The sequence below is a fragment of the Mucilaginibacter sp. UR6-11 genome (assembly GCF_020880695.1).
Classification (GTDB): domain Bacteria; phylum Bacteroidota; class Bacteroidia; order Sphingobacteriales; family Sphingobacteriaceae; genus Mucilaginibacter.
In genome coordinates, this window is sequence record NZ_JAJIWO010000007.1 from 57672 (window position 1) to 115342 (window position 57671).

Annotated in this window: 43 protein-coding genes and 1 tRNA gene (2 of these 44 cut by a window edge); 23 read left to right on the top strand and 21 right to left on the bottom strand. The window is 45.4% G+C overall.

Going from position 1 to position 57671, the window contains the following annotated elements; translation table 11 throughout:
- From LJ658_RS15835 to LJ658_RS15860, 6 genes are all read left to right on the top strand, one after another.
- Positions 1-2142: the 3' end of a carboxypeptidase-like regulatory domain-containing protein gene (locus LJ658_RS15835; RefSeq protein ID WP_230547509.1), read on the top strand. It extends 3399 nt beyond the left edge of the window; 2142 of the gene's 5541 nt are visible here — the last part of the coding sequence; its start codon lies off the left edge, out of view; it ends in the stop codon at positions 2140-2142.
- Positions 2129-4888: a TonB-dependent receptor gene (locus tag LJ658_RS15840; protein WP_230547510.1), complete on the top strand. Its 2760-nt coding sequence runs from the start codon at positions 2129-2131 to the stop codon at positions 4886-4888. Before LJ658_RS15835 ends, LJ658_RS15840 begins: the two co-directional genes overlap by 14 nt.
- 464 nt (positions 4889-5352) lie before the next feature.
- A complete protein-coding gene (locus LJ658_RS15845) occupies positions 5353-5862 on the top strand; it encodes an AraC family transcriptional regulator (protein WP_230547511.1) in 510 nt (169 codons plus the stop codon).
- A gap of 130 nt (positions 5863-5992) precedes the next feature.
- On the top strand, positions 5993-8077 hold the full coding sequence (locus tag LJ658_RS15850; protein WP_230547512.1) for an ice-binding family protein: 2085 nt from the start codon (positions 5993-5995) through the stop codon (positions 8075-8077).
- 91 nt (positions 8078-8168) lie between these two features.
- Entirely contained in the window at positions 8169-10115 is a 1947-nt protein-coding gene (locus LJ658_RS15855) for an outer membrane beta-barrel protein (protein WP_230547513.1), read from the top strand.
- Positions 10116-10251: 136 nt separating this feature from the next.
- Positions 10252-11013 carry a DUF4382 domain-containing protein gene (locus LJ658_RS15860; protein ID WP_230547514.1) on the top strand — a complete coding sequence of 254 codons (762 nt, stop codon included), beginning with the start codon at positions 10252-10254 and terminating at the stop codon, positions 11011-11013.
- Positions 11014-11091: 78 nt separating this feature from the next.
- On the opposite strand, the gene mgrA is transcribed toward LJ658_RS15860, so the two are convergent.
- The 5 genes from mgrA to LJ658_RS15885 form a co-directional block, all read right to left on the bottom strand.
- Entirely contained in the window at positions 11092-12081 is a 990-nt protein-coding gene (gene mgrA, locus LJ658_RS15865) for an L-glyceraldehyde 3-phosphate reductase (protein WP_230547515.1), read from the bottom strand.
- Between the two features lie 225 nt (positions 12082-12306).
- On the bottom strand, positions 12307-13140 hold the full coding sequence (locus tag LJ658_RS15870; RefSeq protein WP_230547516.1) for an alpha/beta hydrolase family protein: 834 nt from the start codon (positions 13138-13140) through the stop codon (positions 12307-12309).
- Positions 13141-13149: 9 nt separating this feature from the next.
- The gene (locus LJ658_RS15875; RefSeq protein WP_230547517.1) at positions 13150-14934 is read right to left on the bottom strand and encodes an alpha-L-fucosidase; all 1785 of its coding nucleotides are present in this window, start codon (positions 14932-14934) and stop codon (positions 13150-13152) included.
- A gap of 48 nt (positions 14935-14982) precedes the next feature.
- Positions 14983-16338: a Gfo/Idh/MocA family protein gene (locus tag LJ658_RS15880; RefSeq protein ID WP_230547518.1), complete on the bottom strand. Its 1356-nt coding sequence runs from the start codon at positions 16336-16338 to the stop codon at positions 14983-14985.
- 408 nt (positions 16339-16746) lie between these two features.
- On the bottom strand, positions 16747-17451 hold the full coding sequence (locus LJ658_RS15885; RefSeq protein WP_230547519.1) for a DUF6624 domain-containing protein: 705 nt from the start codon (positions 17449-17451) through the stop codon (positions 16747-16749).
- Between the two features lie 256 nt (positions 17452-17707).
- Between LJ658_RS15885 and LJ658_RS15890 the strand changes: the two genes are divergently transcribed.
- Entirely contained in the window at positions 17708-20098 is a 2391-nt protein-coding gene (locus LJ658_RS15890; RefSeq protein ID WP_230547520.1) for an ABC transporter permease, read from the top strand.
- A gap of 8 nt (positions 20099-20106) precedes the next feature.
- Here the strand turns inward: LJ658_RS15890 and LJ658_RS15895 are convergent, their stop codons facing one another.
- The gene (locus LJ658_RS15895; protein WP_230547521.1) at positions 20107-21234 is read right to left on the bottom strand and encodes an AI-2E family transporter; all 1128 of its coding nucleotides are present in this window, start codon (positions 21232-21234) and stop codon (positions 20107-20109) included.
- 285 nt (positions 21235-21519) lie between these two features.
- Between LJ658_RS15895 and LJ658_RS15900 the strand changes: the two genes are divergently transcribed.
- Positions 21520-22746, top strand: coding sequence for a pepsin/retropepsin-like aspartic protease family protein (locus LJ658_RS15900; protein ID WP_230547522.1), 1227 nt, complete (start codon positions 21520-21522; stop codon positions 22744-22746).
- 136 nt (positions 22747-22882) lie between these two features.
- On the opposite strand, the gene LJ658_RS15905 is transcribed toward LJ658_RS15900, so the two are convergent.
- The 3 genes from LJ658_RS15905 to LJ658_RS15915 all read right to left on the bottom strand — a co-directional run bounded on the left by LJ658_RS15905 (position 22883) and on the right by LJ658_RS15915 (position 26514).
- On the bottom strand, positions 22883-23905 hold the full coding sequence (locus LJ658_RS15905) for an LLM class flavin-dependent oxidoreductase (RefSeq protein ID WP_230547523.1): 1023 nt from the start codon (positions 23903-23905) through the stop codon (positions 22883-22885).
- Between the two features lie 120 nt (positions 23906-24025).
- The gene (locus LJ658_RS15910) at positions 24026-25129 is read right to left on the bottom strand and encodes a hypothetical protein (protein WP_230547524.1); all 1104 of its coding nucleotides are present in this window, start codon (positions 25127-25129) and stop codon (positions 24026-24028) included.
- A gap of 314 nt (positions 25130-25443) precedes the next feature.
- Positions 25444-26514, bottom strand: coding sequence for a hypothetical protein (locus LJ658_RS15915; RefSeq protein WP_230547525.1), 1071 nt, complete (start codon positions 26512-26514; stop codon positions 25444-25446).
- 333 nt (positions 26515-26847) lie between these two features.
- Here LJ658_RS15915 and LJ658_RS15920 point away from each other — a divergent pair, with 333 nt between their 5' ends.
- Positions 26848-27678, top strand: a complete 831-nt coding sequence (locus tag LJ658_RS15920) for a glycoside hydrolase family 25 protein (RefSeq protein WP_230547526.1) — start codon at positions 26848-26850, stop codon at positions 27676-27678.
- A gap of 147 nt (positions 27679-27825) precedes the next feature.
- On the opposite strand, the gene LJ658_RS15925 is transcribed toward LJ658_RS15920, so the two are convergent.
- The 4 genes from LJ658_RS15925 to LJ658_RS15940 form a co-directional block, all read right to left on the bottom strand.
- The gene (locus LJ658_RS15925) at positions 27826-28113 is read right to left on the bottom strand and encodes a hypothetical protein (protein WP_230547527.1); all 288 of its coding nucleotides are present in this window, start codon (positions 28111-28113) and stop codon (positions 27826-27828) included.
- Positions 28114-28289: 176 nt separating this feature from the next.
- The gene (locus LJ658_RS15930; protein WP_230547528.1) at positions 28290-29951 is read right to left on the bottom strand and encodes a UxaA family hydrolase; all 1662 of its coding nucleotides are present in this window, start codon (positions 29949-29951) and stop codon (positions 28290-28292) included.
- A gap of 163 nt (positions 29952-30114) precedes the next feature.
- On the bottom strand, positions 30115-30507 hold the full coding sequence (locus LJ658_RS15935) for a hypothetical protein (RefSeq protein ID WP_230547529.1): 393 nt from the start codon (positions 30505-30507) through the stop codon (positions 30115-30117).
- A 157-nt stretch (positions 30508-30664) separates the two neighbouring features.
- Positions 30665-32017: an alpha-L-fucosidase gene (locus LJ658_RS15940; RefSeq protein ID WP_230547530.1), complete on the bottom strand. Its 1353-nt coding sequence runs from the start codon at positions 32015-32017 to the stop codon at positions 30665-30667.
- 234 nt (positions 32018-32251) lie between these two features.
- Between LJ658_RS15940 and LJ658_RS15945 the strand changes: the two genes are divergently transcribed.
- Entirely contained in the window at positions 32252-33127 is an 876-nt protein-coding gene (locus LJ658_RS15945) for an AraC family transcriptional regulator (RefSeq protein WP_230547531.1), read from the top strand.
- Between the two features lie 7 nt (positions 33128-33134).
- On the opposite strand, the gene LJ658_RS15950 is transcribed toward LJ658_RS15945, so the two are convergent.
- The 3 genes from LJ658_RS15950 to LJ658_RS15960 all read right to left on the bottom strand — a co-directional run bounded on the left by LJ658_RS15950 (position 33135) and on the right by LJ658_RS15960 (position 37395).
- Positions 33135-33890: a LytTR family DNA-binding domain-containing protein gene (locus LJ658_RS15950; RefSeq protein ID WP_230547532.1), complete on the bottom strand. Its 756-nt coding sequence runs from the start codon at positions 33888-33890 to the stop codon at positions 33135-33137.
- Positions 33891-35597, bottom strand: coding sequence for a sensor histidine kinase (locus LJ658_RS15955; RefSeq protein WP_230547533.1), 1707 nt, complete (start codon positions 35595-35597; stop codon positions 33891-33893).
- Positions 35598-35907: 310 nt separating this feature from the next.
- Positions 35908-37395 (bottom strand): NAD(P)/FAD-dependent oxidoreductase, encoded by a 1488-nt coding sequence (locus tag LJ658_RS15960; RefSeq protein WP_230547534.1) that lies wholly within the window; start codon positions 37393-37395, stop codon positions 35908-35910.
- 60 nt (positions 37396-37455) lie between these two features.
- On the opposite strand from LJ658_RS15960, the gene LJ658_RS15965 reads away from it, so the two are divergent.
- From LJ658_RS15965 to LJ658_RS15985, 5 genes are all read left to right on the top strand, one after another.
- Entirely contained in the window at positions 37456-38301 is an 846-nt protein-coding gene (locus tag LJ658_RS15965) for a phytoene/squalene synthase family protein (RefSeq protein WP_230547535.1), read from the top strand.
- A 176-nt stretch (positions 38302-38477) separates the two neighbouring features.
- The gene (locus LJ658_RS15970) at positions 38478-38714 is read left to right on the top strand and encodes a cytochrome b5 domain-containing protein (protein ID WP_230547536.1); all 237 of its coding nucleotides are present in this window, start codon (positions 38478-38480) and stop codon (positions 38712-38714) included.
- 134 nt (positions 38715-38848) lie between these two features.
- Positions 38849-39637, top strand: coding sequence for a hypothetical protein (locus tag LJ658_RS15975; RefSeq protein ID WP_230547537.1), 789 nt, complete (start codon positions 38849-38851; stop codon positions 39635-39637).
- Positions 39638-39773: 136 nt separating this feature from the next.
- Complete coding sequence (locus LJ658_RS15980; RefSeq protein WP_230547538.1) at positions 39774-40358, top strand: RNA polymerase sigma factor; 585 nt, start codon at positions 39774-39776, stop codon at positions 40356-40358.
- Positions 40355-41956 carry a porin family protein gene (locus LJ658_RS15985; protein ID WP_230547539.1) on the top strand — a complete coding sequence of 534 codons (1602 nt, stop codon included), beginning with the start codon at positions 40355-40357 and terminating at the stop codon, positions 41954-41956. Before LJ658_RS15980 ends, LJ658_RS15985 begins: the two co-directional genes overlap by 4 nt.
- 63 nt (positions 41957-42019) lie before the next feature.
- Here LJ658_RS15985 and LJ658_RS15990 read toward each other — a convergent pair whose 3' ends face one another.
- Positions 42020-42937 (bottom strand): PfkB family carbohydrate kinase, encoded by a 918-nt coding sequence (locus LJ658_RS15990; protein ID WP_230547540.1) that lies wholly within the window; start codon positions 42935-42937, stop codon positions 42020-42022.
- A gap of 208 nt (positions 42938-43145) precedes the next feature.
- On the opposite strand from LJ658_RS15990, the gene LJ658_RS15995 reads away from it, so the two are divergent.
- A tRNA-Asn gene (locus LJ658_RS15995) sits at positions 43146-43222 on the top strand.
- On the opposite strand, the gene LJ658_RS16000 is transcribed toward LJ658_RS15995, so the two are convergent.
- Positions 43185-43922: a zinc ribbon domain-containing protein gene (locus LJ658_RS16000; protein ID WP_230547541.1), complete on the bottom strand. Its 738-nt coding sequence runs from the start codon at positions 43920-43922 to the stop codon at positions 43185-43187. The two genes, LJ658_RS15995 and LJ658_RS16000, sit on opposite strands and share 38 nt — an antisense overlap.
- Before the next feature lie 301 nt (positions 43923-44223).
- Between LJ658_RS16000 and LJ658_RS16005 the strand changes: the two genes are divergently transcribed.
- Positions 44224-44721: a J domain-containing protein gene (locus LJ658_RS16005; protein ID WP_230547542.1), complete on the top strand. Its 498-nt coding sequence runs from the start codon at positions 44224-44226 to the stop codon at positions 44719-44721.
- A 123-nt stretch (positions 44722-44844) separates the two neighbouring features.
- On the opposite strand, the gene LJ658_RS16010 is transcribed toward LJ658_RS16005, so the two are convergent.
- From LJ658_RS16010 to LJ658_RS16020, 3 genes are read right to left on the bottom strand one after another with little or no spacing between them, the layout of a single operon-like run.
- Positions 44845-45864 (bottom strand): site-specific integrase, encoded by a 1020-nt coding sequence (locus LJ658_RS16010; RefSeq protein WP_230547543.1) that lies wholly within the window; start codon positions 45862-45864, stop codon positions 44845-44847.
- Positions 45851-46840: a tyrosine-type recombinase/integrase gene (locus tag LJ658_RS16015; protein ID WP_230547544.1), complete on the bottom strand. Its 990-nt coding sequence runs from the start codon at positions 46838-46840 to the stop codon at positions 45851-45853. Before LJ658_RS16015 ends, LJ658_RS16010 begins: the two co-directional genes overlap by 14 nt.
- Positions 46833-48092 (bottom strand): site-specific integrase, encoded by a 1260-nt coding sequence (locus tag LJ658_RS16020; RefSeq protein WP_230547545.1) that lies wholly within the window; start codon positions 48090-48092, stop codon positions 46833-46835. Before LJ658_RS16020 ends, LJ658_RS16015 begins: the two co-directional genes overlap by 8 nt.
- A gap of 832 nt (positions 48093-48924) precedes the next feature.
- Here LJ658_RS16020 and LJ658_RS16025 point away from each other — a divergent pair.
- The 6 genes from LJ658_RS16025 to LJ658_RS16050 all read left to right on the top strand — a co-directional run.
- Positions 48925-49521, top strand: a complete 597-nt coding sequence (locus LJ658_RS16025; protein ID WP_230547546.1) for an RNA polymerase sigma factor — start codon at positions 48925-48927, stop codon at positions 49519-49521.
- Positions 49522-49588: 67 nt separating this feature from the next.
- A complete protein-coding gene (locus tag LJ658_RS16030) occupies positions 49589-50716 on the top strand; it encodes a FecR family protein (RefSeq protein ID WP_230547547.1) in 1128 nt (375 codons plus the stop codon).
- Between the two features lie 200 nt (positions 50717-50916).
- Positions 50917-54384, top strand: a complete 3468-nt coding sequence (locus tag LJ658_RS16035; RefSeq protein WP_230547548.1) for a SusC/RagA family TonB-linked outer membrane protein — start codon at positions 50917-50919, stop codon at positions 54382-54384.
- Between the two features lie 10 nt (positions 54385-54394).
- Positions 54395-55759: a RagB/SusD family nutrient uptake outer membrane protein gene (locus tag LJ658_RS16040; RefSeq protein WP_230547549.1), complete on the top strand. Its 1365-nt coding sequence runs from the start codon at positions 54395-54397 to the stop codon at positions 55757-55759.
- A 147-nt stretch (positions 55760-55906) separates the two neighbouring features.
- A complete protein-coding gene (locus LJ658_RS16045) occupies positions 55907-57232 on the top strand; it encodes a TlpA disulfide reductase family protein (protein WP_230547550.1) in 1326 nt (441 codons plus the stop codon).
- Positions 57229-57671, top strand: the beginning of a protein-coding gene (locus LJ658_RS16050) for a zinc-dependent metalloprotease (protein WP_230547551.1). 1759 nt of this gene lie beyond the right edge of the window; only the first 443 of its 2202 coding nucleotides appear in the window; its start codon is at positions 57229-57231; its stop codon lies off the right edge, out of view. Before LJ658_RS16045 ends, LJ658_RS16050 begins: the two co-directional genes overlap by 4 nt.

A 57671-nucleotide genomic window follows, 5' to 3' on the forward strand; every position in this document is an offset into this window, starting at 1 on the left:
ATCAGCCTTGAAAAGGGAGATAACCATAAAATGCTGCAGATCCCGCTAAAAATTAACCGCGGGCAAAATATCGACCTGCAATTTTTACCCGAAGGTGGTAAATTAGTCGCCGGCTTAAAATCGGTAATCGGTTTTAAGGCTATCGCCGAAAACGGAAGCAGCACTGCCGTTACGGGTGCGGTATATGATAGTAAGGGCAATGAGGTGGTATCCTTTGCCACCATGCACAACGGCATGGGGTCATTTGAGTTTACCCCAGGGGCGGGCGAAGTTTACACTGCGCGTACAAGCCAGCCCGCCGTTAAAAATTTTGAATTTCCTAAAATAAGCCCGTCAGGTACGGTAATCCACATCAATAATTCAGAGCAGGGTGATGATTTAAAGATCACACTGGCCGGCATCAGTTCATTGGGGACGGACAGCGCCTGCTACCTGGTAGGTACAGCAAGAGGCATTGCTTACTATTCAGAAAAAATAACAGACCAAACCAGTCTGACGATTTCTAAAAACCTTTTTCCGTCGGGCATAGCCAGGTTTACCTTATTTAAAGGCCTGCGGCCGCTTAATGAGCGGGCCGTATTTATTGACCACCGAGACGGCCTTAACATTAAAGTAACGCCAAATAAAATGGTATATGTTAGCCGTGACAGCGTTGGTTTAGAAATTGAAGTAAAAGACAAAAGCGGCATCCCGGTACAGGGCAATTTCTCATTGGCTGTTACAGACGACTCACAGGTTAAGCCGGACAGCGCAGACAATAACGGCATAACCGCAAGCCTGCTTATTAATTCTGAATTAACCGGCCATATCGAGTCGCCGGGGTACTATATTAACCGGAAAGATAAACAAGCCTGGCAGGCGCTGGATAACCTGATGCTTACCCAGGGCTGGACCGGCTATGACTGGGGGGATATATTTATCAACCAGAAAGAGGTTAAGTTTAAGCCGGAAAAAGAACTGGTGATTACCGGCAAGGTAACCAATGCGCTTAACAAGCCGGTTACTGATGCAAGGGTATTGATATCGTCGCAAAAGCCGGCGTTTTTTGCAATGGCCAGCGTAGACGACAAAGGCTCCTATGTATTTAAAAACCTGCCGCAAACAGACTCAGGATCTTTCTTTTTACAGGCTAATAATGCCAGGGGAAAGAAAATAACATTTGGCACTATTACCGTCGACCGTTTTTCGGCGTTGCCCATCCCCTCAAATTATAAAGACCCTATACTGCCGTGGTATGTAAATACAGACAGTGCACAGATCAATTATATGAAACGGGCTATAGAAAAAACCAATGATGCAAACCTAAAACTAAGCGGCAGGGTTTTAAAAGAAGTAAAGATCAACGGCAAAAAAATTATCAGGGGCACCATGAACCCGTTTGGACCGGGGCAGGCCGATGAGATTTACGATGAGCAGGATATCAAAGAATCGGCAACAACCAACTTGTACGAACTGCTGCAGCAAAAGCTGCCCGGTTTTAAGGTACTTGGCGCCAGGCTCACAACTTTTCGGGGGATGGACCTTACAGTGCCTATAGTGGCATTTAACGGTAAAAACATCCGGTTGAACATAGATGGCGGACCGGTAAATGTTGATGTTGACGTACCAACAAGTGGCAGGGATGTGACTTCTGAGAAGGTTATGGTACTCTCCACCCTCCCGGGCAGGAAACGTGACGAACCCTCGCCTTATAACGACGCCGTCATAGCTGAGTTGAGAAACATTAAGCTACAGGGCTTAATTGGGCTTGAAATTAGCTATAGCCGTAAATACATTGACCGTATATGCCACTCTTGCGACGACTTGGCTATCGTACAAATAACTACCGGCCAGGGTATGGGCTGGTACCGCAGGAAACCGGTGGGAGTTGTCAGCTACCGGCCCTTACCTGTGCTATATCCGCAGCAATTTTACAGCCCTAAATATAATGTTGCTCCATCATCGGTAATTGAACCTGATTACCGGTCTACACTTTATTGGGAGCCTAACATTAATACCGATCAAAATGGCAAAGCGAAAGTGTATTTTTACACTTCAGACATCAAAAGTAAATATACCATTAAGATAGCCGGCATTGATGCAAATGGCGGCATTGGCGACGGAAGCTTAAAAATTAACCAGCCGGGTAATGAAATTAAATAATAAATGGGCCATAGGGCCCGCTCTATTTTGTTTGTTTTTGATCCTTTTGGCTTTTGTGCCAAAAACAGATGACCCTTTGGATAAACTAGTTGCATCGCTGCAGCGGTGGTCCGACACCAATCCACAGGAAAAAATATACCTGCATACCGATAAGCCCTATTATTTAGTGGGTGATACAATATGGTTCAAAGCTTATATTACAACCGGCAGCAAGCACCAGCTATCGGCCATAAGCGGGGCAGTATATGTAGAGTTACTGAATGAAGGCGACTCGGTTACTAAAGTGCTGAAACTGCCGGTAACAACCGGCATGGCTGTAGGTGATTTTGTTTTGGATGATGATGTTATACATGAAGGCAACTACCGCATACGGGCCTATACTCAATGGATGCGCAATGCCGGCCCCGATTATTTTTACGACCGTACCTTTACCATTGGCAACTCCATCGCCAACACTGTATTTGCCAAAATAGATTATGTATATACCCAACAAGGCGATAAAACAAAGGTTAAGGCCATATTAAAATATACCGACACCAAGGGCCAGCCCTACGCTGCCAGGCAGGTGAGCTATCTTTTTAAGAAAGGCTACGAGGTTATTACATCAGGCGGGGGCAAAACAAATGAACTTGGCGAACTAAGTATTAACCTGCCCAACACCAAACCCGGCCAGCTAAGCAGCAATTCTTACCTGGCCACAAAAATAAACTTAACCGGCGACGAAACTGTTGCTAAAAACTTCCCGGTTAAAATAGCATCATTACAAACCGATTTCCAGTTTTTTCCCGAAAGCGGTAACCTGGTTAACGGGGTAAAAAGCAAGGTGGCCTTTAAAGCAACCGCCACCAACGGCCTGGGGGCCGCTATAAACGGTGTGGTAACAGATAATAACAACAACGAAGTTGCCCGGCTGGAGCTGAAACATTTGGGGATGGGCTATTTTTACCTGCTCCCTGAGGCCGGTAAAACTTACCGCGCAAAGATCAATTACCCCGACGGTTCGGTAAATACCGTGAACCTGCCTGCCGCCTCTGACGACGGTTATGTAATGTCCGTCTTTCATTCGGCCAATAACGATTCTGTTTTAGTGAAGATTGATGCCGGCGCGGGGGCATTAAAATCAGGTCAAAACATAAGCCTGATAGGCCAATCAAACGGCAAGGTTTATTTTGCCGCTAATGTGCCGGTGGGCAAATCATCAACCCTGCTTTATTTCCCGGTACATGAAGTCCCTTCGGGCATATTGCAGTTTACCCTGTTCTCCGCCGCAGGCGATCCTTTAAATGAAAGAATAACATTTATTCAGAATAATGATAACATTGACCTTAGAATAACCAGCCTTAAACCAACCTATGGCCGCAGGGAAAAGGTAGAACTGAATATTAATGCTATCGCCGGGAATAAACCAGTTGGCGGCAACTTCTCTATATCGGTAATCAGCGAAACAGCGGTACCATCTGACGAAGCGAACGAAAATACCATTTTTTCACAGCTGCTGTTAAGCTCGGACATCAAAGGTTATATAGAAAAACCGAACTACTATTTCTATAATCCTGATAATGAAACGCGTGCAAACCTTGACGTGCTGATGCTTACTCAGGGCTATAGAAGATTTGCGTGGAAAAACATTTTAACAGGCGTTACAGCCGTAGCAACGTATAAGGCCGAAAAACTTGTGAACAGTATATCAGGCAGGTTAACCGGCTATAACCATAAACCCGTAGCCGGCGGCAAAGTAATATTGATTAATAACAAGTTGAATTTTGTGCGCGACACCGTTACTGACAGCGAAGGCAGATTTAAGTTTAGCAACCTGCTGATAACTGACGGAATTGACTTTACCATACAGGGGACCACCAGCAAAAACGGCAAAAAGGTAAACACAGAAATTGACGAGGTTAAACCGGCCGCCATTACCGCCAATAACAACATAGGTGATATCAATGCCGACATCCCCCAACTGGTTAAAGCATCTGTAGACAATGAAATTAAACAGGACCAGGAACTTACCAGGCAGGGATTGCAAAGCCGTGTACAACAACTAAAAGAGGTACGGATAAGGGCAGCAAAAGCCCGGTATGGCTCGGGCAATATCAGCGAGAGCCAAGCTGACGAGGTTTACCGGCCGGATAGCCGCGAGCCCTGCGCCACTTTAAAAGAATGTATTGAAGAAATGTATCACAGCCGGGTTAGGTTTATCCAGGTAATGGATAAATATGAAGGCATGGCATGGGTGCCAACTTATTATCCACATGGCACCTACGCCGTATTAATTGACAGTATGCTTGTTGAACCATCGCAATATCAAACCTTATTATTGGATAAGCCAACCAATATTGCCAAGATTTACATATCGCACGAAAGCGCGGCAATAAGCGCCAAGTTATTAGGAGGGTACCTTGCCCTGTTCCCTAAAGGGCCGCCGCCGCCGGTTATAGCTATCTTTACAAAGAATCATGCTTTCCGCAGAACGGACGATCCGTCAATTGTTTATTACGCGCCTAAAGGTTATGATTTTACCAAAGAGTTTTATACACCTAAATATGACAACCCTCAAAACGGCCCCGTGACAGCCGACCTGCGCAGCACTGTTTACTGGAACCCCCGGATACTTACCAGGGCATACGGGCAAACAAAGGTTAGCTATTTTAACGGCGACCAAACCGGCACCTACCGGGTAACGGTTGAGGGCATTGACGCTAACGGATTACTGGCCCGTAAGGTTTACCGGTATACCGTACAATAATTAAACTATGCAGCAAAATTTAATACATTCATCATTAATACGTTAATTTTTTTGCTTAAAAGTTATTGATATTTTAGTCAATAACCTACAAAATTCCTTTATACTAATCAAAAAAGGAGCTTATCAAAAAATTCCACATAGCCTGAGGCTATATTTATCCTAATAAATTATATAAATCAATTTTTATTCATAATTGTTTCTTAGAACGATTTATAATTTCTCCAATACGTCTTTTTATAACGATTTAGTTTATAATTGAGGTTTTATACTTTGTTTCCGCCGGATTACCCTGTGATACGGGCACCATTTAACATCCAGCTAAATACTTGTATTTCAGGCAATAAACAATACCATTTTAAAAGCAGCGTATCGTAAAAAGGGCAGAAATTAATACGGGCACTTGCTTTGTAATAAGTAGTGCGATGAAGCTTTTTATAAAAAACATGGTTTGCTTAAGCTGCCAAATGGTAGTAAAATTTGAGTTAGAAAAACTCGACCTGCATTGTATATCAATAGAATTGGGCCGGGCAGAAATTGAGGAGACCTTATCTGCTGACCAAATAAGTAAACTTAAAGCAGCTTTATTAAAAGCCGGACTGGAACTGACAGATGACCGGAAAACCATCCTGATAGAAAAAATTAAAACGGTGATATTAGAGATGATCAACAATTTTGATGAGCCGCTAAAAACAAATTTTTCTAATTACTTAAGCAAAAAGTTAAATCTCGATTACACTTACCTGGCCAACGTATTCTCTGATACGCAAGGTTCAACTATTGAAAATTTTGTAATCATCAATAAGATCAGGCGGGTAAAAGAGTTGATTTGCAACCAGGAGCTTACCCTTACTCAAATTTCCTGGAAACTGCATTACAGCAGCGTTGCCCATTTATCTACCCAGTTTAAAAAGGTAACCGGTGTTACCCCCTCTCACTTTAAATACACAGAGTGCAATAGCCTGCAGCTATCGTAGATGTGTGAATTATAGAACTTATTTAAAAAATTGTGTAACAGATGACCCTATGATGTGGGGTACGTTTGTAAGGTGTTAAGTTCTGTTCAACAGAGTTTAACTAACTAGTTCACATTTTTTAAATAATCCCATGAAAGAAAAAATTACTACCCCTACGGATCGTATACAAATGCTTTTCAGCAAATGGCATCCCAAAAAATTAAAATCAGCCTGGTTATTACCGCTCTTGCTAATAACCCTTGCACTAGGATGCAAGAAAGACAATTTCGTACCTGTTGAAGGCGTTTGCCCGTTAGTGGTTAGCGACCCGATGGATAAAGCGGTAGATGTAGTATTAACTAAGGTTATTACAGCAACCTTTAATACCCCAATGGATGCAGCTACAATAACAAGCAGCACATTTATTGTAAAACAAGGTGCCACAGCTATCTCGGGCACGGTAGCGCCCACAACAAATCCGGCGGTATTTACCTTTACACCAGCCGTACCATTATTACCCTTCACGGTTTACAATGCCACTATAACTAAAGGTGCTGCCGATAAATTTCATACCGCATTAACCAGTAATTATGATTGGTCATTTACCACCATACCACAGGTTACGGTAGCATCTAACCCGGTAGCAGGTGGTGTAACCACGGGCGGCGGAACATTTGCGCAAGGGGCTGCTGTTGCCGTAACGGCTACGCCTAACGCCGGTTATATTTTTGCCAACTGGACAGAAAACGGAACAGTGGTATCAACCAGTTCAAGTTATCCTTTCAAAATGGCCGGTAACAGAGCGTTAGTTGCTAACTATAGCGTTGTTGTACCTGGTCAGTTTGCTGTTGTGTTGTCGTCAAATCCAATTGTTGGGGGCACAACCACTGGTGGCGGCTCATTTAACGCGGGCACTAACGTAACAGTAACGGCCACACCAACCGCCGGTTACACATTTGTTAACTGGACAGTTGGCGGAGTCGTTGTTTCAACCAGCCCTGGTTATACATTCCTTTTAGTGGCAGACAAAACCCTGGTAGCTAATTTCGCTATTATTCCGGCGTCGCAGTTTGCATTGGTATTATCGTCTAACCCGGCAGCGGGTGGTTCAACCACCGGTTCAGGTCCGTATGCGGCAGGTACATCAGTAACTGCAACCGCTACAACCAATCCGGGCTATACATTTGTTGACTGGAAAGAAAACGGACTTACCGTATCTACCAGCCCGGCCTATACTTTCCCGTTAAACGGTAACAGAACGTTGGTTGCTAATTTTACGCAAAACGTGTACACTTTAAATGTAACTGCCGTTAACGGAACGGTTGCTAAAAATCCTAATCAGGCAACCTACAATTCGGGATCCACGGTTGTGCTTACGGCTACGCCTAACGCAGGCTTTACGTTCTCGTCATGGAGCGGCGACGCAGCAGGTGGTGCAAACCCACTAACGGTTGTCATGAATTCAAATAAAAACATTACCGCCAACTTTATAGCAATACCGTCGGTAGCACCATTATTCAGCTCGATCTTCGGAGCCTTTGGCGGAAGCGCCGGTGTAACTAACCAGGGTATAAATACGGTAATTAATAACGGGTCTATCGGAACCACTGCTGTATCTACCGCAGTCACAGGTTTCCATGATGGCTTAACTAATGATGTTTATACCGAGACCCCGCTTAATGTAGGTTTGGTAACGGGCGGTATTTATTCTGCTCCGCCATTCCCGGGTACAGCTCCAAAATTCGCAATAGCTACGCAGGCATTAGCCGCTGCAAACGCGTTTTATATCAGCATATCACCGGCTAACAGGCCAGGTGGTACAGATCCGGGCGCAGGCGAACTGGGAGGTCTTACGTTAGCTCCCGGCACTTATAAATCTGCAGCCGGCACATTTAAAATCACCAACGGCAACCTGACGCTTGACGCACAGGGCGATCCGAATGCGGTATGGGTATTCCAGGCACCAACATCATTAACGGTAGGTATTGCCGGGCCAACAGGTGCGCGCAGCATTATCTTAAAGAATGGTGCCCAGGCGCAAAATGTATACTGGTATGTAGGCAGTTCGGCCACCATTAATGGCGCCGGTGGCGGTGTAATGGTTGGTACCATTATAGCTTCGGCGGGTGTTACCTTCTCAACTGCAGGCAACGTTGTTCAAACCGTCCTTAATGGCCGTGCAATTTCTCTGGTAGCTTCGGTTACTATGGTAAATACAACCATTAATACACCATAGTCTTAAGCTATTAATTCATTCCCCGTTTCAAAATGAAGCGGGGAATGATTAATCAAAAAAATATCTTAAAAATTAATTTAAATAAAATATTATGCTAAACATATATAAACAGCTTCAAAAATTCACATTATGCTTTATGATGATGATTTTTGCATACACCACCACCCGGGCGCAAATTACCCAGCCAACCTGGTGGTTTGGTGTATCAGGTGCCGCAAACGCCAATTGGTATGACGGTACAACCCAAACATTAAACAACTCTTTGGTAGTTCCTACTGCTTTTCATAAGGCTTTTGGCATCCGCCCGTATGCTTCTTTGCTGGTTGAGTACCGCCCTACGCGTATCTGGGGTATTATGTTAAATGTAGCTTATGATGCCCGCGGCGCTAAATACAAAGATGTTATTGCACCTTGTAACTGCCTTGCCACTTTACATACAGACATCAACTACGTATCGGTTGAACCTAGTTTGCGTTTAGGATTTAATACTACCGACCTGTATTTTTTTGCAGGACCACGTGTGGCTTACAACATCAAAAATGATTTTTCATACACCCAGGTTAATCAGCCAAATACGTCTGGTACTTTAAGTGATACTAAAAAGATCCAGGTATCCGGCCAAATTGGTATGGGTTATGACATTATGTTATCAAAAGCTACAAGCGTTACCAAAGTAAGCTTGTCGCCGTTTGTTTCTTATCAGCCATATTTTGGACAGGAACCGCGTAGTATCGAAAGTATGTCAATACAAACCGTACGGTTGGGCATGGCGCTAAAATTTGGAAAAGGCCACAAAACCGCAGAACAAATAACGCCGCCTTTACCAATGGTAACAGCTGCACCGGCACATGAATTTACTTTGGCTATACGCGCACCAAAAACACTTCCAAGACGTGAAGTAAGTGAGACCCTGCCTTTGTTAAATGCAGTGTTTTTTGATGAATCGTCAACCAGCATCCCAAGCCGCTATGTTTTGCTTAGTGCAAATGAAGCTGCCGCTTTTAGAGAAGTACAATTACAACAACCAAAATCAGGTAATATGCCGGGACGTTCTGCCGCGCAGTTAAATACCTACCATAATGTATTAAATGTTGTTGGCGACCGTATGCGTTCAAATCCGTCTGCGGCTATCGTGTTAAACGGCGCATCTGCTGCCGGCCCTGCCGATGGCAGAGCAATGGCCTCGTCAGTAAAACAATACCTGGTTACGGTGTTTGGTATTGACGGCTCACGTATTGCTGTACAAGGCAGTTTCAAACCGCATCCACCGTCTGAAAAAATAGGCGGCACCAAAAATCTTGATCTTTTGGGCGCAGAAAATCGCCGGGTTGATATTGAAAGCACCTCGCCGCAATTGTTGGGCGAAGTAGGTGGCGGAATGATGAAACCTGTTCAAATTGTTGATTCACAAGAGGACCCGCTTGACAGCCATGTTGTTTTAACGGTTGACTCGGCACAACAACTACTTAAATCATGGTATGTTGATGTAGTTGGCGCAAACGGCACCACGCAACATTACGGCCCTTATTACAAGGATGTGGAAAGCATACCAGGCAGAACCATATTAGGTACAAGCCCGGCAGGCGATTATACCGTAACCATGACCGGCGAAACCAAAAACGGTACGCTAGTTAAGAAAGAAGGCACCGTTCACCTGGCACGTCAGGATGAAAAAGCTTTAAAGGGTCTTCGTTACAGCATTATATTCAGCTTTGACCAGGCAACAACTATTGCTTCGTACAATAAGTTCCTTACCAATAAGGTAGCTCCGCTAATAACCAATGGTGCCAATGTAGTTATACACGGGCATACAGATATTATAGGAGAAGGCGTTTATAATCAAAAATTGTCTGAAAGCAGGGCGCAACAAACCCAACAAGTTATTGAACGCGCATTGGCAAACTTAGGTGTGAGCAATGTTAAGTTTGATACTTCAGGCTTTGGCGCAGATCCGGCTCACTCACCTTTTGATAATAATTTACCAGAAGAACGCTTTTATAACAGAACGGTTATTATTGATATCATACCGGTAAACTAATAAAAGTTACTGCTAAAATCTAAAAGCATCATTCATCCCCGATGCTGTTGACTTACATTAAGTTAGTCAACACATCGGGGATGTTTGCTTTCAGCAAATGTTAAATCAATTCACCCCTATTAATTAAACAACTATTATGAGAAAACTAATTTTTTTGTCTGCCGCTCTTCTAGGTTTGGGCCTGGCATCATGTACAAAAAGCAACACGTCCAGTACCGCGCATGTTACGGTTAAACTGACAGACGGCCCCGGACCCTACGATGCCGTTATTTTAAGTATTAAAAGCGTTGTTGTAGTAACGGCTAATGGCGAGCATACCCTTGCTGTTGGTGGCGGGCCTATCGATATCCTTCGTTTTAGATTAGGAAAAGACACATTGTTGGCAGAGCAGGATATCCCTGCCGGAACTATCCAACAGGTGCGTCTGGTACTTAACTCAACCGGTAACAGGGTGGTAGTAAACGGCGTATCTTACGATCTGAATACACCAAGCGGACAAACATCAGGCGTTAAATTAAACGTTCATGATAACTTAACCGCAGGTATAGCTTATACGCTGCACCTTGATTTTGATGCCGGACAATCTATAGTAACCACAGGTAACGGTAAGTATATTTTAAAACCGGTTATACGCGCCATAGCTGACGCCGTATCCGGTGCCCTTACCGGTACTGTTACACCAATGGCTTCTTATCCAAAGGTATATGCCATAGCAGGAACCGACACCGTAGGCACAGTTGCCGATGCAACCGGAAAATTTTATTTCCCGGGTCTTTCTGCCGGTACTTACAGCGTAAAATTTATGCCTGTTAGCCCGTATGCAGTTAAGACAATTAGCAATGTTGTAGTAACCACCGGCACTGTGAAAGACATGGGTGCCGTTACGATCACCCAATAATAAATAATATTGCATATAACAAAAAAGGCTTCGTAACGAAGCCTTTTTTGTTGTTTTTTAATTAATTAGCAACGGTATCTATTTCAGGATATCATCAATAATGGTAAGCTCTTCCCGGGTAAATTTGATATTCTCCAGGCATTTTAACGAGTCAAGCAATTGCTCCGGCTTGCTGGCTCCTACCAGTACCGAGGTGATGCGATCATCCTTTAAGATCCATGACAGCGCCATGTGGGCCAGCTTCTGCCCTCTTTGTTTGGCCAGCTCATTTAACTTTTTAATTTTTTCAATTTTATCGGGTGTGATGCTGTCCTCGGTCAGCGAGTCGCCGATTTTTACGGCGCGCGAATCTGCCGGGATGCCTTTCAGATACTTATCGGTTAATAACCCCTGCGCCAATGGCGAGAACGGGATACAACCTACGCCCTCTTCTTCCAGCACATCCAATAAGCCATCTTCAACCCAGCGCTCAAACATCGAGTATTTAGGTTGATGGATGATAACAGGCGTACCCATTTGTTTTAACATCTGGATAGCTTGCTTGGCTTCGGGTGCTTTGTAATTTGAGATACCAACATACAGCGCTTTCCCCTGGCGGACAATCAGGTCAAGTGCCGCCATGGTTTCCTCCAGCGGTGTTTCAGGATCGGGACGATGATGATAAAAAATATCCACGTAATCCAGCTTCATGCGTTTCAGGCTTTGGTCAAGGCTTGACACCAGGTATTTTTTGGTTCCCCAGTCGCCATAAGGGCCGTCCCACATGGTGTAGCCTGCTTTTGATGATATGATGAGCTCATCGCGATGGTCCCTGAAATCCGTATGCAATATCCTGCCAAAATTCTCTTCGGCCGATCCCGGAGGGGGGCCGTAATTATTGGCCAGGTCAATATGGGTAACGCCGTTATCAAAAGCGGTTTTAAGGATATTACGGCAGTTTTCCATTTGGTCGTAATACCCAAAGTTATGCCATAGGCCCAATGATACAGCAGGCAGCTTTAAGCCGCTTTTGCCGCTGCGTTTATAGGGCATGGATTGGTATCTTTCTGGTGATGGTTGGTAAGACATGGTTAGTTATTATAGTGTTCGATATTCGTTATTGACCTTCCCTACACACGGGAGGGTGTGCCGGGCTGTGAAATAGCAGAAAGGGGTTATACGACGATACGTCTTCATTAACCCCTCCCTACACCCTCCCGTTGGAAGGGAATGGCACAAGGCTGCTCTTTCTTATTTATTCTCATCCCCTCAAAGCCTCCCAACTCGGGGACACTGCAGGGACGGTAGCGTCTTTTAGTTATTTAATTCCGGGTTAGCCTTCCTGAAATAGTTATTAAAGAACAACAGGTGATATTGGACAGAGTTTGCCCAATACTGTGATGTATGCGCACCGGGGCGTGCCGTAAAATCATGCGGGATGTTGCGTTCCAGCATTTTTTCGTGCAACTCTGTATTCACTTTAAAAAAGAAATCGTCCACCCCGCAATCAAAAGTTATGGCTAATGATTTTGGTGTAATGAGGTACAGCATATTAGTTACCGTATTCTTCTCCCAGTTCTCCGGGTACTCGTTGTATTTCCCCAGGCGTTTGGCCATATCCCAGTTATCAGGGAACGGGCGGATATCAACCCCACCGCTCATGCTGCCAACCGCGCCAAACAGATCCTGGTGACGGATTGCCAGGTACATGGCACCATGCCCGCCCATGCTCAGGCCCGAAATTGCACGGCCGGTTTTGTTTTTAATAGTTTTATAATTTTTGTCGATATAGCCTATCAACTCCTTGGTTACATAAGTTTCATACTTAAAGTTTGGATCTATAGGGCTGTCAAAATACCAGCTGGTGATACCGCCGTCGGCACAAACAATCATCAGGTGATAGATATCGGCCCAGATAGCAATGCCGGGGTTAAGCCCGTAAAACTGCTTATAGTTACCGCCCGCACCATGTAATAAATAAACCACCGGGTAAGCTTTGCCCTGCTCATAATCTGCGGGAGTGATAACCAGCGCCTTTATTTTTTTGTGCATAGCATTGCTGTATGTTTCAACGGTATCAACCTTTGCCGCTTTTACAAACGTTACAGCAAGCAGGAGGAAAGCTATAGCCAATAAATTTTTCTTCATCGTTATTAGTTAGTTTACGGGTTTAAAGGTGATGGCACGCAGGTTAATATGCTGCCAGTTTTGGGCCGACGGCGTAACGGTAATGGTAGCTATGCCAGCCTTATTAATGTTCACCTTCCCGAAGTTATTATTTTCGTATTTACCATCACTACCGGTGGCTTTTACGGTGGTTGTTATTATTACTTTCATCGGGTGAGTATCAACAGCGATGTTGATGACATTACCTTCGTTGATAGCCGCCACCGGGGCCTCCACGGTGTACAGGCCCGGCCTGGTTACTTTAATTTGCCATGATGCTGTGGCTTCGGCGCTGGTCCAATAACCTAAATTTGGCGGGTTATGTTCTGATTGTACGCCGCCTTTGGTATCAGCATCGACAGGGCTTAGTACGAATGAGCCATCAGCATCTGCCGATTGAATATACGGCGTAACAACAGGTTTGCCTTGTATGATCAGTTTAATAACCGTCGCGTTTGCATCTAAAGCTGATGCGGGTACAGCTATAGAAACACCATCAGCTGTTTTTCTGCTTTTTAAGACGGCTCCGTTAGCCAGCAATTTTGCAGACAATACCTGGTTATCTAATCCCGGCACTATCAACCTGCCATCAGTTGGCCAGTCAAATACATGCAGGTAAAGGGTAGTATTACCGTCGGCTTGCTCTTGGGTTGTACACCTACCCCACGGCAGTTTACGGAACGGACTGGCCGTGGTGCCATAAATAGCTTCGCCGTTTACTTTCAGCCAATCGCCCATTGCTTTTAATCTTTCTACAATAGGCTGCGGGAATTCACCATTTGATTTTGGGCCGACATTTAATAAATAGTTACCACCCTTTGATGCAATGTCCACCAAATTACGGATCAGTGTTTGGCTTGACTTCCAATGCTCGTCATAGGTTTTAAAGCCCCAGGTATCGTTCATGGTCATACAGGCTTCCCAGTAGCGGCCCGGTATGCCGGTTGCCGGTATGTATTGTTCCGGGGTTTCCAGGTCGCCCTGCACACCACCGCCTAAACGGTTATTGGTAATAATGTTGGGATATTTGGCCAGCAACGGGGTGATCTTAGCTGCACGCTCTTTGGTCATATCCGTAGGCACGTCCCACCACAACTCGGCCACATCGCCATAGTTGGTCAGGATCTCTTTTATCTGCGGGATAGCTACCTTATCTAAATAATCATCAAAGCTGCCATCCTGTTTTTTATCCCAGTGCCCGCCTGCTGCCGCGCCGCCCGGGTTGTTCCAGTCGTTAGCCTGCGAGTAGTAAAAGCCCAGTTTCATGCCATATTTACGACAGGCATCAGCCAGCATTTTGATAACATCCTTGCCATACGGCGTTCTTTTCACGATGTTCCAGTCGCTGGCTTTCGAGTCGAACATGGCAAAGCCGTCATGGTGCTTGGTGGTAATTACAATGTACTTAACACCGGCAGCTTTAGCGGTCAGCACCCATTTTTCAGGATCATATGCGGTTGGGTTAAAATCTTTGGCGTAGGCCTGGTATTTATCTACCGGAATTTTAGCGTCGTGCATGATCCACTCGCCCAGTCCGGGGATCTTGTTCCCATCATACACACCTGCCGGCACGCTATACACGCCCCAATGGATAAACATACCAAAACGGGCCTTGCTCCACCACGCCATACGCGAGGTTTCAACCACAGCATGTTTTACTATCGCTTTTTTTGTCTTTGGATTTTTCGCAGGGACATCGGCGCTGGCCGCACCCGAGCATAAAATTAAAGCAGCCGAAGCCAATAAGGCACTGCCTAAACCGGTATATTTCCGCATTGTTGATTGTATTTTAGTTTTAATTAATAAGGTGATATTTTACTGAAATTAAACTTTGGGCGCCCATCCCGGCTCATAAGTACGGCTCCACAATTTCTGTGCTTCCGGGTCATTAAGGATATGGGCATTTTTAGGGTCGAGGTGCAGATCGCGGCCAACGCGCCAGGATATGTTACCCAACTGCATGGCAACAACACTCTTATAACCCAGCTCCACATCGCAGTTTGGCCTTTTGTTATTACGGATACTTTCTAAAAAGTTAGCAACGTGCTGTGCATCCATACCCAAACTCGGGCTGGCGGTATTGCGGCCCTGTATGCCTGCGTCTTCTGCAGGTCCCTGCTTTTTAACAGCTTTAACTAATTTACCGTTTTGATCATAGATCGTATATTCTTCGCCATCAGTGCTTACGCTGCCGTTATCGCCATAAAATATTACGCCACGCTCTGCACCCTCTATCTTCATCCCGTTCGAGCTGCGGTTCTCCCACATCAGCGATACCCGGTTGGGGTAATCCATGGTTACGATCTGGGTGTCCGGCGTTTGCCAGTCGTCCTTAAACTGATACCGCCCCCCTACTGATGATACCCGGGTTGGCAGGTCAACACCTAATCCCCAGCGGGCCAGATCAACCTCGTGCGTACCATTGTTTAAGGCCTCGCCGGTACCGTAATCCCAAAACCAATGCCAGTTGTAATGGATCAGTCCGTCCTGGTAAGGCTTGCGCGGCGCAGGGCCCTGCCATAAGTCATAGTTTAACCAGTCAGGCACAGCCGACGGTTTAAGATAAGTAGCTTTACGGTTATTGGTATACCAGGCTTTTGCAAAATAAACGCGGCCGATAACCCCGCCATGTAATTCTTCAACGCACTGTATAGCCAGGGGCGACGAGCGGCGCTGAGCCCCCATCTGTACGATACGGTTATATTTACGGGCGGCGGCTACGGCCATTTCGCCTTCATGCGGGTTATGGCTAACCGGTTTTTCAACATACACATGTTTACCGGCCTGGCAACCCATTATAGCCATAGGCGCGTGCCAGTGGTCGGGGGTGGCTATGTAAATGGCATCAATATCTTTATCCTGCATCACCTTGCGCACGTCACCTTCGCCTTTAGGGCCGTCGGTTAGTTTGCTGGCTGCTGCCACCTTTTTTTGTGTTATGGGGATGGTACGCGAATCCACATCGCAAACCGTGTTTACCAGGCAATTTGGCTGTTTGGCAAATGTGGTACACATACTGCCGCCGCGCCCGTTAAGGCCAATAATGGCAACATGGATACGATCATTAGCGCCTATTATCCGGTTATAACTTTTGGCAGTAAAGCCAAATGTTTTGCTGCCTAACGCAAGGCCGCCGGTAGTAATAGCAACCTTTTTAATAAATTCTCTTCTTTTTTCCATGAGGGTTTGGAATAATTGGTTGTTTATAGTTTTGTTTGGAAATTAAAGTTACAATTATTTACCAACCACAGGTATGAATTGAGAAGGCGTTTGTGTAATAATTTGGTTATGAAGATGTGTGATTGAACTTAGCAGTAAGACTTGCGCCAATGAAGTGTTAGTAATATAACACCAGGCCATCCTGAACTTGTTTCAAGATCTTTAATGGCGTTCCCTCCGGGCCGTGCTGTACGCTCATACGCCTTCAGGCCTTAGGCGCACGGCCGGTATCCGCTACCATCACTAACGCGGGCAGTGTAATCACAGAATTTAATGATCGCCGTTGCTGATGCTATTACTGACAACTATATACCAGATTTGTGTTTATGATGCCAAACGTCGCGGTACTTAGTACAACTGCCCATTAATTTAATTACCGATGGCTAGCTCACCTTTCTTAATCTTTTCAATTTGCTCAAAAGTATACGGTTTGTAGACGATGTCAAACCGCCTGGCATTCTCCTCTACCGTGGTATCAAACCCTGCTTCCTTACGACGTTTATTTACGTTTGCGGCGTCCTTAATAGGCCGCACATATCCAAATTGCAGATCTTTTTTGCCGGTTTTAGGGTTAATAACGTTTTGAAAATACATCTGGGTGCCGTAAATCTGCTCCTTATTTTCGTTTGAGAGTTTCCGGTCAAGCATCATTGCCACATATTTAAAAGGTAATTCGCCCTTTTTTCCGGCCTCCGCTATCAGCGAATAATATTTCTCTATCTTATTTGAGTGCTGTATCACAAAAAACACGGTCGTATTTTCCGGCTCGCCCACCATTGTTTTTCCCGGATAACCATATTGAGCAATTATACGTTCAACCTTTGCAACATTGGCCCCATCTATCTTACCCATAATATTCCATTGCTGGTTTTTTAAGGTATCTTTTGGATAGCCCAACACCATTGCCAGCGTATCCTTCCTTTTTTCGTTGGTACTGGTGTCCATAAATTCGCGTATCCCCTGGTCAGTTTGCAAAATCGTATCAAGCTGCGCTTTCAGTTGTAAGTTGATCTTAGATTGAGCAAAGCAATTGCCGGCAATCAGGCAGGCAATAATGAGCAGTGTTCTTTTCATAGGTTGTAACAGGTTTAAAGGTTTGTATGCTTAATAAAATTACGAAAGTTTCGCAGATTTACTATTTCTTTAAAAAAATCCGGTAAAACTGTTTACCGGTCTGTACAAGTTGCTCTCCCGCTAAAACCGTACGTTTAGCGTACGTTTTTGATACAGTTCAAAAACAATAAATACATAGTAAATAATTGAAAATCAATTAATTACAATAAAGGCACGATATTTTAAAAGCATTTGGTATACTTTACACCCCTAAGTCATGATCAGGAACTTTTTAAAGACCGCTTACCGCACGCTTTTAAAAAATAAAGGCTTTACGGTATTGAATATTTTAGGCTTATCTGCCGGGTTGGCCACCTGTTTGCTGATTGTTTTTTACGTGGTGGACGAATTGAGTTACGATAAGTTTAACACCAAAGCCAGCCACATTTACCGCATTACCGAAAATGCCCGGTTAAATGGTAACGAGCAATCATACGCAGGTACAGAAAAACCTTTATTGTACGCCATAAAGGATATGCCCGAAATAGAGAAGCAGGCCCGGTTTATCCCAGTAAACACCTTATTCCTGTCTTCACAAAAGTTCCGCATGAGGAAAGGAAATAACAATATCCAGGAAAAGCAGGTTGTTTTTACCGACTCCAGGACCTTTGATATTTTTACGTTACCGGCCATAAGCGGCAAACCGGCCTTAGATGAGCCGCATACGGCTGTTATTACCCAAAGTGCCGCCCAAAAATACTTTAACCATACCAATGCTGTTGGCCAGGTGCTAACGGTTAACGATACCAGTTTGTACAAGATCACCGCCGTGATCAAAGACATCCCGTCGCAATCACACTTTAATTATGATTTCTTTTTATCGTATTCGTCTATACCCGAATCAGGCAGGGGCGGCTGGGGCTACAGCGGTATCCACAATTACTTATTGCTTAAACCCGGCGCCAATATTAAAAAACTGGAAAGCGAGATGCAGGCCATTGCCTACAAGCATTATCCCCCATCTATGCATACCAACGGAAACTACCTTAGTTATACTTTAACCCCCCTGCTCAATTTACATCTTCACTCGGTTAGCCAATATGAACTGTCAGAAAAAGGGAGCATGCAGTATGTGTATATTTTTTCGGTAATCGCCGCATTTATTTTGCTTATTGCCTGCGTTAACTTCATGAACCTGTCAACCGCTCGTTCTTCAAACCGGGCCCGCGAGGTGGGGGTGCGCAAGGTGCTGGGCTCGGCCCGTAAATATTTGATCTTCCAGTTTTTAGCCGAATCGTTTTTGGTGACCCTGGTTTCCGCTATCATCGCCGTAGTACTTGCCTGGGCGCTATTGCCATTTTTTAACCAGCTGGCGGTAAAACACCTGGCTTTTACAGCCGGCTCCATGGCCTGGCTCCTGCCTGCGTTGCTGTTTGGCGTGTTGGCTATCGGTTTCCTGGCGGGGTCATACCCGGCGTTTTTCCTGTCGGCATTCCGGCCGATAGATGTGCTGAAGGGCAAATTATCTGCCGGTTTTAAAGGCAGTTTTTTGCGTAGCTTTTTGGTGGTGTTCCAGTTTTCTATTTCTATCTTCCTTATCATCGGCACGCTGGTTATTTATAACCAGCTGCAATTTATTCATAACAAGGACCTGGGCTTTAACCGCGACCAAATGCTGGTGGTAAAAAACACCGCGGTACTGGGCCCGCGGGCAAAGATCTTAAGACAGGAGATCAGGCAAATGCCCGGCGTGCTCAATGCCACCATGAGTACTTACCTGCCCACCGGCGACGAGCGCAACATAACCGGCTTATTTCCGTCAGTACCTATTGATATTAAACAGGATGTTTTGTCGGACTTTTGGCCCGTTGATGAAAACTATATTGGCACACTGGGCATCCATTTAATTGCCGGCCGCAATTTCTCAGCGCAGATCAGTTCTGATTCATCGGCATTAATTGTAAATGAAGCCTTTATTAAACGGTTTGGTTTTAAAGACGCATTAAACAAAACCGTATACCGTTTTAGTTTTGGCCTGCAGGCTTTTCATATTATCGGGGTGGTCAAGGATTTTAATTTCAGTTCTTTACGGGATCAGATCAAACCGGTGGCCATGGTTTATAACGAAGACTACGGAGCTATCACTGCCCGGGTAAAGACCGCCAGTTTACCCGCCTTATTATCGCAGATAGAAAGCAAATGGAAGGGCCTGTCGCCGGGCCAGCAATTAAGCTATTCGTTTATGGACCAGGACTTTGACGCCACCTACCGTGCCGAGCAACGCATAGGCAGGCTCTTTATATCATTTAGCACCTTAGCCATTTTAATAGCCTGCCTGGGTTTATTTGGATTGGCGGCTTACGCTGCCGAACAGCGTAATAAGGAAATTGGCATCCGCAAAGTATTAGGGGCAACCGTAAGCACTATTGTCGGTATGTTATCAATGGATTTTATTAAACTGGTTTTTATCGCTATCCTCATCGCATCGCCCCTGGCCTGGTTTGTCATGCATAAATGGTTGCAGGACTTTGCTTACCGGGTGAACATCCAGTGGTACATCCTGGCATCAGCAGGTATAGTAGCCATATTTATCGCTTTTATGACCATCAGTTTCCAATCGGTAAAAGCAGCGCTGGCCAACCCGGCGGATAGTTTGAGGAGCGAATAGAGTCACTTTTAATCAGTCTCCGCGGCTATCTTCTTTCTTTTCACCATCAGCCGGGTTGCCAGTTTATTTTGTTTCTTTTCTTCATCGCCCAGTATAATACCCCAGGGCTGCAGGCCCTCTACACGGTCGAAAATGATTTTTAAAACAGCGATACAGGGGATAGACAGGAACATGCCCGGAATACCCCAGATCATTTCGCCCGCAAATACGCCCAATACGGTGATCAAAGCGTTGATCCTTACTTTTGATCCCACTACCAGCGGCAGCAAAACATTACTGTCTACCAGGTGCGTTACAACCAGGGTAACAATCACCCAAACAGCCTGCGTGCTGTCCTGCGAGGTGCCCAGCGTAACTATCGCGCTAAGTACCAGCGCCGTAAAAATACCTACATAGGGAATGACATTAAGCAAACCGGTAAGCAGGCCCAGCAAAATGGCATACCTCACCCCCATCAGCGTAAACGCCGTGCTCACCCCCACGGCCACAATACCCATTTCGATAAGCAGGCCGATAATGTATTTACGGATGATATATTGTACCTGCTCCATGATCTCATAAACGGTAGACTTGTTTTCTTTCAGGAAAACAGACTCCAGGAACTTTAAGATAAGCGTACGGTACAATAAAAAGAAAAACGTATAAATAAACGTAAACACCAGGAACAACAAGACAGCCGATACGGATAATACTGTTGCACCTACTGCGGCTGTATCCGGCGAAAGCACTTTACTGGTGGCTTCGGAAGCTACCCTAAGCTGTTTGCCCCGGGTAATGTGGAAATTGTCCTGAACCCAGCCCCTGAACTCCCAAAGCGAATTTTTGATCTGCGCCTGAAACTGCGGCCACTCTTTAAACAGGTCGGCTACCTGCGTACCGATAACATAGATCAATACACCTATAAAAGTAAGCAGCAGCACTACCGCTACCATGGATGCAGCGCTGCGGGGCAAGCGTACCTTATACTCAAAAAAAGCCGCCACCGGCAATAGTAAGATAGAGAATAAACACGAAAAAATAAGCGGAGCCAGTATTTCCTTGGCCATAATTACGATGAAACCCATGGCCAGCAAGCTGAATAATACTGCGGCCAGCTTGATATAAAAAGGGAAATTGCTAAATGTTTTCAGGTCCATTACTCTATTGGTTTAACGATGTCCTAAATATACACCGCGATCTATGAACACCGTAACGCTCTTTTAGTTTGCCGGGCGAAATGGTGCACAATAAATGTAAGGTTTAAGAACATACACCGGCGCAAAACGGAGCATTATATTTTTTACCGGCGCCGGTCCGGAATTGTATTGTGAAGTGGTTAATTGATAGCGATAAATCCGGGGCATTAAAATTCATTCTCTTTTTTTAGATTTATGTGGTTTCTTTGCGAACGCCGAATTGTACCTGTTGTCTGAAAAATCAAAATGAAAGTTTATAAAATTTTAGCTGCTGGTCTTTTGTTTGCCAGCCTCTGTTCGCTCAATGTAGCGATAGCCCAGGTAAAAATCCCCGTTTTGAGGACGAATACGAAGGATTTGAACGTCAGGGACGGACACAATTTTTATAAAGGCTACTGGACCGTCTCTCCTGATGTTAAGAAGGATATTTATTACGCACACCGGTTTAAAACGAAAACAACGATTACCTTTTATTCAGATATCGATTCTATTTCCTTCACCGTAACCCCGCGACAGACTTATGATTTTATGGTGTTACTGAATCAAAAGGACACCTGTTACACACAAATTTCGACGATCAGAAGCAATTATTATAAAGACTGTCGTTCTTGTATAATTTCCGCTGACACCATTCCATTCATCTTAGGTAACGACAACAGGGTATATATTACAGGCAAAGTAAACGGTTCGGCAACCCTAAAATTCTTTTTTGATGATGGAGCCGACAATACGATCTTATTTCCTTCTGCTTTTAAGAAAGGTGCTAAACTGAAATTTGATGGTGAGGTCGTCAATCGTGCAACGGGCGGCGTGGAAACCAGGCGGACCAGTGATTTCAATGATTTGGAAGTCGCAAAATTAAAGTGGAATAATGAGCAGGTGATGTTTATTAATAAACAAATTGGCGAAGGAGACGGCACCATAGGATATAATGTATTTGAGGATAAGGTCATTGAACTTGATTATGAAAAGAAATTGATGATCATCCACGACACTAGCTTTGTGCCCGGCAAAGGATACGCCAAATTTGAGATGCAATTAAACGGCGGAGAGGTACCCTCAGTACCGGGCACCCTAATTATTTATGGTAAGAAATATACTGCCGATTTTTTATTTGACATGGGCGCGACAGGCTGCCTTTTCTTCAACCAGGGATTCCTGAGCCAGAATAACCTTTATGGAACGATGACCATCATTGGCGAGTCAAAAAGCACCGGCGCAGGAAACGGGGCCATCAAAACAGAAACCGCATTGTTACCGGCATTTATATTTGGCAACTATAAATTAAAACAGGTTCCGGTCAATTTGGAAAATCCGGCTGAACACGATCCCGGTACAGGTGTTTTAGGTATGGATATTTTAAAAAGGTTCAATACGATTATTGACTATCAAAATAATGTGATTTATGTGAAAGCTAACCGGTTAATTACAACTCCGTTTAAAAGCGTAACAACAAACGCGACCCGGAAATAATTGTGAAGTGGCAGGGAGGGGTTTCGCCGCTTTGTTAAATCCGTCCTACACCCTCCCAGGGAAGGGAAGCGCACAGGTCCGTCGCTTTTTTTGAACACACCGACGCGGGGTGACTGAAAAAACTGGCGGCTAACTTTTACCGCCAGCCCAATGCGGGGGCAACATGCTCTAAAATAGCCGACAGCACATGGACATTGTAATCAACCCCTAACGTGTTGGGTATGGTTAGTAACAATGTATCCGCTTCTTTTATCGCTTCGTCCTCAGCCAGTTCTTTGATCAGCTGATCCGGTTCGGCTGCGTAACTCTTCCCGAATACCGCGCGTTTATCAGCCTCGATGTAACCAAAGCTATCAGCCGATTTACCCTGTTGGCCGAAGTAAAGCCTGTCCTGGTCTGTTATTAATGCAAAAATGGAGCGGCTTACCGAAACTCTCGGTTCGCGCTGGTGCCCGGCTTTTTTCCAGGCTTCTTTATATAGCCTGATCTGTTTAGCCTGCTGGATATGCAGCGGCTCGCCGCTTTCGTCAAACTTCAGGGTCGAACTTTGCAGGTGCATACCATTCTCGGCGGCCCAAACCGCAGTTGCGTTGGAGGCAGCGCCCCACCAGATCCGTTCGCGCAATCCTTCCGAATGCGGCTCCAGTCGTAACAATCCCGGTGGGTTCGGGAACATCGGGTACGGGTTAGGCTGGGCAAAGCCCTTGCCCTTTAATTTCTCTAAAAACTCCAAAGCTTTTTGCCGCCCCATATCGGCATCGTCCCGACCCTCTTCGGGTTGATAGCCAAAATAGCGCCAGCCCTCAATCACCTGCTCCGGCGAACCCCGGCTGATGCCCAATTGTAAACGGCCCTCGGAAATCAGGTCGGCAGCGCCGGCATCTTCCACCATATACATCGGGTTTTCATAACGCATATCTATCACGCCGGTCCCGATCTCTATTTTGCTGGTTTTGGCGCTGATTGCCGCAAGCAACGGGAACGGCGATGCCAGCTGGCGCGCAAAATGATGAACCCGGAAATAGGCACCATCCAAACCTATTTCTTCCGCAGCTACAGCCAGGTCTATCGACTGCAGCAAGGTATCGCCCGCGGTGCGGGTTTGATACGCGGGATGATCAGACCAATGCCCGAATGATAAAAATCCTATTTTCTTCATCAGATGCTCAATGTTTTGATGGCAAATGTAAGCAGCCGGGCGGTACGGCAGGTCATGGTTTGGTAAATAATAGGATAGTGCAGGCAGGATGTCTTCAACATTTTGGCTGGCATAGCAGCGCTACAAGGTCTTGTAATACAAACCCTTAGTAGTGGCTAAAAATAAGGTATTATTGAATTGCCTGATCGCATAAGCATAAACGCCCGGCAAAAACTCTTCGTCCCTTGCCCAGGTTGTACCTGCCGGGGCTCCTTTATCGCGGTGCTGTATCCATATACCCGCATTTCCTTTATACTGGTTAGTTACCGTATAGATTTTATTAATGCCCAAAAGCATGCCCCGCATCAGGTATTTATCCTCATAGGCATCAGCCCTGATGCCTATGGTATCCGGGTATAAAGTTGCTCCCTGGTCGTCGGTACGCAAAATCATTTGCTGATCATCGTTGCCAACATATGCTTGTGCCAACGCGCTGCCCTGGTCATAAATCATATCGATCACATAGCTTGGGAAACGGGTGTTTTTATAGCGCGATTGGCTGATGTCTACATAATCTTTGGTATGCCATATTTGCGCGGCCGGGTCGTAAACAGCTAAGAAATCGCTGGTGGCAGCAACAAAATAGTTGTTAAATACGGCGAGCTTTGATACACGCACGTCGCCAAGACCCAAGGTTAGCGCTGGCTCCCATTTATTATTAGTACTATTCAGCTTTAAGACGCCCTTGCCAAAGTTATCATACGAAGAGCAATACAGTTCATTGTACCATTTGATAAAAGAAGTTACGGCGTTGGTTGGGGCGCCCTCGTTGGTCCAGGTTTGGCCGTTATCGCCGCTGGAATACATTGTGCCATAAAAATTGCCGGCGAAGATCTTACCGTTACCTATGGCTATCGCCGAGATATGTACGCCTGTACCCATAGCCGTGGTTGATGTCCAGTTGGCGCCGTTGTCAGTGCTCGTGTATATTTTACCGGTTGGCGCAGAAGCCGCATATATCACGTTGCCGGCCATTTCAAGGGCGGTTATACTGTCGGCCGGTAAAGCATTAATGTGCACCCACTGTGCGTTCGTAGCCGGCAATGGCGGGTTACCGGTAGTTACGGGCGTGGGGTCGTGAGGTAATGGCCCGTCATGTTTTTTAGTTTTATAACATGATGATAAGGTATAACATATAACCAGGGCGGCCAACCCGGTAGTTAGTTTGGGTAACATATTACTCATCTTTTAATTTTTTGATAAAGTTTATTGCAATACGCCCGGCCCGGACGAAGCGTTGCCTTTATCAAATAAAAAATGATCAATCCAAATGTAAAATATTGATAAACAGTTTATTCCTCCACTGGTAGAAGTTTAGCGTTAGCTAACTTCTACCCAAAATGTGTTAAGCTTTCAGCTTAACTATACCATTACAGATAAGCTGAAAGCTTATAACATCGTAGGACGACGTTGAAAACTTCGACCATTAATGCTATTGCGTTTGAGCATTACAAATCCCCGGTATCTGGTCCGGGATTACAATCCAAGCCGCGGAAAAATTATTTGCCTTTTATTGTCCTGATCAGTTTAAGCTTATTACCATCCCAACGGAAGTATTTTGTAAATTCTATAGTCAGATTCTCAGCTTCAGTTCCGTCGTTATTGTACTTTGGTTTGTCATCGCCAACCGGCTCCACTTGTATACTTTGTACAACAATTAATTCGTCTATGGCTATACCGCAGTCTTTGGGGTAAAGAAAAATTTCTAATTGGGGCTTGGTGTCATCAACAGATAATACGCCATTTTTGGCCAAGACAATTTTTTTACCATTTGTCACCTGTATCGGTAAATATATCCTGGTATCATCATAATAACCGCCATCGCCCGAGCCGCCTGCCAAAAATAAACGCGATAACTTTTTGCCGTTATCAATAACGAATAAATCCATATCGTCTTCAATATCATGCATGCAACTGTAAGTGAGGTGAAAAATGCCCACAGAATTTTTAAGTGCAGAAGAACTGAGTTTATTTATTTGATAATGTGCTCCTTCAATCGTATCTGTATACGTATTTAATATCTTTTGAGACTTGCCTGTTTTTATGAATTTCACTATTCCGGGCTCGCAAGTAACGTCATCATCAACTTCTGATAAATGTGGCGGGTATTTGGCAATACCCACTAAATAGGAGGTATCTTCACCTCCGTAAAAAGATTGAAAATACAGGTCAGGTTTTTTAATATATCCACTTTTTAATTTAGGCGTACAAACCAGGAAATAATCGCGGTATTCCTTTAAAATATTTACAGGGGTGTTAAACGGTAAACTATCAATCACCTTTGCAGTTCCCTTAATAGCGTTATATACATAGGTAATTTTATTAAATGTGCCCGGCGAAAAGGTTTGCGGATCGTAGCTGTAACGATAAGTTGTAAGCAGGCATCCTAATTTTGCAGGGTCAATTGCTGCTGTATCGGGCGACACCTTTGGCCTGTTTTCCTGTCGGGTTACCCTAACGGTTTTCCTTGTGACCTTTTTCTCAGTTTTATCTTTACATCCCGTTACCAGCAACATCGATAAGAACAGGAAAATTAGGCATTTTATTGGATTAAACAGATTGATGTGCATAAGCGTTAAAGGTTTGCACTAAAATACCATTTTATAAAATGAGTATCAAAGAAACGCTTTCACTAATTCCTTCCCATTCCTTTTCCAGTGAGATCTCAGGTCGGGTACGCTGCCTTGCGGTACCAGTAGTCGGCATTCCAGTTATCGCCCTCCTTACGGTGCAGGCAGGTATGTACCCATGCAGATTGGCGGTCTGTCAGGTGGTCAACCTGCGCATGCGCTTTAGGCCAGTCGCCTTCCTACATCCCATTAACCGGCCGGCTCACCGCTTACGCTGACTTGGACCAGTTGAGGGGATGGTGATTTTTTGCCGCTAAATCGTATTTTCGCCCTGTGGCCAAAGCAAAACCCAAACGTAAGCCGGTGAAGAAAAAAGGAAGTGTTTCCTTGAAACTGGCTTTTACAGGCTTCCTGCTGGTTATCCTGTCACCCTTTTATTACGGTTATGTGCTCAAAATGTTCAGCGCCACCTGGCAATGGGTAGCGGATATAGGCGAATCGCCCAATTACCGTACCTACCATAGTTTCGGAATTAAGATCCCGGTTAAGTATAAGCTGCACGGAATCGATGTATCTTACGCGCAGGGAAAGATCGACTGGCTGCAGGTAAGAGCGATGCAGGAGGATAGCGTACGGATCAGGTTCGCTTTTATCAAAGCGACGGAAGGTTTACTAACGGTTGATCCATATTTTAAACGGAACTGGCGGGAAGGCGCGAAGGCGGGGATAATTTGCGGCGCATATCACTTTTTCCGGCCTAAGAAGGATGGGCTGTGGCAGGCGCGCTTCTTCCTGCAGAATGTGACGCTGGAAAAGGGCGATTTGCCTGCAGTAGTAGATATTGAGGTACTGGATGGTGTGCCACCGGCCAGGATGCGAAAGGAACTGCGAACGTTTATCAGTAAAGTAGAAAAGTCAACCGGTAATAAACCGATCATTTATACCGGTATCAGTTTTTATAAAGATTATCTGGCAGGGCATTTTGACGGTTATCCCCTATGGATAGCCCATTATTACCAGGAGGAGCTAAAATTAACCGAAGGCACCAACTGGTGGTTTTGGCAACATTCGGACATAGCACGGGTTAACGGGATAAACCATGTGGTTGACTTTAACGCGTTTAAAGGAGATAGCTTAGATTTTCAGCGCTTATTGGTGCATTAATACAGCGCGATTTATCGACACCGTAACCTCGTTTTAGTTTTCCGGTATCCTGATCCGCTAAGGGCATTGGCTATGAGGATTGGAAGTCTCCCGTAAATCAAGTCCGGTTTATAAACCTGGCCAACAGGAAATTTCTTGCTTATTCAATCAAAGAAACGCTTTCACTAATTCTTCCCATTCCCTTTCCAGAGATGTATCAGGTCGGGTACGCTGCGCCTTGCTGTACCAGTAGTCGGCATTCCAAATATCGCCTTCCTTACGGTGCAGGTAGGCATGTACCCATGCCGATTGGCGGTCTGTCAGCTGGTCAACCTGCGCGTGTGCTTTAGGCCAGTCGCCTTTAGCATCATACCAAAGGCTTTTTAACTGTACCGGAAGTCCGCTAAGGGGTTCTTCTAAGTTCAGTGATTCTTTAAATTCGGTTAATGTTTTCATCGGATAAGCAAACAAGGCTGATGCAAAATTACAGTTTTGTAAACCAGGCTAAAAATACAGACGAATAAGTATGATCCAAAGTGATCCGCACCGGTTAATCAACTACTTAGCTATCAATAAATTAACCAAAAACAGTGATCCGGCTGATCCAGCTAATCCACTTTATTTTGGATCACTTAAAGCGACACCCCTCTTTTCCACGGGATGAAATCATCCTGGCCCAGTTGTACCGATTTGGGTTGTACCACGCCGCTGGCAACGTCTATCACATAGTTTAAAATACGCTCGCCGGCCTGGTCTATGGTTTCGGTACCCTCAATTATGGTACCGCAGTTAATGTCAATGATATCGGGCATGCGCTGATAGATGCGGGTATTGGTTGACAGCTTGATAACCGGCGTTATGGGGTTGCCTGTGGGCGTGCCCAGCCCGGTAGTGAACAAAACAATGGTAGCGCCCGAGGCAACCTCGGCCGTAGTGCTTTCCACATCGCTGCCGGGGGTACACAGTAAATTAAGGCCGGGCTTGGTAACCTTCTCTGGGTAATCCAGCACAGCCGCCACCGGCGAATTGCCGGCCTTTTTTGCCGCGCCGGCAGATTTGATAGCGTCGGTAATTAAGCCGTCCTTAATATTGCCGGGCGACGGGTTGGCGTAAAAGCCCGAGCCATCGGCCTCTGCGCGGGCGTTATAGGTCCGCATCAGGTGCATGAATTTCTGCGCGGTCTCCACATCAACACAACGGTCGCTCAGCTCCTGCTCAACGCCACAAAGTTCGGGGAACTCGGCCAGTATCACGCTGCCGCCCAGGCTCACCAGCACGTCAGACACATAGCCCAGCGCCGGGTTTGCCGAGATGCCCGAAAACCCGTCGGACCCGCCGCACTCCAACCCGATACAGATCTTGCTGATAGGTGCCGGGGCCCGCTCCAGCTTGTTGGCGACGATGAGGCCGGCAAAGGTCTGCTTCAACGCTTCCTGCATCAGGGTGCTTTCCCTGCCGATCTTCTGCTGCTCCAGCATAATGAGCGGCTTGCTGAAGTTAGGGTCGCGTTTCCTGATCTCATCTTCCAGGATACTGGCCTGCGCGTGCTGGCAGCCCAGGCTCAGCACCGTAGCGCCCGCCACGTTTGGATGGGTGATATAGCCGGCCAGCAACCCGCACAAGGCGTCGCTGTCTGTCTTGGTACCGCCGCAGCCCATATCATGGGTCAGGAACTTAATGCCGTCAATGTTCTCAAATAATTTCTTTGATCCCTTCTCCGCCGGTTCCATCTCCAGATCGGCATTTAATATCGACTCGACCGAGTTGCCGGTCTGGTATAAGCTGATCAGGCTGTCTACTTCGTTCTCATAGGTTTTGGCTTTACGGAAGCCCAGTTTCTCTACCAAAGCGTCCTTCAACACCATGATGTTCCGGTTCTCGCAAAACACCAGCGGTATCACCAGCCAATAGTTAGCCGTCCCTACCGATCCATCCGCACGGTGATAGCCCAGGAAGGTCCGTTGCGCAAACTTATCCACCGCGGGCTTATGCCAGTTTAACTTGCGCTCGCCCAGTTTAAAATCACTGGCGGCATGGTGTATATTGTCTACCGTAATAGCGCTGCCTTTGGCAATGGGCCGGTTGGTTTTGCCTACCAGCACGCCATACATATAAATTTCCTGGTCGGTGTCCAGGTCGGTTATCGTAAATTTATGTTTGGCGGCAACATCAGTAACCAGGGTGATATGATCGCCGTTAAACGGCACGACGGTTCCCCTGGGTATATCCTGTAAAGCCACCAGCACATTATCATGCGGGTGTATTTGTAAAAAAGTATTTATACTATCTGTCATTATATTCTGATCAGGAATTAGCTATCAAAAGATGGTTTCAGTATCCTTTTTAATTGGCCGTGAAAGTTGTGGACTAAATTAGTTAATCTTTTATGTCAACCATAAAAAAGCGCGATGGTAATATCGTGCTAAATGCGCAATCGTTTTCGCGGCGGTGGTGAGTTTACTTTTTGCCGTTGATCTGGTCTTCCTCTTTTTTAGCCTCAAGGCGCTCTTTTTTAATATCGATCTTCAGGAGCGCGAAGATGCTCATATAAAAGTTGGCCACCCAAACTATGGCAAAGCCGGCCAGCAGATACCCGCGCCAGTCGTCCATTAAAAACTTATAGCCGGTTAATATCAATATAAACACGGTTACGTAATGGCTAAAGCAATACTCACAAGTAAACAGGTAAAAAAACTTGCGTCCCAGCAGCGTTTTGCGGCTGGTGCTTTGTTTGAGGCAATATTCGCGCGGCTCTTTAAAAACCTCCTCGTGCGTAACCGTCCAGGCGATGCAGGCAACAGGGATAGCAACCAAAAAAAGCCAGGCAACCTGGGTAGATAACGGCATCATAGTTACAATTACAATCAGGATTGCATAAGGTTTTAATCCCGGTGATGACTGTTGTCACTTTTTGGTAAAAACTCCCTACGCACACATTATTACCCTACCAATTTAAAATCCAGGATGAAAAAGAACGATGTTATTGCGGTGATTACTCGCCCGGCCCTTAGTTCAACGTCAACTCAACCACCGGAATTTCAAATCCCGGCTTTATAGCCGGAAGTTTTACCTCCAGGTCATCGCCATCCGTTTTATATAAAACTTCCGAGTGGTCATTTAAAAACTGTGCGTATTTAATTTTACCGTTGTAACCGGGTAAAGTAAGCTTACCATTTTCGGGATATTTATACAGGAAAACGTATAGGCGGCCGGTGGCTTTGTTATAGCTTAGTTTGGTATCGGCCGGTATTTTAAACGTATCCGGCGCATAGGTACAGTTATAAATTGCCGTACTGTTGGCGTGCATCCAGGTGCTCAGGCTATCCAGCGCGTTAGTTGCGCGGTAGTCAAATTCGCCGCGTGCGGTTGGGCCAACGTTAAGGATTAAATTGCCGCCGTTACTTACCGACGTAATTAACAGGTCAAGCAGCTGGCGGTGAGTTTTCCAGGTATGCTCATCGCGGTAATAGCCCCATGAGCCCGAGAAAGTCTGGCAGGTTTCCCAGGTTTTGCCACGGTATTTAGCCAGTTCGGCGGTGCTTACCTGCTCGGGTGTTTCAAAATCGGCGCCGTCTTTATATTCTTCCAGGTTAAGGCGGTTATCTACAATAATGCCCGGCTGCAGTTTCCTGATCAGTTTTAACAGTTCAACAGCCCCCCACTCGTCCTTACCTTTACCATGACCGTCTTTACGCGGGAACGAAAAATCAAGCCATATAATATCTATTTTGCCGTAGTTGGTCAGCAACTCGGTAATTTGATTACGCATGTACTGGCGGTACTTAGCCATGTCGCGGTTTTTGTTTAGCGCCGCGTACGATGCATCACTTTTATCTTTTGGCGATTGGGGGTGGATCTCATCAATGGTATAATCAGGGTGGTGCCAGTCCAGCAGCGAATAGTAAAATCCAACCTTTAGGCCCTGACCTCTGAAAGCGTTAACATACTCACGCACCAGATCACGTTTGGCATGGGTGTTCGGCGCCTTATAATCGGTATATTTTGAATCAAACAGGCAAAAACCTTCGTGGTGCTTGGTGGTCAGCACTGCGTATTTCATGCCGGCCGACTTTGCTTCCCTGGCCCACTTCTGCGGATCAAAAAGATCGGGGTTAAACTGATCGAAATATTTCTGATAACCGGCGTTGTCTATCTTCTCATTATGCTTTACCCACTCGTGCCGTGCAGCGCCCGAGTACAGGCCCCAGTGGATGAACATTCCGAAGCGGCTGTCTTTCCACCACTCCATACGTTTTTCTTTTTGGGCATCCGTTTCGGCGCCTATCATTTTTTGTGCAAAAACCGATGGCAGGCTTAGCAACATCAGTAATAACAACAACTGCAGTTTTTTAATAATCATGGTTATCCAGGTTAGTAAAGTTTTGATTTATTACGCGTTTAATGTTTTGATATCGATAACATTTGCAGCGCCCTTTTTATAATTGGTTATACAAATAAAGCATTTGTTTAAGGTGCAAAGTTTTACGCAATAAGCTATTTATTAAGCAATATTGGCAAGTTGGCCTTTAAACGCAGAATATGATGCACATTTGGCTCAACTTTTTTCATACTTTAGTATAAAAATATAAACCAGGTGAAACTTCAGCTTTTAAAAGTATCCAAAGACCAGATCAGCTCTTTCAGCGCCCGGCAGGATACCATGCCCAATATTAACAGCCGGTGGCACTACCACCCCGAGATTGAATTGGTATACTTTAAAAAAGGCAAAGGCACCCAGTTTGTAGGCGACAGCATCAGTCCGTTTTTACCGGGCGATGTGGTGCTGGTTGGCGCTAATTTGCCGCATTACTGGCAGTTTGATACCAGCAGCGACAACAACCCGGACGGGCCCGAGGCCGATGTTAGCGTGATCCACTTTAACCAGCTTTTTTTGGGGGATACTTTTTTAAAGCTCCCCGAAAATAAGGTACTGGTTAACGTTTTCGAAAAATCAAAGCGCGGCATCTCGCTGTCCAAATCATCCGGGCGAAAAATAGGCCCGCTGATAGAGAAAATCGTTTCGGCCGAGGGCCCGCGCAAAATAATTTCCTTACTTGAAGTATTGCTGGCTATCGGCGAATGCAAAGAAAGTAACCTGATGGCGTCCCTGGGTTTCCGGAATGATTTCCAGGAGGAAGAAAAGGACCGCATCAATGCCATCTACAATTACTCCATCAGCAACTTTAAAAAAAATATCAGCCTGAAAGAGATCTCGACCGTTGCAAACATCAGCCCCAACTCTTTTTGCAAGTTCTTTAAATCGCGCAGCAAAAAAACATATTCAGAGTTTGTGCGCGAGATCCGCATTGGCCATGCCTGCAAACTGCTTATTGATAACAAGCTGGCCATCAAAGAAATTTGTTATGAAAGCGGTTTTAACAATTTTTCAAGCTTTCATAAATACTTTAAAATGATCAAAGGCAAAACACCAATGGGTTATCAAAAGAGTTTTGTAAAGGATAGTTTTTAGGAAGCCCTTATAAACCATTATTTAACGCGATTTTAACCAGTTCCCTGTTTTGCCTGGAGATAGGCACTTTTTCCAAATTCTTTAGCAGTATTGTCCCGCCATCTTCGGCCAGGTAACTTTTAACGCTATCTATATTTACCAGGTGCGATTGATGGGTACGGATAAAATTATGTGGCTTTAGCAGATCGGCAAACTCTTTTAAGGTTTTGCAAACTAAAAATTGCTCGTTGTTTTGCAGGTAAAACGTGGTGTAGTTATTTGCAGCCTCGCAGCGTACAATGTCTGTAACCTTAACATACATGATTTCCTTCAAAGTCGGCAGCGCTATTTTAGGCGGCTCTTTACTACCTGCCTTAATATACTGAAGCAAATTTTCCATATTTAAATTTTGCTTTTTGGCATTGATCTTCTCCCTTGCTTTTACTAGCGCGGTTTTAAATTCGTCGATATCTACCGGCTTCAGCAAATAATCAAGCGCCGAAAACTTAATGGCCCTGATGCCATACTTATCATAGGCGGTAATAAATATCACCTCGAAGTTTATTTTGGGCAATGCGGCTAACAAATCAAAGCCCGATTTACCGGGCATCTGGATATCGAGGAAAACCAGATCGGGCTTATGCTGCTCAATCAGCAGCAAGCCATCATCGGCATTTCGCGCGGTAGCAATCACATCAACATCGGTACAATATTGCTGTATAATAGTCTGTAGGTTTTCCAGGTTATTTGCCTCATCATCAATAATTATAGTCCTGATGCTCATTTAGATCCAGTTTAATAAACGGATGGTTACCGTGGTGCCCTGCGGTGTCGCGTTGATATCCAAAGTTACAGATTGATCTTTATAGATCTGGTTAAGCAGCGTAACCCGCTCTTCGGTTAATTTTATGCCGTAGCCGTCGGCATCCGCATTTTTCACAAACCCGGCACCATTGTCCGTTATGGTTAATACCAGGTTATTACCATCAGCCATTATAGAAATTTCAATTTTACCGGCGTCATTTAATCCTGATATGCCATGTTTAACAGCGTTCTCTGCAAAAGGCTGCAGCAGCATGGCAGGTATCTCGATATTGGCCTGGTTTAATTGCCCGTCAACCGTAATATTATACTGAAAGTTAAACCGCAGCTGTTCCATTTGCAGGTAGTTGTTTAACACCTTAAGTTCATCTTCCAGGCTTAGTACATCGTCATTACTGCTGTCCAGCACCTGCCGGGTTAAACCGGCGAATTTTGACAGGTAATAATTGGCCCCTGCAATGTTATTTTTATTGATGAGATTTTGAATAGATGTTAACGCGTTAAACATAAAATGCGGGTTAAGCTGCGCCCGTATTGATCGTAATTTTAAACCAACCACCTGTTTCTCCTGCGCTACGCGCCGTATTTTTGCCCGGCTTTGGCGGCGATATAATAAAAACAAAAAAGCAACCCCGCAAAGGGTTGCAACTGTGTAAGGTATTAGTTGTTTAATGGAGACCTTTTTTTGCGTTAAAGGTGGTGGTTTAACCTCGAAAGGTATATGCAAACATTGCTCATCTTTTCCGCTTAAGGTAGACTGAATCAATATTTCATATCTTCCCGGTTGTTTAAAATATTTACTGTCAATATCAAAATGATCGTCCAAAATATAATACCCTATTTGCTGATCATCTACCATATCCAGGTTATGAACAATACGTACTATATAGGGCAGTGTTTCATGACGCTTAAAATCAAGCCGAATACTTCCTATACTGTCAGCCGGAAACTTAAAGTCCGTTGGGATTATACCGTTTTCAGTAAATTTAGTGGCATACCCTCTGTTAGCTTTTGTATTGCTCAAATTAAAAACCGCTTCACCGGCGATTTTTACATTACTCCTATTGTAAGCCGTTCCGTCAATCACCCGCTCTGTTGCCATACTTATTGTTATTTGGGTAACCACCGGTTTAAAACTTGTGCGCCAGTCAAAAAGCACTCCGTCACGGATGCTATAATCCTTAATGTTTTGTACTTCAACCAATAGCTGTTTCCCCGGCGATTTATATTTGCCGATAAACCCATATTGCTGTAAAGCACCATATTTCATCTGCAACGGTATTTTTGACCAGGGTACAATTTCTACACTATCATTTTCAATTACACGATATCGATAATCGCCCACATTGTCTTTATTCACGCCCATAGCAACTACCTCGGCAGCCGACGAATTTGAGATAACATAGCTGGCATAAGATTTTGAAAGAGACTTTACCGGTACAGACGCGGGATTACTGATTGATGCATCTAGTTTAACCCCAAGCATTATAGGGCTATTGAAGGCTAAATTTATATTAGCGCCCATATTATGAATTATGGTTTCATTTTTCTCTTTGACGTAATCCTGTTTATTTTTAGACGCTTCATATAAAACCATATATAAACTGCTATCTGCCACCGAATAGGATACCGGGCTTCTGATCAAACTTTTTCTGTCTGTGCTCTCCATATTAAATAGAAAGTACCCCCCTTGCGCAAAACTTATTTTTGAACACCCATATCCACAGATGAACCAAATGAGCATTAGTATTTTTTTACTTTTCATGAGTGTTTAAGTTTAATGTTTTTTAATTACATCACAAAAATGTGCTTATGGGCCACCGTAGGCAACCGGCGTTGAGGATATGGTATTGACGGGTTAGAATTTGGCAGCGGTTATGCAGGGCGGCGACAGCCGGCTAATAAAAATTTAAAATTCAAACAACCCTCTTTCCCGCTTGCGGAGAGAGGGCCGACAAGCGTAGCGATGTCGGGGTGAGTCAACCGCGCGCGTTCAAATAAGCCATCGCTTCCGCTGCCGCCACCTGCCCGGATATGATAGCCGGCGGCACACCCGGCCCGGGCACGGTTAGCTGCCCGGTGTACAGCAAATTTTCTACCTGCCGGTTACGCATGGCCGGTTTAAAAAAGGCCGTTTGTTTAAGCGTATTTGCCAAACCATAAGCATTGCCTTTAAACGAATGGTAATCGGCCTTAAAATCATTGATCGCGTAGCTTCTTTTAACCACAATATTTTGGCGGATACTTTGGCCGGTGACATGCTCAAACCGCGACAGCATCAGTTCAAAATACTGGCCGCGAATGGCCTCCGTATCCTCAAGCCCGGGGGCAACTGGCATCAGGAAGAACAGGTTCTCGCTCCCCTTTGGCGCCACGCTTTCATCTGTTTTTGAGGGGCAGCAAACATAAAACAGTGGTTTGTCCGGCCATTTGGGGCTGGTATAAATATCCTTGGCATGCTGTTCAAAATCCGCATCAAAAAACAGGTTATGGTGCTGTACGGCGTCTATTTTTTTATTGATACCAATATAAAACAAAAGGCTTGAGGGCGACATTACACGGCTGTCCCAATATTTGGGACTGTAATTGCGATAAGGCGCGGCTAACAGGTGTTGGTCCACGTAATGATAGTCGGCGCCTGCAATTGCCATGTCAGCCCGGAAGTCGCCATTGGTGGTTTGCAGGTTGCTGACGCGCCGGCCGGTTACGTTAATTTTAGTTACCCCGGTATCTAATTTAATTTCAACGCCCAGGCTTTCGGCCAGGCTTACCATCGCCTTTACAATTTCGTTCATGCCGCCCATGGGGTACCAGGTGCCTAAAACCAGGTCGGCATAGTTCATCATGCTGTACATGGCGGGCGTATTTTGTGGTGTCGCGCCCAAAAACAACACCGGGAATTCCAGTAACTGCCGCAGCTTCGGGTTCTTAAAATGCCGGTACACATGCCTGCGCATACTGCCCAGCAGCTGCATGCTCAGGCTTTTTTTTATCAGGTTAAGATCAATAAACTCGGTTATGGAATGCGACGGGCGGAAAACATATTCGCCCATGCCTACCCTGTATTTATATCCGGCCTGCTTTAAAAATTTATCCAGCTGTTTGCTGCTGCCCGGCTCAATACCGTCAAAGAGTTTATCCAGCCCGGTACGGCTGGCCGGCACGTCTATAAGGTCGTCTTTGCCGTAGTAAACCCGGTAGCCCGGATCTAACCTTTTCAGTTCATAAAAATCCGACGGCTTTTTACCAAACCGACCGAAGAAATCCTCAAAAACATCGGGCATCCAATACCAGCTTGGGCCCATATCAAACGTAAAACCGTCCTGCTGCCAAACCCCTGCCCTGCCGCCGGCCTGCTGGTTTTTTTCGAGGATGGTAACCTTATGCCCCGCTTTAGCCAGCACGCAGGCCGCCGACAGCCCGGCAAAGCCGCTGCCGATTACGATGATATGTTTTTGGGCACCCATAAAAATTCAACCGGCCTAAAGTAAGCAAATTGTTTTGCGGGCCGCCTTAAATATGTACTTTTGAAGCCAAGCGTACACGTGAAAATGGATCTTTATGATGAAACCTGCTTTGAATGCTGCAAGCTGATAACCAATAAATACAGCACATCATTCAGTAAAGGTATTAAGGCATTTAATAAACAGTTTAGGTACCCCATTTATGCTATTTATGGTTTTGTGCGCTACGCGGATGAAATTGTAGATACCTTTCATAACCATGACAAGGCACAACTTATCAGCGATTTTAAGCAGGACACCTTTAAAGCCATCGACCAAAAAATTAGCCTTAACCCGGTACTGCATGCTTTCCAGCTAATTGTTAACCAATATCAAATAGACCATAACCTGATCAGTGATTTTTTACGGTCGATGGAGATGGACCTGGACCATAAGGTTTATAATGAAACGGATTACCAGACCTATATTCACGGCTCGGCCGGTGTGATCGGGCTGATGTGCCTGCAGGTTTTTTGCGAAGGCGACAGGCAACAATATGAACAGTTAAAGCCAATGGCGCTAAGCCTGGGGTTGGGTTTCCAGAAGATCAATTTTTTGCGGGACATTAAATCAGACTATGAAGACCGCGGCCGCACCTATTTCCCCGGCATCGATTTTAAAAATTTCACGCAACAAGATAAACAAACCATAGAGGCAGACATTCAACAGGATTTTGATAAGGGACTTGAAGGAATACAACGTTTACCCAAGGGTGTAAAATTGGGCGTCTATATTGCTTACCGGTATTATTTACAGCTATTTAAAAAGATAGTAGCGATGCCGGTGGATGACCTTGTGGCCAGGCGGGTAAGCGTAAACAACGCGCATAAAGCGTGGCTGTATTTAACGGCGCTGATTGGATTTAGCTAAGTTAAGGTGTTCCGGAGTGTTCCGCTTCGTTCCGGGGTGTTCCGCTCTGTTCCGGAGTGTTCCGCTCCGTTCCGGGGTGTTCCGCTCCGTTCCGGGTGTTCCGCTCTGTTCCGCTCACGCAAAGTGGAACACCCCCTGATAACCAACTTAATTTCGTAAAAAGTATATTTGCCAACATGACTGACCTGCCCGTATATACCAAATCACAACTGGCCCTGCGCAACGGGCAGGACAAGCCCGAGGTATGGATAGCCTACAAAGGGCTGATCTATGATGTTACCCGCAGCCGCCTCTGGCGCAACGGCAAACACTATGAGCACTGGGCCGGCCAGGACCTTAGCCACGAGCTTGGCGACGCACCGCATGATGAATGGGTGTTTAATAATTTTGATGCCATAGGCAGATTGGGGTAATTTAGCTTACACCTGCAGCCATAAGTTTACCCCCGGGCAACCAAATTCTCTTTTGTGCTCGCACCCAACGTTTCCGGTCGCCGGGACGATGATGCTATAAACAGGATTTTTCAAACAAATTAAAAAACAACATCATGAAAAACTTAGCTTATGTATCATTCGCCCTTTTTATGCTGATAGCATTGATAGAAGGGTGCCAAAAAACACAGGGAGTAAAACCGGGCGAAATTGTCGCCAGCAAAACAACCGTAAAATATAACGAACCCGATACCCTGGTTTTACTGGGTGCTGATAACGACTCGGTGAAATGGGGCGTTACTCCATCAGGCTTTAGCCAGATCCATGCCGTGGGTAACAAAGCGGTTATTCAATTTTTAAAGGCGGGTACCTATACCGTAAGCGCGGCAAGCAATGACGGCGCGCCGGCTACCAGGGCAATTACGGTATTAGATGTTAACTATAATCCACCGGTAACTGATAACCCTGCGCCACCGGCCGACCCTGCATTTACACATATCCCGGTTACGGGTGATATTGTGATTACGCCAACCTATTTTAAAATGCCACACGGCGATTCAACCTATTTTGTGCTGACAGCTCAAACCAGTAACCCTTACCCGTGCGGCAATAGCAGCTTAAACACCAATCAATCTCAAACCAACAACAATTACATCTTAAATATTCCGGATATTATACAGCCCAATGCCGGGCAATGCGCGCTGCCTAATACACCGTTAAAACGGATCGTCGCTTTTTACCCACTGGTGGCTTCGCCAATAACGCTGGGTACAACCTACCCGCTAACCATCAAAGTTGGTAGTACAACCTATACCGGAGTTATAACCTTTAATTCGACTTATATGGATATCGTCTGGAACTATACTTCGGGGGTAACCATGTCGGCCACCCATATCACACTTTAAAACTGATAATTACAGGAGATTGGTTACTAAATCAATTGCCGATCTCCTGTATATTTAAAAATATTTTTCGGACCCAACGTTTACTAAACTTTCTGCGAAGAGTTATTAATCAAGGCACTTCAGGAATGAATTTTGAATGAATCTATCTAAAAGCCAAACAGAAAAACTGGTAAAAGGCTGTATCAATAATACCCGGACGGTGCAAGAGGCTTTGTACAAGCTGTTTTATGCCGATATGCTACGGGTATGCTGTAGCTATTTGCCCGATAAAGAGCTTGCTAAAGAAGCCTTAAATACCGGCTTTTTAAAGGTATTTAAATCCATTGAAAATTTTGATATTGAGAAAGGCGAATTAGGGGGATGGATAAGAAAGATCATGATATTTACCACCATTGACCTTTGCCGGAAGGAATTGAAATTTAGTTCGCTAACCCTGGATGAGCAGGACCAGGATGATTTTTTTATCTCGCCATCTGTCCTGGAGAAATTGTATTTCGAAGATATTTTATCCCATGTCAGGCTGCTGCCCTATGCCACACAAACCGTCTTCGGCCTGTATGTGCTTGACGGATATACCCATAAAGAAATAGCCGGACAATTAAATATAAGCGAAGGCACATCGCGCTGGCATTTGGCAGAAGCCCGGCGAAAATTAAGAGCCCAATTTGAACCACCGGCAAAAAAAGATCAGGCAACAGAAAGGAGTGACAAAGCAAAATGAGAAATTCAGAACAATACCTCGGGCTTTGGCAGCAAAAACGCAATGAGTTACCGATCAGCTATGATGTACAGGCTGATTGGGCCGATATGCAGCAGCTTTTAGATCAAAACCTGCCGGTTAATGATCCGGCCGGTAATACCAACGCCGGTGCACAATTAGCTCATCTGGTTAGGTTTAAATTGCTGTATGCTGTTATTGCCCTGCTTTTGGCGGGAGCTTTAACTTACCTGATCGTACATCATCGCGCAGCAACAAAATATAAAGAACCTGTAAAAACCGGGATGAAACATGCCCTAGCAAAAAAGGACATTATCCCGCCGGACAAGCTACGGCAGGACAAGCTGCAGGCGGCAGATTCTGCAGTAGCCACTAGCAAAAATGCCACAGCCAGCGGCAATCATTTAAATAAAATTAACGCTGATAAAACCGGTAATTCATCAAATAACGATGCACCAAACTTAAAAAATACAGCAGCAGCTGATGACCGCAGGGCAGCTAACCCCGGTGTAAATAGCAAAGTATTATCCTTAAATGACAGGTTAAATAATAGTTCGCGGCTACTTTATAATCCGGCACCGTCATCAACCGGAGGATTTAAGCGTTTAGGGCACGTTAAGAGGCCCAGTACATCATCCAAATCCAATCAACGTACCGGAGAAAGATTGTATAACAGAACCGCCGGTCAGCCCGGAAATTCGTATAATTTACCGCAGCGACCGGGAAGGCTAACAGCAAAAAATACAGATACCCGTTTTTCAGCTGACAGTATACAAGCGCAAGAAATCATATCGCCATCATCAACGCTGTTAACTTCGGGCTGGGATAACAGTGCAATAGGCCTTATCTCGAAAAATTCTGACGTTGTTAACAAAACACTTAAACCAGCCACCGCAAAATCTGCCAACAAAAAAACACCTTCAAAAAAACAAACCGCATCAACAAACACTGGTTTTGACTGGGGGCTACTTGCCGGAGTAAATACGTCGGGTAGTTTTACAACTAAAAGCCAGAACAAAAATATCTATGGCAGTTTACCTGTAGATGTCTATAGCGGGTTATTTGCCACCTATAACCTTAGTAACAAATGGGCTGTTAACCTGCAGACAAGGTTGTTAACCCCGCATAAAGTAAGCGGCGGTTATAGCCATACCAATGACAGCAAGAAAGACACCGCCCAAAATTTGCAGATAACTGATTCGCGCAAGGTTTACACCGCTGATATACCGTTACAGCTGGTTTATAAGGTTACCGGTATTCTTAATATTAAGGCAGGACCGGTGCTTACCCTCCCCTTAAAACAGGTCAATGGGGTGAGCACATTTACCACAAAAACCCGTAAAGACAGCACAGGATACTATAACACCGTGACCGATGCAATAAACAATACCGGCTTTGATAAAAAGGTGCGTTTCGGGGTATCAGCCGGGATCGGGCTAAATTATAAACGTTTATTATTTGAGGCCGGTTATTATTATGGCCTGCAAAGGCTGAAAATAAGCTCGTCGCTGGGCAGCTATACAGCTAACACCGGCAGCCTGCAATTTACCATTGGCATTAAACTCAATAAGAATAAAAAAACAGGCCCCTCTTTGCCATAACAATAAAGGCGGACCAGGTAAATAGTCCGCCTTTATTAATTATAATATATAAGGTTTCCAATCTTATTTAAGCTCGAAAGAAGACAACTGAACAAACTGCTGTACACGTTCGGCTACTTCTGCATCGGTAAGGTTTTTGATTTTTTCGGTGCCAAATTTCTCCACGCAGAACGACGCCAGCGCCGAACCGAAGATGATGGCATTTTTCATATTATGGAAGTTAACCGTGCCAACTTTAGCCATATAGCCGATAAAACCACCGGCAAAGGTATCGCCGGCGCCTGTCGGGTCAAATACTTCGGCAAGTGGCAATGCCGGGGCCGAGAAGATCTTATCCTCATGAAACAATAACGCGCCGTGCTCGCCTTTTTTTATGATCAGGTATTTTGGACCCATGGTTAAAATTTTACGGGCCGCCTTAACCAACGAATATTCGCCTGATAACTGGCGCGCTTCGGCATCGTTGATGGTTAATACGTCTATCAGTTTGATGGTTTCCAGCAAATCGTTCATGGCAATGTCCATCCAAAAGTTCATGGTGTCCATTACAATCAGTTTAGGGCGGTTTTTAAGGCGTTTAATAACCGTTTGCTGCACTTGTGGGGTTAGGTTACCCAACATCAGATAATCGCAGTCCTGATAGCTTTCCGGAATGATGGGGTCAAAGTCAGCCAACACGTTTAATTCAGTTACCAGCGTGTCGCGGCTATTCATATCATTATGATACTTACCGCTCCAAAAAAAAGATTTCTCTCCTTTTTTTATTTGTAATCCTTCGGTATTAATACCGTGATTGTTAAAGTCGGCTATTTCGCTTCCAGGAAAATCATCACCTACAACAGCAACAATTTTTATATTTTCGTAAAAGTAAGAAGCGGCCAGGCCTGCATAGGTTGCAGCGCCGCCAACTATTTTGTCTGTTTTACCAAAGGGGGTTTCAATAGCGTCAAACGCAACAGTACCAATAACTAATAAACTCATTTAATATTTATCTTTTTTGCAAAGATTGTAAAATTACCCCAGTAATCATACCTATTGCAATACAAACCTTAATTGCCGGCGGACATGGGAATATAGCACCGGCCGCAAATTAAACTAACTCATATTTAATGTTTTACATTTTTTTTTAAAAAACATTGTGAAATAAGTATAGAAATGATACTTTTGCACACTCCAAACGGAAAATGATTCCTGAGTAGCTCAGCTGGTTAGAGCATCTGACTGTTAATCAGAGGGTCGCTGGTTCGAGCCCAGCCTCAGGAGCCAGAATGGGCAAGCACGTTTTACGGTCGCTTGCCCTTCTTTTTTTCTCCCGTAACGAGCTGTTAATCTGATAGATAAGTTGGAACAAAAAGTCAACCTTAGCGGTTCGATGTTGCAAATTTTCAAAAGTGAATTTTTCGGGGTACATCGAACCAATTACCTCTCTTTGAACGTAAGTATCAAAATTAGAGTAGATTACATCTATTTGGGTCAACTTGGTAATGGCCTTATCTAACAAACGCTCTACCTCTACCAGACTAACCGCGGTAACAGGTGCTTCAGCAAGTTTAGCCTCTAAAACAGCGATCCGATGTTCACTTTCTGTTTTGATAGTTTTATAGTCGGAACCATCCAAGTCTCCAGTCAGTAATAATTCCCTCGCTTTTGTAATGCGATTGCTCAGTTCTGTTATCTCAACTATATAATTGGTTTTGTTTTGTGTTTCACCTTTTGTGGCATCTATGTAAGCGTCCATTATCGCGATTTTAAAGACATCTTTTGAATCTTCATTGAGGACATACATTTTCAATTCATCGACAAATGCTTTGTTAACTTCTTCGGCTTTCTTACGGTAGCCACAAGCAGACGAGCAGTGGTAATAGTAATAGTAGTTATTACGTCCTTTGGATGCGCTACCACATAAAATACGGTTACATTGCGTACAATGTAAGAACCCTTTTAACGGCAGCATAGCAGGCGACATTATGGTTAATTTGATTTTTCGCTTCTTGCCAACCAAATATTTTGGGATGGTTATGCACAACAGTTAGCAACAGATAACCCCACAGTCTTTCAGTTTGAATTTAACGAATTTCTAAATACTTACCATTATGAAAACTGATAAAATCTTCTTACTGGTGAAAATCACAATAAGAACCAAGTACCCAAACATCCATGATGCCATAAAGGAACTGCAAGAGGAAACCGATTATCATTTCGGCAGTACGAAAAATGTGGAGGTATTAAAAACGGAAATAATCAAGTTGAAAACTAAAAATTAGAGCATGAAATGGTTTAATGAGTGTGGGACACTTGAGGAAGTCAAGGCGACCTACAAAAAACTGGCAAAGCAGTATCACCCCGATTTGGGGGGTGATACGGTTACCATGCAGGAAATCAACAAAGAGTATGCTTTTGCCTCTGCCAAAGCCATCAAAGGGGCTAATTTATCCGAGGAAGAAACGGAAAACGAAATATTATCGTCCGAAGCGTACCGTAACGCTATTGAGAAAATCATCCATTTAGAGGGCATTACGATTGAGTTAGTAGGTTACTGGCTTTGGTGTACCGGCAACACCTATCCTGTAAGAGCCACGCTAAAGGATGCGGGTTTCTTTTTTGCGCCTAAAAAATTAGCCTGGTATTTCCGTACAGCCGAGTATAAAGTTTCAAAAGGTGGTAAAAAATCGCTGGATGAAATTAGGAGCAAATACGGTAGCGAAGTCTTAAATGATGAAAAGCCAAAGCGCAATTATATTAATCAAAAAACCTACAAGCCATGAGTTATATAGTGATTGAGATGTTTGGTGGACCCTTATGTAAACAAAACGATTATGTAAAGTATTAACCATTTGTAGCTTTTTTATTCACTATTTGATGGGATTTACTTTACATAATCTTTTGAGCTAAAAGCTATTCAACCATTCTTTAAGTTCTGAGTTCCCTATCCATATTGGATCGGGCGCTTCGGCGGGTTTAACATTTACGTATGCTTTTTCAAGAGCTGCCCTCTTTAGATTAGCATCGGCTCTCGCGTAAGTTTCGGTAGATTGTACCGAAACATGACCCAGGATGTCCCGAATGTATACCAGATTTATTCCCGCTTGTAAAAGATGCATCGCTTTCGAATGCCTTAAGGAATGGCAACTGATTTTTTCAGGGATTAGGTCAGGTGTTTCTTCCCGGGCTTTCTTTACATATTTAAGCAATATATTGGTAACACCTGCTCTTGTTAGCTTTTGATGATAACTGTTAGCAAAAAGAGGGTATTGGTTTGCGAAAGGTTCGAGTAATTTCCGTTCAGCCATATATTGTTTTAGTATGTTAACCTGGTCATCCAAAAGTGGAACAACCCGACTTTTGTCTCCCTTACCTTTCAGCAGTATGGTAGCCGGTTTATTAAAACGGATAACTGCCGGCGTAAGATCAATGATCTCTTGAACACGGGCACCCGTATCGTACAATAACGATAGTAGTGCAAGGTCGCGCCTGCCTTTCTTGGTGCTCACATCAGGTTGTTTTAATAGCAGCCGGATGCCATCAATTGTAAGATAACTCATCAAAGGTTTATTTACTTTTTTGATCTGTATGGACATGATTTGCTGATACTCATATAAAGCATCCGGCCGCTGGTATTGCACATATTTAAAGAATGAGTGTATCGCACCAAGTCTTTGGTTTCTTGTTGCTATGCTTGAGCCTCTTTGCGATTGCAGCCAGTCGAGGAACTCTACGATCAATTTTTTTGTTATTGATGTAAGTTCCAGTTTTTCCGGCTTGATCCGTTTTTCACGTTCTATAAATGTTATTAATAGAACAAATGTATCGCGATAGGATACGACGGTGTTTGAACTTAACCCTCTTTCATGGGTCAGGTACTTTGTAAAAAAGTCCGTCAGGTGTTTGGAGAAATCAGTTGGTTTCATGGTCAAGGCGGGGGAAAACGTTAAAAGTTAACATGTCGATATTTTTAATCAGGCCGGGGTACATCTCGGCGGTCAACCTTACATACAAGTCGGTTGCTTTGAGGGATTGATGGCCAAGATATGTGGAGATAATAGGTAATGAACAATAAAGATCCATTCCTTCATCAATCATCTTTGCCAAAGCATGGCAGGCCGTTGTATGCCTTATATCATGAATTCTCGGCCCCGAATGATTGTGAGAACCACCAGTAAAAGCTATTCCCGCCTTCGTTAATACCCTTCTGTACCAACTATAAACAACAGCCCGATGACAACGCTCACCATTCATCTTTACAAAAAAGAAAGTGTCTCCAGAGGTTTTGATCGGCATTTGGCCTCTATACTCGTACATTTTGCAAGCCCGCGCCAATGAGTCCGACAGCGGGAGATTACGTTCAAACCCGTTTTTATTGTCTTTGACGATAATATAGTTATCGATGAGATTGAAGTCTTTATTTCTCAGGTCTAATGCTTCATTTATACGTAACCCCGTACCATATAGGAACCTTATCAAAATTGGCATAGCGAACACGGTAGAGTCCATTACCTTATCTTTTGTGGCCAGCTTATCACACGCCATAAAGATGTTTTCCATTTCAATTTTTGAAAACACATAAGGGTTAAAGTTTTTGCGGTATTTGGGCAGCATTCTTATAAATGAACGGATATTGATGTTGCACAGGTAAGAAGAAAGTTGATTGAGGCAAACGCACCGGCTATAGCGATAGGTCTCCGATTCGCAGCCTATTCGCGCACACCATTTATCAGAAAGTTCTTTGGATATACCAACATTAGTTTCACCTTCTTCAATGGTAAACCGGTCAAAGTAGGCTAATAATCTTGCCTCCCTGTCATATTTGTAACCAACGCTTCTCTTGAAAGCTATCAATTGCTCGATATAACTGGCGTAGATACCGTGATATGTTATTTTAAGCATAGAAGTATCCCCCTTTCTGTGTATAAAACGACCCAGACACCATCGGCACCTCTAATGCACAATGCCGGAGTGATTTCAGATCGATGCGTAGGTAATACCTGCTCGTGGTTTCACTGGACTTGTGTCCCAGAATTTCAGAAATGACTGGCAGGGTGGTTTGACTTTCAAGCAGCAGCCCGGCCAAACTATGTCTAAGCGCGTGAGGGCCACTTTTCTTATGTCGGATATCGATGTCTGCACTTGCAAAGATCCTTTTAACATTTGAAGAAACCGAACTTGCCATTAGTTCTGTATATGGTGAAAGAGATATCAGAAAAATATATTGGCTATTTGATTTTGGTCTGCCATATCGCAAGTAATCAATGATGGCATTTCCTACTTCTGGTAAGAGGGGTAATTCCACCGGCCTGCAAGTTTTATACTGCATCAACTTAATCGTGTTTTGCGTCCAATCGATGTTATTGAACTGAAGTTTAACTATATCGGATGCCCTTAACCCTAACTTTGCCGCCAATAATATGATCGCATAATTGCGTTTGCCAGTTGCCGAAGCTCTATCAATGGAGTCCAACAGCTTTTTTATTTCGTCAGCGGTATAACTTGATGGTCGCTTTTTATGCGAGTTATAACCGCTTTTAGGGATGACCTTGGAATAATCTATATCAAGTATTTGCTGTTTGTATAAGAAGTTAAAAAAGCCTCTGATAATAATAATGGCTCTGCTTGCTATTGACCAATTTTCTGATTTGAAGCTTTTGAAATACATCAAGAGGTGCAGTTCATTCACCTCTTTTATTGACTGAACATTGTGCTGGGTTAAATAATCAAGCAATTTAGATAGGTAATACCTGTCATAAGAGATAGTCCTGGGGGCAAACCTTTGAGATATACGGTCAGCAATATAGCCCATCATAACCTCCCCAATAGACCCACCCAGTGCAGCGGGGATTTCTTTTGCTCTTAAAACTCGTCCTGTCTCCTGGAATTCAATGAGATCCCTAATGACCCTCAAGAGCGTTCTTTCATAGGGCTTTAAGTTTTGGAGGTCTTTATCTGCAAATAGGAAAAATAAATAATCCTTACATACAGCCGCATCTACCAACTCGATTTTATGATCTAAAAGATACCTCGCGAAGTTATTCCAATACCAGCGGTGACACTGAACCGTACTATCCGCGAGTTTGCGTACGCCCGTCATGTAAACTTTGAACTCACTTGTTAAGTCTTCTAATTTTTTTGGTTTATCATTCATAAATACAATATTTTGTTAGGGCAACATCGCCCATCATCAAAAATATTGTACATGATTATGTAAAGAAAAAAGGGGGAGTTCTAAATCAAGGAATTGATTTTCAAATACCTAAATACAAATGTTTACATAATCGTTTTATTTACATAAAGGCCCTTATGTAAAGCTTTGCATAAGGCGCGGAGTACGCTATCATCGCAACTGATACAGACGGTAATAATTTAGTATTCGAAAACCGTGAAGATGCCGAAGCCGAGGCGTCCGATTGCCAAGACGGATTGGTAGTTGAAATTTAGTCGCAAGTCCAAAATCGCCCGCTGTTGCTCCGCAACAGACGGGCGTTGCTGCCGCAATTAAAGTGTGTTTAAAATTCACCATGTTGAAATTTCTGAACACCTTAAATAAAAAAAACGACACGACTATTGACTTTTTTCGCCAGAATTTCTTGCCTCATATTTTTGCAAAATGGCCTCTACAATCGCCAAGAAGCCAGAAATGTGTTCTAATATTTTAACGCTGTCAGTACAATTTGGCTTACCTTATGTTCAACGTATGTTGAACATAAGGTTTTTTAATATGGGGCTGTTTATGCTGTTCGCCACAATTACAATTAGTCAGCCATAATCTTATGGTCAATTTTAATTTGCTCTTATTTTGCCGCAATTCGAGGAGCCTTTTTTTATTAATTTTCAGGATATTATGAGCGAACGCCGGATTGATCGTTGCTGTTCGACACATATCATCTTTATATGTGAGAGGATGCCAATTGCTGATATTTGTTAAATTTCAATTAGTTAGCTAATATTGGTGATTATTCTTCCTAATTTTACAACAGATGATCCCCATCATGGCATATGGCACTTACACGGACAATGAATTGGCCGTTCTTTTAAAGGGCGGGGACCAGGATGCCTTTACGGAAATCTATAACCGTTTTTTTGGCTTATTATATATCCATGCCTGCAAACGTTTAAAAAGCGATGAAGAAGCCAAGGATATTATACAGGACCTTTTTGCTGCTCTTTGGAATAAAAGAGAATCGTTGCAATTCGGTACTGAACTGGCCTCCTATCTGTACGCTGCGGTAAGAAACCGGATCCTGAACCTTGCCGCGCGGTCGGGTATTGAATCGCGTTATATGGGAACCTTGAAAGACTTTACCGGAACAGAGCAGGTTCAAAGTGATTTTCAAATCAGAGAAAAACAGCTTACCCAGATTATTGAAAGGGAAATTGGCAATCTGCCTCCAAAAATGCGGGAGATCTTCCTGATGAGCAGGACGCAGGGCTATAGTCACAAAGAAATCGCGGAGCAACTCAATATATCTGAGCATACCGTGAGAACACAAGTAAAGAACGCTTTGCGGATCCTGCGTACAAAGCTTGGACTTCTGCTCTATGTTATTTACCTTTTAAAAACTTTTCAAAAATAAATCTACCCTATCCCCCTTAGTAGTTTGTTTATATAGTTAGGGATGTATAGTTCATACGCCGACTATTATGCAAGAAAATTTTGATAACAAGCTATTAAGTAAATACAACAGCGGGCAATGCACCGACGAAGAAAAGGCGACGGTGGAAAGCTGGTACCTATACTGGAAAGACCGGCGACCGGCACCCTCGTTTCAGAACATTGAAGCTGCCAAAGCGGAAGTATGGGCAGCCCTGCCTATAAATAAGAAAATAACCAGGCCGCTTTTCAGCATGGTAAAATTAACCACAGCCGCGGCTATTTTGATCTTCCTGGGGCTTGGAGGCTATTTTATCTTAAAAAAGCAGCCCGAACCGCGAATAAGCCGGACCCAGCCGCACGATATTGCGCCGGGCAAAAACCAGGCTACACTGACCCTTGCAAACGGCCGGAAAATTGCACTGACCAAAAGCCTGAACGGATTGCTGGCGCAACAGGGCAATACCTCGATTCGTATCAATTCAGGGAATGCCCTGGTGTATACGGCATCCGCTAACGAAGATCGTCAAACTCAGTATAATACGCTTTCGACCAGCCGCGGCGAACAGTCGCCTTACCCTCTGGTATTTGCGGACGGCACCAGGGTCTGGTTAAATGCCGAATCATCCGTTACTTATCCGACTGCTTTTACCGGTCAGGACAGGACCGTAAAAATAACCGGAGAGGCCTATTTTGAAGTGGCTCATCAAACAGCAAAGCCGTTCCGGGTGATCTGCAATGGCCAGACTGTGGAGGATATAGGAACCCGTTTTGATATCAATGCCTACGCGGATGAACCCAATATCACCACTACTTTGCTGGAGGGCGCCATACGGGTTTCAGCAGGCGGACATCACCGGATTTTAACGCCGGGGCAACAAGCCGTAACCGGTAGCAGTCATCAAATTGAACTGGCGAAGAACGCCGATATGGAACAAGTTTTAGCGTGGAAGGAAGGCCGCTTCATCTTTATCGGTGAAAGCCTGGAAAGCATCATGCGGAAAATTTCGCGGTGGTATAATGTGGAAGTGGTCTACCGGTCCCAACCGGCACAATTGTCGTTTGACGGCAGCGTTTCTCGTGCAAAAAATATTTCCGCCGTACTTGAAATCATGAAATCAACCGGCAATGTTCACTTTGAAGTTCAGGGAAGGAGGATCATGGTAACAACACGCTAGACCCTCCTGGGTTACCATTGAAAAAAGCCAGGAGTGCTGCAAACACTCCCGGCGGTCGTTCGGGCTACCCGTTAAATAAATTTTACGACAAGCATTAAATAACTCAAACCCAAACATTCAAATGTATGAATTTTTACGCTTTTAATTACAGGGGGCGCTCTGCCGTTCTCCGGAAATTCCTGCGGATTATGAAGATTACTATGCTCCTTCTTTTAGCAGCTATACTGCATGTCAGTGCCGCGAGTTTCGCGCAGCAGGTATCCCTTAGAGAAAAAAATGAACCACTGAAGAAAGTCCTGCGGGATATTCAGCAGCAAACCGGTTATGATTTTTTTGTCAATTCCGCTTTATTAAAAGACGCCGCTTTGGTGACCATTGACCTGAAAAATGTCAGTATCGAGTCCGCTCTCTCCAGTATTTTCTCCAAACAGCATTTAGATTATCTCATCAAGGAGAAGACAATCATTATCAGGCTGAAGGAACCGGGTTCCTCAAGCCCAAAGTCCACTACCCCGCCCGCAGACGTTGTCCCTCTAAACGGCAAAGTCACCGATCAGCAGGGCAATCCGCTGCCCGGGGCTACCCTAACCGACAAAATTACCGGGACAATTGGTATTACCGGGCAGGACGGCTTCTTTCATGATCTGCCCGTTAACCCTACAGATACCCTGAAAGTATCCTATGTAGGTTATCTGACGCGTACGATCGCGGTTGCAGAACTATTACGTTCGGCAAAGCCGATGGTGACTATTATCCTGCAAACTGACGAGGTGAAACTCAGTCAGGTGGCTGTTGTCAGTAACGGCTACCAGGAACTGCCCAAGGAAAGGGCCACCGGCTCTTTTGATTATGTTAGCAACGGCCTGCTGAACCGTAGCGTTTCCACCAATATCCTGGACCGGCTAAATGGCGTAACCAGCGGTATCTTATTCAACACCCGCAATCCGGGCTATAATATCGGTGCATCACCACTGAATATCCGCGGTACTTCTACCATTTTCGCCAATAACCAGCCCCTGGTGGTCGTCGATAATTTCCCTTATGATGGGGACCTGAGTATGATCAACCCCAATGACGTTGAAAATGTCACCATCCTTAAGGACGCCGCGGCCTCTTCCATTTGGGGCGCGCGTGCCGGTAACGGCGTGATCGTAATCACCACCAAACGTGGCAGGGTAAACCAGCCGCTGCATATATCATTCAATACCAATGTGACCGCCAGCCAGCGCCCGGATCTTTTTTATGACCCGACCTACCTGCCTGCTACGGATTACATTGATGTGGAACAATATCTCTTTAAACAGGGCTATTTTGACGGCACACTCGGCTTAGGTGCCTATGCACCGGTATCCCCGGTGGTTGATATCCTTAACCGCGAACGGAACGGGTCTTTATCTGGGGCTGATGCGGGTACGCAGCTTAATGCTTTGCGTAATGTGGACGCAAGGACGCAATTGAGCAAATATTTTTACCGCCCGGCCGTCAACTGGCAAAACGCGCTGAGCCTAAGTGGCGGCAGCGACAAGGCCACTTACTTTTTTTCCGCCGGTTATGACCAGAACCGGCAGAACCAGGCTGGCAGCAGCGACAGTCGGATCACCATTAATTCCCAGAACACCTTTACACCTGTAAAAAACCTCGAGATCACAGCCGGGATCGCTTATACCGAAACCCGCAGCGATGCAGATGACTCACTCTTCCCAACGCTTAACATTATCTATCCTTATACGCAGCTGGCCGACGCGACAGGCAACCCCTTGCCGGTGGTAGCCAGGGCAGGACAAGCGGGCTACAACCCCTCTTTCCTCGGGACCATACAAAATAACGGATTTTTGGATTGGTCATTTTCACCGCTGGACGAACTCCGGCGCAAACTGAAAACACAGACCTATAAACAATATGATACCCGCGCGCAGGCCGGCATTAAATATACCCTGGTTAAGGGCCTGGCCGCCGAGGTGAAATACCAGTATGAGCGCGGCAGCGGTAATTTGGATAACCTGGCCCTGCAGGATAGTTATTATGCCCGTAACCTGATCAATACCTATAGCATAATCGACCCCAGCGGCAATGTAACCGGTTATAATATGCCCCTTGGAGGTGTTCTTAATAAACGCGACAATACCCTTAACATTCAGAACGGCCGGGCGCAGCTAGATTATAATTACAGCGGCGGGAAAAGTGTTTTGACCGCCATTGCCGGTGTGGAGGCCAGGGAATTCAGTACAGCCGCAGGTTCCAGTACTTACTACGGGTATGACCCGACTACGCTGATCTCTCAGCAAATCAATTCCTTCACGTATTTTCCGATCAATCCAACGGGAAATTACCTCTCGCTGCCAGCATCACAGGGGGCCTTGTCAGGCGCCGATAACCGTTACCGTTCCTATTTCAGCAATGCTGCCTATACCTATGAGGGTAAGTATACGCTTTCGGGGAGTGCCAGGATCGATCAGTCCAACCTGTTCGGCGTTAAAACCAACCAGAAATCCGTGCCCCTGTGGTCTGTGGGTGGCAAATGGGACCTGGACAAAGAGACATTTTATCATATGGACTGGCTGCCCAGGCTTAAGCTTAGGGCTACTTATGGTTTTAGCGGAAATATCGACAACAATATTACCGCGGTTACAACGGCCATATTTACACCGGATTATGACTTCAATGGCAGGGCGTACACTGAGGGGGGCATCAATTCCGCCGGAGATCCTGAACTGCGCTGGGAAACTATCGGCATGCTGAATCTTGGTCTTGATTTTGCGCTGCGTAATGAGGTCATCTCCGGCAGTCTGGAATATTACCGCAAGAGCGGCAGCGGCCTGATCGGTGACACCTATGTTCCTTCCAGCACCGGTTATACCCAGTTCCGGGGTAATTTTGCCGATATGACCGGCCAGGGCATCGACCTGCAGCTTAACTCGGTTAATGTAAGCGGCAAATTCCGCTGGACAAGCAATCTGCTGCTGAGCTATACCACCGACAAGGTGACTAAATATAACGGCCCCCCGTCCAGCACAGGGTTGAGTATCGTTGTAGACCGTCCTTTGGGCGGGGTATACGCCTATGCCTGGGGCGGGCTCGACCCGGCCAACGGCAACCCGCGGGTTTATCTGAACGGCGTTTTGACGGAGGACTATAATACCCTGATCGGGGTGCCGGTAAAGGACCGGAAATACGTGGGTCCGTCTTCGCCGCCCTGGTTTGGTTCCATCCGTAATAATTTCTCTTACCATGCATTCTCGCTGTCGGCTAACATTACGTATGCCTTTGGCAGCTTTTTCCAGCGAAGCGCCTTGAGCTATGCTAACCTGTACAGTGGTGCCGGGGCAAACAAGGAGTGGCTCAACCGTTGGCAGCAGTCCGGAGATGAAGCCCATACCAATGTACCCTCTATGGTCTACCCCGCTGACCCGGCCCGTGATGGCGCTTATGCAGGGTCCACGGCGGTGGTAGATAAAGGCGATATTGTCCGCCTCAGGGATATCAGCTTCGGGTACACGCTTGACAAAACCAGGCTCCACAACCCGCCCTTCAGTTCGGTACGCTTTTACCTGTATGCCAATAACCTGGCCATTTTATGGCGGGCCAATAAAGACGGGCTGGACCCGGATTTCCTGACTGGCATCCCCCAACCGCGCACTTTATCCCTGGGTATGAATGTTAATTTTTAAAACGGAATTTATGAAGATCATGAAAACGAAACTTTTGATAATACTCTGCCTTTTTGCGCTGGCAGAGACGTCTTGTAAAAAAGACTGGCTGGATGCCAAGACCAACAAAAATCTGGTCGTGCCGGTGAGTATAACCGATATGCAGGCCCTGCTGGATAATTCCGGGACCTTTATTTATGGTTCGCAGCCAACACTCGGTGAGCAAGGATCGGATGATTATTATCTCTCTGATGCGCTGTTGAACAGCAGCTATGCCGACGACCACAATGCTTATCTCTGGGCGAAGCTGATCTTCTCCAGTGATGACTCCGCCGACTGGGACCGCCTATACCAGCAGGTCTATTACGCCAACACCGCCCTTGACGGCCTGGAAGCCATCAAGCCGGACGCAGCCACCCAGGCCAACTGGAACGTCGTCAAAGGCGAAGGTTTGTTTGACCGTGCCTGGGCATTTTCTAATATAGCCGGTATATTTGCCCCTCCCTACAGCATCGCAAATGCGGCAAAACCAGGTGTTATTTTACGCCTGAGCTCCGACATCAATATCAAAACCGGGCGGTCGACCGTACAGCAGACCTATGACCAGATTACTACCGATCTGCTGACCGCCGCACGACTGCTTCCGGTGACCCAGCAAGTACAAACCCATATCCGCCCTGACCGTGTGGCTGCTTATGCGCTTTTGTCCCGTGTTTACTTAGGTATGCAGCAATTCGGCAAAGCCAAACTGTATGCGGATTCCTGTCTGCAGCTCAATAGCGCGCTGATGAATTTCAATACACTCAACCCGGCCAGTTCCCGCCCGATCCCCATGACCAATGTCGAGATTATTTATTTTGCCTCATGCGCTTTGGTCCAGGCTGTAAGATTCAGCAATCCAGACCCGGGCTTATACGCGTCATATCAGCCTAACGACCTGCGAAAAACGATCCTGTATAACAGTACTCCGGCGAATATTACCTTCAAGGGAAGCTATACACAAAGTATTTTACTTTTTGGGGGACTGGCAACCGATGAGGTGTATCTCACCCGAGCGGAATGTGAAGCCAGGGCCGGGGATAAGGACGCAGCGATGGCCGACCTGAATACGCTTCTGGTCACCCGGTTCAAAACCGGCACCTTTGTGCCCCTGACCGCCGTTTCGGCAGATGATGCCTTGGGCAAGGTACTGGCCGAACGCCGCAAGGAACTGGCCTACCGTACCACGCGCTGGATGGACCTGCGCCGGCTGAACCTTGAGCCCCGTTTTGCCGTTACGCTCCAGCGTGTGGCGAACGGGCAGACCTATACATTGCCGCCAAACGACGACCGGTACACGTATCCCTTACCTCAAAACGAATTATTATACAACGACGTGCAGCAGAATCCAAGATAAAGCAGCCCTGTACCACGAATTTTAAAAAACGTTAAAAGGCACCTCTGGCTTCTGCCAGGGGGACTTTTGACGCGCTAAAACGCCGAATTTTTAACCGAAATAATAACGGCAATGCTGCTTCCGGCGCATTGCCAAAAATTACAAACGATGAACCTAACATTAAAAACCAGTATAAGGACCACCCTAATAGGTGTTGCCGCATTAATTATTGCCCTGTCGGCACAGGCGCAGGGCATTGGCGTGGGGCAGCGTTGCCCGGATGTCACGATCGCCCACCTGATCAATTACCCGCAAAAAAGCGCCCGGATCAGTGATTTTAAGGGCAAATTACTCATTCTCGATTTCTGGGCGACGACCTGCGCGCCCTGTGTTGCCTTTATGCCGCAGGCGGATTCCCTGCAAAAATCATTTGGCGGCAAACTGGTGATCCTGCCGGTCGATAACGAAACCGGAGCGCTTGCCGGGCCGCTGCTGGAAAGGATCCATAAGCGCTATCATTTCCTGCCGGCCTCGGTGGTGGAAGATTCATTGCTGGGCAAGCTATTCCCGCACAACAGCATCCCCCACGAGGTGTGGATCGACGGGGACGGCGTTGTCCGGGCGATCACCGGTTACGAAGAAGTCACCGCCGCCAATATCACGGCCATGTTAGCCGGGCAGGCGCCGAAAATGCACCAGAAAAAAGATACGCCCCACCTGCACGTCGATGATACCAAACCCGTGCTGTTTGGCGGCCAGGGCGTGCAGGTAGGCCCGCAAAACCTGTTGTTTTGCTCGATGATGACGCGGTATCATGATGAATTGCCAGGATTCTACGCCTTCGATCCCAACCGCATCACCGTCGTGAACAATACCATTTTGAATATGTGCAAGGCGGTCTGGGGCCAGGGCCGTACGGAATTCGTCGATAACCGGATCATCGTAACAGCGGAGGACAGCACTGCGGTTGATTACCCGCATTCCTGGTTTAAGCGCATGGACAAATGGGATGAGTGGAAATGGAACCACCTGTTTTGCTACGAGCTGATCGTCCAGGACCCGGCGCTTTACCCGCAAAAATGGGAACTCGCGCGGCAGGAGGTCAGTAAATTCCTCGCCCCGATGGGCATCACCTGCCGGATGGGGAAGAAGCGGATGAAATGCTGGGTCTTAAAACGTACCTCAACTATAGATAAGCTGCATACTTCCGGCGGCACGCCACATACGGATAGAGATTTGTACCACATATCGCTGCATAATGCCGCCTTTGATAACAGTTTCTGGGCGCCGGTACAATTTTATTATGCCCAGGCTTCGCCGCTGCCGCTGGTCAACGAAACAAGCATGACCAACGAAATGATCGATATGGAACTGGAATGCAAAATGACCGATGTCGCATCGATCAGCCAGGCGCTGGCCAAATATGACCTGGCCTTTGTACAGGAGGAAAGGGACCTGGATGTGATCCTGATCGATCAGCATAAAATAAAATGAACAGGGCATTAAGACTCTTCCTGCTCCTGGCGTTTTTCGTGCCCGGAAAGGCGGCATTTTCGCAACAGGAAAAAGCCGATAGTGTTTCCCTGACCCCATACCTGGTAGATGCCTCGCTTTTCAGCGTTTACCACCGCGGGGACGCCTGTTATTTTAAGATCCCGCTGCAGCTCCTGGGAAAGGAAATGCTGGTGCTAAAACCCCTGGGCAGCTTATTTAAGCAAGACAACGTTTTTACCTGGACCCGGGCCGGCGATTCGGTACAAATGCGTGTCCGCGAGGCCTCACGGCGGGTGCTGGGCGCCGATTCCATTGGAGCGCAGCGGCACTGGTTCCGCAGTTTTAAAATAGCATCGGAAACCTCGGGTTCCTGTATCATCAATGTCAGCCCGCTCTTTGACAAACTGCCCGGCTGGGAGGCGGACACCCCGCATTATTT

Excerpts from the sequence above, each read along its gene's own strand:
- LJ658_RS15840 (WP_230547510.1), top strand. The coding sequence starts at position 2,129 with ATGAAATTAAATAATAAATGGGCCATAGGGCCCGCTCTATTTTGTTTG.
- LJ658_RS15845 (WP_230547511.1), top strand. The coding sequence starts at position 5,353 with ATGGTAGTAAAATTTGAGTTAGAAAAACTCGACCTGCATTGTATATCA.
- LJ658_RS15850 (WP_230547512.1), top strand. The coding sequence starts at position 5,993 with ATGAAAGAAAAAATTACTACCCCTACGGATCGTATACAAATGCTTTTC.
- LJ658_RS15855 (WP_230547513.1), top strand. The coding sequence starts at position 8,169 with ATGCTAAACATATATAAACAGCTTCAAAAATTCACATTATGCTTTATG.
- LJ658_RS15860 (WP_230547514.1), top strand. The coding sequence starts at position 10,252 with ATGAGAAAACTAATTTTTTTGTCTGCCGCTCTTCTAGGTTTGGGCCTG.
- mgrA (WP_230547515.1), bottom strand. The coding sequence starts at position 12,081 with ATGTCTTACCAACCATCACCAGAAAGATACCAATCCATGCCCTATAAA.
- LJ658_RS15870 (WP_230547516.1), bottom strand. The coding sequence starts at position 13,140 with ATGAAGAAAAATTTATTGGCTATAGCTTTCCTCCTGCTTGCTGTAACG.
- LJ658_RS15875 (WP_230547517.1), bottom strand. The coding sequence starts at position 14,934 with ATGCGGAAATATACCGGTTTAGGCAGTGCCTTATTGGCTTCGGCTGCT.
- LJ658_RS15880 (WP_230547518.1), bottom strand. The coding sequence starts at position 16,338 with ATGGAAAAAAGAAGAGAATTTATTAAAAAGGTTGCTATTACTACCGGC.
- LJ658_RS15885 (WP_230547519.1), bottom strand. The coding sequence starts at position 17,451 with ATGAAAAGAACACTGCTCATTATTGCCTGCCTGATTGCCGGCAATTGC.
- LJ658_RS15890 (WP_230547520.1), top strand. The coding sequence starts at position 17,708 with ATGATCAGGAACTTTTTAAAGACCGCTTACCGCACGCTTTTAAAAAAT.
- LJ658_RS15895 (WP_230547521.1), bottom strand. The coding sequence starts at position 21,234 with ATGGACCTGAAAACATTTAGCAATTTCCCTTTTTATATCAAGCTGGCC.
- LJ658_RS15900 (WP_230547522.1), top strand. The coding sequence starts at position 21,520 with ATGAAAGTTTATAAAATTTTAGCTGCTGGTCTTTTGTTTGCCAGCCTC.
- LJ658_RS15905 (WP_230547523.1), bottom strand. The coding sequence starts at position 23,905 with ATGAAGAAAATAGGATTTTTATCATTCGGGCATTGGTCTGATCATCCC.
- LJ658_RS15910 (WP_230547524.1), bottom strand. The coding sequence starts at position 25,129 with ATGAGTAATATGTTACCCAAACTAACTACCGGGTTGGCCGCCCTGGTT.
- LJ658_RS15915 (WP_230547525.1), bottom strand. The coding sequence starts at position 26,514 with ATGCACATCAATCTGTTTAATCCAATAAAATGCCTAATTTTCCTGTTC.
- LJ658_RS15925 (WP_230547527.1), bottom strand. The coding sequence starts at position 28,113 with ATGAAAACATTAACCGAATTTAAAGAATCACTGAACTTAGAAGAACCC.
- LJ658_RS15930 (WP_230547528.1), bottom strand. The coding sequence starts at position 29,951 with ATGACAGATAGTATAAATACTTTTTTACAAATACACCCGCATGATAAT.
- LJ658_RS15935 (WP_230547529.1), bottom strand. The coding sequence starts at position 30,507 with ATGATGCCGTTATCTACCCAGGTTGCCTGGCTTTTTTTGGTTGCTATC.
- LJ658_RS15940 (WP_230547530.1), bottom strand. The coding sequence starts at position 32,017 with ATGATTATTAAAAAACTGCAGTTGTTGTTATTACTGATGTTGCTAAGC.
- LJ658_RS15950 (WP_230547532.1), bottom strand. The coding sequence starts at position 33,890 with ATGAGCATCAGGACTATAATTATTGATGATGAGGCAAATAACCTGGAA.
- LJ658_RS15955 (WP_230547533.1), bottom strand. The coding sequence starts at position 35,597 with ATGGAGAGCACAGACAGAAAAAGTTTGATCAGAAGCCCGGTATCCTAT.
- LJ658_RS15960 (WP_230547534.1), bottom strand. The coding sequence starts at position 37,395 with ATGGGTGCCCAAAAACATATCATCGTAATCGGCAGCGGCTTTGCCGGG.
- LJ658_RS15970 (WP_230547536.1), top strand. The coding sequence starts at position 38,478 with ATGACTGACCTGCCCGTATATACCAAATCACAACTGGCCCTGCGCAAC.
- LJ658_RS15975 (WP_230547537.1), top strand. The coding sequence starts at position 38,849 with ATGAAAAACTTAGCTTATGTATCATTCGCCCTTTTTATGCTGATAGCA.
- LJ658_RS15980 (WP_230547538.1), top strand. The coding sequence starts at position 39,774 with ATGAATCTATCTAAAAGCCAAACAGAAAAACTGGTAAAAGGCTGTATC.
- LJ658_RS15985 (WP_230547539.1), top strand. The coding sequence starts at position 40,355 with ATGAGAAATTCAGAACAATACCTCGGGCTTTGGCAGCAAAAACGCAAT.
- LJ658_RS15990 (WP_230547540.1), bottom strand. The coding sequence starts at position 42,937 with ATGAGTTTATTAGTTATTGGTACTGTTGCGTTTGACGCTATTGAAACC.
- LJ658_RS16000 (WP_230547541.1), bottom strand. The coding sequence starts at position 43,922 with ATGTCGCCTGCTATGCTGCCGTTAAAAGGGTTCTTACATTGTACGCAA.
- LJ658_RS16005 (WP_230547542.1), top strand. The coding sequence starts at position 44,224 with ATGAAATGGTTTAATGAGTGTGGGACACTTGAGGAAGTCAAGGCGACC.
- LJ658_RS16010 (WP_230547543.1), bottom strand. The coding sequence starts at position 45,864 with ATGAAACCAACTGATTTCTCCAAACACCTGACGGACTTTTTTACAAAG.
- LJ658_RS16015 (WP_230547544.1), bottom strand. The coding sequence starts at position 46,840 with ATGCTTAAAATAACATATCACGGTATCTACGCCAGTTATATCGAGCAA.
- LJ658_RS16020 (WP_230547545.1), bottom strand. The coding sequence starts at position 48,092 with ATGAATGATAAACCAAAAAAATTAGAAGACTTAACAAGTGAGTTCAAA.
- LJ658_RS16025 (WP_230547546.1), top strand. The coding sequence starts at position 48,925 with ATGATCCCCATCATGGCATATGGCACTTACACGGACAATGAATTGGCC.
- LJ658_RS16030 (WP_230547547.1), top strand. The coding sequence starts at position 49,589 with ATGCAAGAAAATTTTGATAACAAGCTATTAAGTAAATACAACAGCGGG.
- LJ658_RS16035 (WP_230547548.1), top strand. The coding sequence starts at position 50,917 with ATGCTCCTTCTTTTAGCAGCTATACTGCATGTCAGTGCCGCGAGTTTC.
- LJ658_RS16040 (WP_230547549.1), top strand. The coding sequence starts at position 54,395 with ATGAAGATCATGAAAACGAAACTTTTGATAATACTCTGCCTTTTTGCG.
- LJ658_RS16045 (WP_230547550.1), top strand. The coding sequence starts at position 55,907 with ATGAACCTAACATTAAAAACCAGTATAAGGACCACCCTAATAGGTGTT.